Source organism: Streptomyces nogalater (genome assembly GCF_039532885.1).
GTDB classification, from domain to species: domain Bacteria; phylum Actinomycetota; class Actinomycetes; order Streptomycetales; family Streptomycetaceae; genus Streptomyces; species Streptomyces nogalater.
In genome coordinates this window covers 534,724-592,172 of sequence record NZ_BAAASM010000002.1, presented here as the reverse complement: position 1 = coordinate 592,172, position 57,449 = coordinate 534,724, and the positions used below count along the sequence as shown (strand labels likewise).

The following is a 57,449-nucleotide window of genomic DNA, read 5'->3' as shown; positions in this document are numbered from 1 at the left end:
CCGTCACTTCAGGGTTCGTCCCGGTCCGGCGGGGCCGTCCTGCGCCGGACCAGCGTGCCGCCCGGGCGGCGCAGGGCGGCGACGAACTTGTAGCGGGAGCCGCGGTAGACCGAGCGCACCCACTCCACCGGGGTGCCCTGCGCGTCCCGCGAGTGCCGGGACAGCAGCAGCATCGGCAGCCCCACGTCGGTGGCCAGCAACTGCGCCTCGCGCGGGGTGGACAGCGAGGTCTCGATGGTCTCGTCCGCCTCGGCCAGATGGACGCCGTAGACCTCGGCGAGCGCCGTGTACAGCGACGGGTAGACGGCCAGGGAGCGGCGCAGACCGGGGAAGCGCCGCACCGACAGGTGGGTCGTCTCGATCGCCATCGGGTCACCGCCGGCCAGCCGCAGCCGCTCGATGCGCAGCACCCGTTCGCCGATCCCGATGCCGAGCAGGCCCGCCAGCTGCTCGTCGGCCGGCACCTCCCCGATGTCCAGCATCTGCGAGGCCGGGGTGAGGCCCTGGGCGCGCATGTCCTCGGTGTGCGAGGTGAGCTGGAGCGTGCGGTACAGCTTGGGCTGGGCGACGAAGGTGCCCTTGCCCTGGATCCGGTCGAGCCGGCCCTCGCCGACGAGTTCCTGCAGGGCCTGCCGGACGGTGGTCCGGGAGGTGTCGAACCGGAGGGCGAGCAGCCGTTCGGCGGGCATGGCCGAACCGGGTTGCAGCGCTTCGGCCATCGTCAGGAGCTGTTGCTTGATCCGGTAGTACTTCGGCACGCGCGCGGTGCGGCCGGGCGCCCCCCGGTGCGGATGGGCGCTGCTGACGTCGGTGGTCATGCCTGCCTTCCCGGCTGTGTCGATGGGCTCCCGTTATAGCGACCAACTCCCGTATGGTCTAGTCCAACTGAACGGTCCGGGCGAAAGGGACGGAACGCGGAGGGACGCACTCCGGTGACTTTCTCGTAACGGCCGGGACCGGCTTCCCGAACCACCCTTGACACTCCAAAAGGTCTAGGCCAAGCTCCACCGTACTGGTCTACACCATTAGTGGCCAGGTCCCGAGCCCTACGTGCAACAGCGTCGTACCGCAGGTCACCGCCGAGGGCGTGGGGGGTTAGTGGCATCCCTGAGGAGGGTGGCGTGAAGCGCAAGCTTGCGGCCGCGATCGTGATCGCGGGCATGATGGTCTCCGTGTCGGCGTGCGGCGGGGACGACGGCGACGAGGGCGCCGCGGGACCGGACGGCTTCAAGGGCCAGACGCTCACCGTCTGGGCGATGGACGGCTCCACCCCGGACCAGTGGGTCGAGGACGTCTCGGCCGCCTTCGAGAAGAAGACCGGCGCCAAGGTGAAGTTCGAGACCCAGAAGTGGGACGGGATCCAGCAGAAGATCACCACCGCCCTCTCCGAGTCCACCCCGCCGGACGTGATCGAGGTCGGCAACACCCAGACCCCGGCCTACGCGGCCACCGGCGGCCTCGCCGAACTGGACGACCTGAAGAAGGAGATCGGCGCCGACTGGACGCCGTCGGTCTCGCAGTCCTCCGTCTACGACGGCAAGCAGTACGCCGCTCCCTGGTACTTCACCAGCCGCGTGGTCATCTACAACAAGAAGGTCTGGGCCGAGGCCGGCATCAAGGACGTCCCCAAGACCCGGGACGAGTTCTTCAAGGACCTGGAGACCATCGACAAGAAGACCGACGCCGAGCCGATCTACCTGCCCGGCCAGAACTGGTACTTCTTCGACGGCCTGACCATCGGCCAGGGTGCCGACCTGGTGAAGAAGGAAGGCGACAAGTACGTCTCCAACCTCGATGACCCCAAGGTCGCCAAGGCCATGGAGATCTACAAGAAGTACGCCTCCTACTCCCAGGCCCCCAAGGACAAGGACGAGGCCACCCCGCAGCAGGCCGAGGTGTTCGCCAACGGCAAGACCGGCGCGTTCATCGGCATGGGCTGGGAGGCCGCCACCGCGGTCAACGCCAACAAGGCCATCGAGAAGGACCTCGGCTACTTCCCCATCCCCGGCGAGACCGCGGACAAGCCCGAGAGCGTCTTCCTCGGCGGCTCCAACCTCGCCGTCGCCGCGGGCAGCAAGAAGCAGGCCCTGGCCAAGGAGTTCCTGCGGATCGCGCTGTCCGACCAGTACGAGGGCCAGCTGGCCAAGCTCAACGGCGTCATCCCGAACAAGAAGGCGCTGGAGTCCAACCTCAAGGGCAACCCGGTCGCGGAGGCCATCGCCCCGGGTGCCTCGGTCGGCGGCACCACCCCGCTGATCCCCGAGTGGGGCGCGGTGGAGAACAACCCCAACCCGATCAAGTCCTACATGACGTCCGTGCTGAACGGTAAGTCCCCGGCACAGGCCGCCCAGCAGGTCGAGGACGAGATCAACAAGCGCCTGGCCCAGCAGAACTGATCACCGTGCCGGGGGTGCCACCAGACGGCACCCCCGGCCGACGCCTTGGCCGTGCCACGGGTACGGCCACGGTGTTTCGTACGGCCACGGAAGAGATGGCAACTCATGTCAGTGCAGACCGAAGGCACGGACACGGCCGGGGAGCCCGCTGTCCGCAAGGCCCGGGTGCCGGCCTCGCCACGAGGTGACGACCGCACCTTCGGGGCCCCGTCCCGGCGCCGCGCCGCCGCCCCCTACCTGCTCCTGCTGCCCGCGCTGCTGGCCACCCTGGTGCTGCTCGGCTGGCCGCTCGTGAAGAACGGCATGCTGTCGTTCCAGAACCTCAACCCGCGCCAGCTCATCCAGCACCTCACCGAGTGGAACGGCGTCGACAACTACAAAGAGGTGCTGACCGCCGAGGAGTTCTGGCGGGTCGTCGAGCGCTCCGTGTTCTTCACCGCCGTCAACGTGGTGCTGATCATGGTGCTCGGCACGCTGATCGGGCTGCTGCTGGCCCGGCTCGGCAAGCGGATGCGGCTGCTGCTCCTGTTCGGCCTCGTGCTCGCCTGGGCCATGCCGGTCATCGCGGCCACCACCGTCTACAAGTGGCTGTTCGCCCAGCGCTTCGGCGTCGTCAACTGGGTGCTGGACACGCTCGGCTGGCACTCCATGGCCGACCACAACTGGCTGGAGACCCAGTTCTCCACCTTCGCCGTGGTCACCCTGCTGCTCGTGTGGCAGTCCATCCCCTTCGTGGCGATCAACCTCTACGCCGCCACCACCACGATCCCCCGTGAGCTGTACGAGGCCGCCGCCCTGGACGGCGCCGGCACCTGGAAGGGCTTCACCTCCGTGACCCTGCCCTTCCTGCGGCCGTTCCTGTACGCCACGACGTTCCTCGAAGTCATCTGGATCTTCAAGGCGTTCCCGCAGATCTTCGCGATGAACGAGGGCGGCCCGGACCACCTCACCGAGACACTGCCGATCTACGCCTTCGTGGAGGGTGTCGGCAACCAGCACTTCGGACTCGGCGCGGCGATCTCCTTCCTGACCATCGCGGTGCTGCTCGTCATCACCTCGTACTACCTGCGCATGGTGCTCAAGCAAGAGGAGGACGAGCTGTGAAGCGCTCGCTCTTCGGCCGTCTCTGGCCCAACGCGACCGCCGTCGTCCTCTTCGTCGGCTTCGCGTTCCCCGTGTACTGGATGTTCGCCACGGCCTTCAAGCCGACCGGCGACATCATCACCGACGACCCGGTGTGGTTCCCGACCGACGCCACCCTGGAGCACTTCAAGACGGCCGTCGACGCCGACCACTTCTGGACCCTGGTCCTCAACTCGGTCACCGTCACGCTGCTGTCGGTCGCGTGCTCGCTCGTCATCGCCCTGCTCGCGGCCTTCGCCCTGACCCGGATGCGGTTCAAGGGCCGGCGCGGTCTCATCGTGACGTTCATGCTGGCGCAGATGGCTCCCTGGGAAGTCCTCATCATCGCCATGTACATGATCGTGCGGGACAACGACATGCTCGACAGCCTGGTCCCGCTCACCGCCTTCTACACCATGATGGTGCTGCCGCTGACCATCCTGACGCTGCGCGGCTACATCGCCGCCGTGCCCAAGGAGCTGGAGGAGTCGGCGATGGTCGACGGCTGCACCCGCCGGCAGGCCTTCGTGAAGGTGATCTTCCCGCTGCTCGCACCCGGCCTGATGGCGACCTCGCTGTTCGGCTTCATCACCGCCTGGAACGAGTTCCCGCTCGTCCTGATCCTCAACAAGTCCGCCGAGAAGCAGACCCTGCCGCTGTGGCTGTCGCAGTTCCAGACCGCCTTCGGCGACGACTGGGGCGCCACCATGGCCGCCTCGTCCCTCTTCGCGCTGCCCATCCTGATCCTCTTCATCTTCCTGCAACGCAAGGCTGTCAGCGGTCTGACCGACGGCGCCGTGAAGGGATGACGCCCCGATGACCATCATCGCCCCCGGCACCGACACCCTCACCCGCAACGCCCTCGCGGTGCTCCAGCCCGGCTTCGACGGCACCACCGCCCCCGACTGGGTGCGCCGCCGCATCGACGAGGGCCTGGCCTCCGTCGCCCTGTTCGGCCGCAACGTCGTCAGCGAGGAACAGGTCACCGCGCTCACCGCGCAACTGCGCGCCGGACGCGAGGACCTGCTCATCGCCATCGACGAGGAGAGCGGCGACGTCACCCGCCTCGACGTGCGCACCGGTTCCGCCTTTCCCGGCAACCACGCCCTCGGCGCCGTCGACGACCCCGGCCTGACCCGGTCCGTCGCCCGCGAGCTGGGCCGCCGCCTGGCCGCCTGCGGCGTCACCTTCGACTGGGCGCCCTCCGCCGACGTCAACGCCAACCCCGACAACCCGGTCATCGGCGTCCGCTCCTTCGGTACGAGCCCCGACCTGGTCGCCCGGCACACCGCCGCCTGGGTCGAGGGCCTGCAGTCCTCCGGCGTCGCCGCCTGCACCAAGCACTTCCCCGGCCACGGCGACACCAACGTCGACTCCCACCACGCCATCCCGCGCATCGACGTCGACGCCGACACCCTCTACGAGCGCGAACTGCCCCCGTTCCGCGCGGCGATCGCCGCCGGCACCCGGGCGGTCATGAGCGCCCACATCCTGGTGCCGGCCCTCGACCCGGACCGCCCCGGCACCCTGTCCCCGCGCATCCTCACCGAGCTGCTGCGCGGCGAACTCGGCTACCAGGGCCTGATCGTCACCGACGGCATCGAGATGCGCGCCATCTCCGGCACCTACGGCCTGAACCGCGGTGTCGTCCTCGCGATCGCGGCCGGCGCCGACGCCATCTGCGTGGGCGGCGGGCTGTGCGACGAGGGCACCGTGCTCGGCATGCGGGACGCGCTCGTCGCGGCCGTGCGCTCCGGCGAACTGCCCGAGGAACGGCTCGCCGACGCCGCCGCCCGGGTGCGCGACCTGGCCGCCTGGACCGCCGCCCACCGCGGCGACGCCGCGCGGACCACGCCCGACCCGGAGATCGGCCTGGTCGCGGCCCGCCGCGCGCTGACCGCGACCCGCACCGGCGCCGCCGCACCGGTCACCGGGCCGGTGTACATCGCCCGGTTCAACCCGGCCCCGAACATCGCCGTCGGCCACGAGACCCCCTGGGGCGTCGCCGACGAACTGGAGCGGCTGCTGCCCGGCAGCGCCTCCGGTACCTTCACCGGCGACGACGCCGGAGCCGCCGCCCTCGCCGCGGCCGGCGGTCGCCGGATCGTCGCCGTGGTCCGCGACGAGCACCGGCACCCCTGGATGCGCTCCGCGCTCGACACCCTGCTCGCCGCCCGGCCCGACACCGTCGTGGTCGAGATGGGCCTGCCGCAGGCCCCGCCGCGCGGCGCCCTGCACCTCGCCACCTACGGCGCCGCCCGCGTCTGCGGAGTGGCCGCCGCCGAGGCCGTCCTGGCCGGCTGACCTCCTCACCCCGGCCGCCCGCCCTGCCCGGCGGGCGGCCACCTTCCGTGCTTCCTTCCGTGCTTTCTTCCGTGCTTTCTCCGTGAACCGGTGGCCTTCGCATGCCCTGGCACTTGCCACCGGCACATGTCTCACGTCCGACCCGCAGGTGTTGTCGTCCCGATCACCCCGGAGTGTGAACACATGCACGAGCCCGCCCCCTACCTCCACCGAGCGGCGACCGGCCGCCCCTACTTCAGCGCCGACGGGGAGACCTACCTCGCCCCGACCCCGCTGCGCGACCTGGAGAAGACCGAGCCGCTGCGCGTGCTGTCCGAGGAGGACTTCGCGTTCTGGCAGACCTACGGCTACGTCGTCGTCCGCGAGGCCATCACCCCCGGCGAGGCCAAGGCCCTGCTCGACTTCGCCTGGGACTTCCAGGGACTCGACCCCGACCGCCCCGACACCTGGTACGAGGAACCCGGCTTCCGCTCCGAACTCGACCGCCACCTGTACATCTACGGCTTCGTCGAGGCCTACCACCACCAACTGCTCTGGGACAGCCGGCAGAGCCGACGGGTATACGACGCCTTCGTGGACGTGTGGGACAGCCCCGAGCTGTGGGTCACCCTGGACCGGCTCAACCTCAACCCGCCCAACATCCGCACCCGGTCCCGCTCCCTGATCGACCCCACCGACGAGGGCTTCGACATCGAGCTGCACTGGGACGTCGACTCCACCCGCGCCGTGCTGCCGCAGCGCGTCCAGGGCATCATCGCGCTCACCGACACCCGGCCCGAACTCGGCGGCTTCCAGTGCGCGCCGGAACTCTTCCGCCGCTTCGAGGAGTGGCGCCTGGCGCAGCCCGCCGGCCGCGACCCGGTCCGCCCCGCGATCGACCGCGCCGAGTTCCCGGTGGTCCGCCCCGACCTCCAGGCCGGCGACCTGCTGATCTTCAACGGGATGCTCGCCCACGGTGTGGCGCCCAACCTCTCCGACAACGCTGTCCGAGCCGTCCAGTACCTGTCGATGATGCCCGCCCTGGAGGAGCACACCGCCCTGCGCGACTCCCGCGTGCACTCCTGGCGCACCCTCGACACCCCCGACTGGAACGCCACCCTGCTCGGCGACGCCCGCCGGCCGGAAGCCCTCCGCTACGGCCCCGCCGAACTGAACGGCCTGGGCCGCAAGCTGCTGGGGCTCGACTCCTGGGCCGCCGCGGAAGGAGACCGGTGAACCGCGTCTGCCTCGCCCTGCCCACCAACCGCGCCTGCTCCGCCACCCTCACCGCCCTGCACGCCGAAGCCGCCTACGCCGTGCGGAACTTCGGCGCCGACGTCCAGCTGCTGATCCTGGACTCCGCCGACGACCGCACCCGGGCCGCCCACGCGGACACCGTCGCGGCCCTGCCCGCCGAGCCGGGCGTGACCGTCCACCACCTCGACGAGGAACGCCAACGCGCCTGGCTGCGCCGGACGATCGCACGCTCCGGCCTGCCCGAACCGGACCGCCTGCTCGACCTCATGCTGCCCTCCGCCGTCTCCTACGGCGCCTGCACCAACCGGGCCTTCCTGCTGGCCGCCTCCCTGGGCTGCCACTCCGTGCACCGCAGGGACTCCGACAGCACCTACCAGGTCCACGCCGGGCGGCCGGTGTTCCCCGTCCACCACGAGCTGCCCTGGCTCGGCCGCCCCGCCGGCGAGGCATCGGCGACGGTCACCCGCACCGACCTCGACCCGGCCCTGGCCCACCGCCCGGTCTCCCTGGCCGGCGCCTCCTTCATCGGCGAACTCTCCGTCGACATCGCCGGGATACGACGCCTGGACGAAGCCGTCTACCACGACGTCGTCGGCCTCTGGGCACCCGGCGACTGGCCCGAGGACCGCCGCCGCGCGCTGGTCGAGGAGTCCTTCACGGGCGCGGGCACCGCCCCCTTCACCGGCGACCACTCGACCCTCACCGTGGTCGACCCCATGCGCGTCGACATGTGCAACATCGCCTTCGACCGGGCGGTGTACGAGCGGGTCCCGCTGCCGCCCGCCACCGACACCATCGGCAGCGACTACTTCCTCCTCCACCTCGTCCACGACGCGGGTCTGCCCGGCATCCTGCACAACCGCCACATCGAGAACTTCCACACCCCCGAACGCCGCACCGACACCGGCTTCCCCGCCTACCAGCGGCGCTTCGTGAAGTTCCTGCTCTCGATGCTCCACTTCCACCACGTCTACGACCGCATGGCCGCGGAGGGCTCCGCCGGCCTGCTCGACCCCCTCCACCGAGTCCGCCCCGACCGCGTCGTGCGCCTTCTCCACGAGAGCACGACCCTGGACCGCACCGAGAACATCTGGCGCCTGGACCGAGTGGACACGGCGTACCGCAAACTGGGCGGCCAATACGCCAAGTTCGCCGAGCAACTGGCGGCGGAACGCGACGAGTTGCTGGACCAGACGGCACGGGACATGCAGGACTTCGCCTTCCTGGCCGAGGCATGGCCGTCACTGATAGAGGCGGCCCGCGCATGAGCGCTCCGAAGGGGCGCGGGGAACGGCGCGACAAGCCACAGCGAACCCGCACGCGCGAGACGACATTCCCGGGCACCCCCCTGGGCGCCCCCACAACCGACCACATCCTCTACGACCTCACCGGCATAGAGCACCAATACGACACCCTGCTCCGCGAGTTGCCCGGCACGGACGTCCGCTTCGCCCTCAAGGCCTGCCCGGTGGACGACGTCCTCCGCTGCCTCGCACGACGCGGCGCCGGGTTCGACACCGCGAGCCCCGCCGAAATCCGACAAGCCCTGCAAGCCGGGGCACGACCCCACCGCATCCACTACGGCAACACCGTCAAGTCCGACCACGACATCGCCGAAGCCCACCGCCTGGGTGTCCGCACGTTCGCCACCGACAGCCTCGACGACGTCACCGCGATCGCCGAACACGCCCCCGGCGCGCGGGTGTTCTGCCGGCTGGCCACCAGCGGCCAGGGCGCCCTGTGGGGCCTGAACCGCAAATTCGGCTGCGCCCCGGACGACGCCGTCCGGATCATGACCGCCGCCCGCGCGGCCGGCCTCGTCCCGGCCGGACTGTCCGTGCACGTCGGCTCCCAGCAGATGACCGGCGAGGCCTGGCAGCAGGCCCTGGACACACTCGCCGGGACACTGGGCGCGCTGGCCGGGCGGGGGATCGTACCGGACCACGTCAACCTCGGCGGCGGCCTGCCCGCGCTCGGCTACCTGGACCGGCGGGGCACCCCGCTCGACCCGCCGCTGGACAAGATCCTCACCGTGCTCCGCGAGGGCATGGAGCGCCTGGACGGCCTGGCCGCAGCCCCGCTCCGGTTCGTCCTGGAGCCCGGCCGGCACCTGGTCGCCGACCACGGGGCCATCCGGGCGCACGTGGTGCGGCTGACCGAGCGGACCCGGCCGGACGGCGAACCCGACCGCTGGCTGTACCTGAGCGTGGGCAAGTTCAACGGGCTGTACGAGATGGACCAGGTGATCCACCCGCTGGCCTTCCCGGGGCGGGAGACCGAGGAGCACGTGCCCGCGGTCGTCGCGGGCCCCACCTGCGACGGCGACGACGCCTACGGCGGCGGCCGGCACCCGGTGCCCGTCCCGCGGGCCCTCGCCTCCGGCGACCCGGTGTGGATCCTGTCCGCCGGCGCCTACGCCCCCAGTTACACGACCCAGGGCTTCAACGGCATCCGCCCGCTGCCGTGCGTGTGCGTCCGCGGCCCGGAAGGACTCCCACTGACATGAACGACCGTCTACGGGGCATCACCGAGGCCGACTGGCCCCGGCTGGCCGCCCTGGAGAGCGAGGCGTACGCGGACCTCTCCCTCGCCGAGGGGGAGGAGTCGCTGCGCTCCAGGGCCCGCGCCTCGGCCGGCACCTGCTTCGTCCTGGAACGCGACGGCCGGCCCGTCGGCTATGTCCTCGCCCTGCCCTACCCCCGGTTCCGCTGCCCCGCGCTGGGCCGCCCGGAACCGGCCGTCCACGACACCGCCAACCTGCACCTGCACGACATCGTCGTCAGCGCCCCGCTGCGCCGCCGGGGGCTCGGCACCCGGCTGGTGCGCCACCTGACCGAGACGGCCCGGGCGGGCGGCTTCGCCACCCTCTCGCTGGTCGCCGTCGGCGACAAGGAGACGTTCTGGCGCGCCCACGGCTACCGCACCCACCCGTCGGCCCCGGTCCCGCCGGAGTACGGCCGGGGCGCGGTCTACATGTCGGCGCCGGTGACCGCCTCGGCCCTGCCGCACCGGGAGGCGGTGTGATGCCCGGCCGGTCCTTCGCGCGCGCCAAGTGGTCGATCGCCGCGCTGTTCTGCTTCCTCGGCTTCCAGTACGGCACCTGGATCGCCCGCCTGCCCGCGCTGAAGACCCGGCTGGACCTCGGCGCCGGCGAGGTGGGTGTGCTGCTGATGGCCTGCGGGGCGGGCGCGGCGGTCTCCTTCCCGCTGGTCGCCGTGCTGATGCGGCGGCTCGGCTCCCGGCGGCTGTCCCTGGTGTCCGCCGCCGCCCTGATCGCCGTATTGGCCGCCCTGTCCGCCGTACCGGACTACCCGCTGGCGCTGCTCGCCGCGGCCGCCGACGGGGTCGCGGTCGGCTGTCTCAACGTGGCCATGAACGCGCAAGGGGCCGCGCTGGAGAAGGCGTACGGGCGCACCGCCATGTCCCAGCTGCACGCCGTCTTCAGCGCCGGGCTGCTCGCCGCCGCCCTGTTGGCCTCCGGTGTCACCGCCGTGACCGGGTCCGTCCCGGCCCATTTCGCTCTCGCCGGCGCGCTGCTGCTGCTCCTGCTCGGCGGTGCCCGGCCGGGCCTGCTCGCGCCCGAGGAGCCGGGCCCGGCCGCCGAGGCCGGGCCCGAGCGCAGGGCCCGGCGCGGGCTGCCGTCCGGTACGACCCTGCTGATGGGCTGCGCCATGGTGTTCGGCACGATCACCGAGGGCGCGATGAACGACTGGTCGACGCTCTACCTGAAGGACGTCGTGCGGGCGTCGGCGAGCGTCGCGCCGCTCGGCATCGCGGTCGTCTCCGTGATGATGCTGCTGGCCCGGGTGTGCGCGGACCGCTGGCGTACCCGCTGGGGCGACGGAGCGGTGGTGCGCACCGGCAGCGCGGTGGCCGCCGTCGGCCTGGCCCTCGCCCTGCTGGCCGGGGGAGTGGTCCCCACGCTGCTCGGTTTCGCCTGCGTCGGCCTCGGTGCCGCCGCCGTCACCCCGTGCGTGTACGTGGCGGCGGCCGGACACGGCCCGGACGCCCTGGCCCTGGTCGCCGCGATGGGCACCACCGGGCTGCTGGGCGGCCCGGCCCTGATCGGCTTCGTGGCGAGCGCGGCGAACCTCACCCTGGGCATGGCCACGGTGGCGGTCTGTGCCCTCATCGTCACGGCGACCGCCTTCCGGATCCCGTGGCGGGCCCGGTCCGGCGCGCTCGCCGAGACCTGAGCGGAACGGGGGTCCCTAGGGTCTGCGGCGCCGGCCCGGTGCCCGGGGCGCCGGGTCGTCGTCCCAGGCCGGGGTCTCCGTCCCGGCCGAGTCCAGCAGCTGCTCGCCGTACAGGTCCTGGAGCCAGTTGGTCTGGTACACGGTGTCCAGATAGCGCTCGCCGAGGTCCGGGGCGATGGCGACCGCGGTCAGCTCCCGGGCGTCCTGCCGGGCCAGCCACTCCGTCGCCGCGCTGACCACCGTCCCGGTGGAGCCGCCGAACAGGAAGCCCCGCCGGGCCAGCCGGTGGCAGGTGCGGATGGTGTCCGCCTCCTCCACCCGGATCACCTCGTCCACGAAGGACTCGTCCAGCAGCGGCGGACGCATGCTCATGCCCAGGCCGGGGATCATCCGGCGGCCGGGCGGGCCGCCGAACGCCACCGACCCCATGCTGTCCACGGCGACGATCCGCACCGGCCGGTGCCACTCGCGGAAGTACCGCGCGCAGCCCATCAGGGTCCCGGCGGTGCCCGTCCCGACGAACAGCACGTCCAGGGCCGGGAAGTGGCCGGCGATCTCCGGGGCGGTGGTGCGGTAGTGCGCCCGCCAGTTGCCCGCGTTGGTGTACTGGCTCAGCCACACGTACCGGTCGTCCGACGCGCACAGCGAACGGACGTACTCCAGCCGGGTGCCCAGGAAGCCGCCGTTCTCGTCCAGGTCGGTCACCACGTGCACATGACTGCCGAGGGCCTCCATCAGCAGCTTGGTCGACAGGTTGCACCGGGAGTCCGTCACGCACAGGAACCGGTAACCCTTGCTCGCGGCGATCATGCTGAGCGCGACGCCCAGATTGCCGGACGAGGACTCGACGAGGACGGAGTCGGGCTTCAGGCTCCCGTCCCGCTCGGCGCTCTCCACCATCTCGTTCGCGGCCTTCAGTTTGATGGAGCCGGCGAAATTGAAGCCCTCGCACTTGAGGTAGAGGCGGTATCCGACTATCGACTCCAGATCGACGAAGAGACTCCCTTCGTTGAACGCGTGGGGAGCGGTGATCACGGGCACGGCGGGCCTCCTGTTGCCAGGGCGGGGGGAAACGGCCTCAGCCGTAGCGGCGCAGGTCGTGGAAGAAGTCGTCGACGAGGCGGAGCCGGCCCGCCCGCGCGACCTGGTCGTAGACGTACTTGCCGACGGCCAGGTCGAGGACGCCGAGGCCGAAGGGGGAGAAGATCACCGGCTGGTCGTGCGGCGGCGCGGCCCGCCCCAGCAGCACGTCGTTGAGGGTGCCGTTGAGGAAGTCGCGGTTGCCGGTGCGCTGTTCCACCAGGTGGGGGGAGGTGTCCGCCTTCAGGCAGTGCTCCACGTCGTCCACGAAGTTGGCCGAGGCGAGCAGCACCTCGGGGGCGAGGTCGCGCAGCGAGATGTGCAGCACCAGCGGGTTGTGGCCGAACCAGGCGGGGGCGGTGACATGCGGCCGGCCGGCGACGGTGGCGAAGACCACCAGGTCGCTGGAGCGGATCAGGCCCTCCGCGCTGTCGTGGACGGTGACCGGCTCGGTGGCCCCGGACTGCCGCAGATAGCCGCAGAAGCCCTCGGTGCTGGCGGCGGACACGTCGTGCACGCCGATGGCCTCGAAGGTCCAGCCGGTGCGGGCCAGGAAGGTGTGGATGTACCGGGCGATCAGACCGGTGCCGCAGAATCCCACCCGGGTCGGCCGGGGCCGCTCGCGGCTGAGCCAGTCGGCGGCCAGCGCGGCGGACGCGGCGGTCCGGGTCGCGCTGATGATGGAGCTCTCCAGGCAGGCGAACGGATAGCCGGTGTCGTGGTCGTTGAGGATGAGCACCGCCGACGCCCGCGGCAGACCGGCGTCCACGTTCTCCGGAAAGCTGGAGATCCACTTCAGTCCGTCCACGTGGACGGACCCGCCGATGGACGCCGGCAGCGCGATGATCCGGGAGCTGGGACGGTCGGGGAAGCGCAGGAAGTACGACGGCGGGTTCACCGACTCCCCGGCGCCGTGCAGCCGGTAGGTGGCCTCGACCAGCTCCACCACCTGTCTCTCGGACCCTTCCAGGGCCTTCTTCACCTGCTCGCCGGGGATCACGGCGAAGGTCGGCACGGACGGCGGGCCGGACTCGGCCGCGCGGGCGGTGTGGGGCAGTACGTCGGTCATCGTCCGCTCGCCTCCGGGGTGAAGGAGCCGTCGGCCACCTGCCGCGGCTCGGCCATGCCGACCAGGACCCGCCGGTCACCGGTGAACGGCTCCCTGCTGTGCGCGGTACGGATGTTGTCCACCAGCAGCAGGTCACCGGCCTGCCAGGGCTCGCGCCGGGTGTGCTCCTCGTACGTGGCGTTCAGGTGCTCGACGACGTCCGCGCCGATCGGGGTGCCGTCGCCGTAGCAGGTGTTGAACGGCAGGCCGTCCGGGCCGTACTCGTCCACCAGGTACTCGCGCACCTCCGGGGCGAGCGTCCACTCGTTGAGGAAGGCGATCTGGTTGAACCAGCAGCGGCGGCCCGTCACCGGGTGCCGGACGACGGCGGCCCGGCGCTGCCGGGTGCGCAGCGAACCGTCGGCGAGCCAGGCGTGGTCGATGGCGTGGGCCCGGCAGTAGTCCTCGATCGCGGCGCGGTCGGCGGTGCCGAAGGACTCCTCCAGCGAGGCTCCGATCTCGTCGTTGTAGCTGCGGGTCAGCAGCCAGCCCTCCTGCTCGAACCGTCGCGTCAGGCCGGCGGGCAGCGCCTTCAGGACCTCCTCGGCGTCGGCCACCGCGGTCGCCCCGCCCGTCTCGGGCGCGGTCAGGCACGCGAACAGCATCAGCCCGGGCACCCGCAGCCGGTAGCTCAGCTCGTGGTGCATGCACATCGGCTGGTTGGCCGGCCAGGGAGTGGAGAAGTACAGCCCCGGGCCGGCGCTCTCGCGCGGCGCGAACGCCTCCGTCTCCGTCATCGGCTCGCCCGCCAGCCGGGTGAGGACGGCGCCGACCTGCTCGGGGTCCGCCAGGCCGAGGCCGCGCACGAGCAGGGCCCCGTGCTCGGTGACCCGCGCGCGCAACGCCTCGCGGTGCTCGGCCGCCCAGCTCGCGGGGTCGTCCGGCGAAGCGACGCGCAGCAGCGCTGGTCTGTCCGGCCGCAGCTCCACATCGAGCGGTGCTGCCAGGGATGAGGACGGCATCTCGGTTTCCTTTCCGGTCGCCCGTCGGATGGGGGACGGGCCCTCAGGTGGAGGCCAGCGGCACGGCCGCGGTCAGGACGGCCCGCGCCGCCCCGTCCGGGCGCGTACGCGGGAAGTAGTGGCCCCCGTCGGGCAGTTCGTGCAGCTCGACGTGGTCGGCCAGCAGCCGCCAGTCCTGGTGGCGTTCGGCGTAGCCGGCCGTGTGCGGGTCGTCGGCGGCCACCACCACCGTCACCGGCGCGGACAGCCTGACCGGCGGCGGCGAGGCGAGCGCGGCCAGCAGGTAGCGGTGCGCCGAGAGGCAGTCGTGCCGGTAGGCGGCGCCGATGTGCTCGGCGTGCCGCTCGTTCAGTTCGGCGAGTTCGGTGTAGCCGCTGTCCGCGGCCAGCCGCGCCGCGATCTCCGCGTCACTGCTGCGGGTCAGCCCGTCGACGGCGGCGCCGCGCTCGGCGGCGGTGCCCAGTAGCTGTGCGCCGAGGAACACCCGGGTCACCCGGACGCCCCGCTCCGTGAGCCTGCGGGCCGTCTCCAGGGCCGGGGCGGCGCCCGAGGAGTGCCCCCACAGCATGACCCGGGTCAGGCCGCGTGCCGTGATCTCGGCGGTGACCCGCTCGGCCACGTCCGCGATCGACGCGAACGGCTCGGACCGGTCCGCCAGATCGTGCCCGGGCAGGTCGACGGCGAGCACCGCCAGGCCGCTGCCGGCCAGCGCCGCCGCCATCGGGCGGTAGTTGACCGCGTTGCCGCCCGCGTACGGGAAGCACACCAGCGCGCCCTCGGGGCCGCCGTCCGCCTCCGACAGCGGTTGCAGCAGCTCCGGGCGGGACCGGGCGGCACCGTCGAGGACGGCGGCCAGGTCGGCGAGGACCGGATGGCGGGTGACGTCCTTCAGCGAGACCGCCCGGTCCAGCGCGACGCTGAGCTTGACGGCCGTCAGGGAGGTGCCCCCGGAGTCGAAGAAGTGGTCCGTGCGGCCGATCCGCTCCCGAGGCACGCCCAGCAGTTCGGCCCAGAGCGCCGCCAGCCGCCGCTCGGTGGGGCTCAGTGCCTCCCCGGACCCGGCGGCGGGGTCCGGCGGGGCGGCCCGCCCGGTCCGCTCGGCCAGCGCGGTCAGCGCCTTGCGGTCGGTCTTGCCGTTGGCGGTCAGCGGAAGGCTTCGGCGCCAGTGGAACGCCGAGGGGACCATGTAGGAGGGCAGCGCCGCCGCGAGCGCCTCGCGCAGTGTCTCCGGCGGGACCCGCCGGCCGGTGTGGAAGGCGATCAGCTGCTTGTTCCCGCCGCCCCGCTCGGCGACGACCACCGCGCCGTCGCGCACCCCGTCCACCCGCAGCAGGGTGTTCTCGATCTCGCCGATCTCGATGCGGAAGCCGCGGATCTTGACCTGGTTGTCCCGCCGGCCGAGGAACTCCAGCTTGCCGCCGGGATGCCAGCGGCCCAGGTCACCGCCCAGGTACAGCCGCTCACCGGGCCGGTAGGGATCGGTGCGGTACGCCTCCCGGGTCCGCTCGGGGTCGTTCACATACCCCCGGCCCACGCAGACGCCGGAGAACGCGATCAGCCCCGGGGCGCCCAGCGGCACCAGCGACAGGTCCTCGTCCACGACGTACACGCGGACGTTGTCGACCGCGCGGCCCAGCAGCACCCGGTCCGGCACGCCGTCCAGCACCTCGTGGTTGGTGTCGTCGGAGGTCTCGGTCAGCCCGTAGGCGTTGAGCAGCCGGATCCTCGGCTGGAGCGCGAACCAGCGCTGCGTCAGCTCCCGCTTCAGCGCCTCCCCGGTCACCGACACGCACCGCAGGTCCGGCAGCGCGCGCGGACGCTGCTCCAGGTACGAGACCACGACCTCCAGATAGGAGGGCACGAGCTGGGCCACGGCGACCCGGCCGCGCACCAGCGTGTCCACGAACCGCTCCACGTCCACGACCACGTCCTGGCCCACCAGCAGCGTCCGGCCGCCGGTCAGCAGCGCGGACAGCAGCTGCCACAACGAGATGTCGAAGCACTGCGGCGCCGTCTGCGCCACCACCGCGCCCTCGCCGATTCCCAGGTCGCCGATCTTGGCGTACAGGTGGTTGAGCAGGCCCGCGTGCTCGCACATCGCCCCCTTCGGCTCCCCCGTGGAGCCGGAGGTGAAGTAGATGTACGCCAGCCGGCCCGGTTCGATCGGCAGCCCGGGGTCGGTGTCGGGGTGCGGCTCCGCGTACGCCGTCTCCACCGGCAGCTTCTCGGCCCCCGGCACGGCGGCCAGCGCCTCGTCGAGGTTTTCGGTGCTGCCGGACTCGGTGAGCACCAGCCGGCACTCCGCCCGGGTCAGCATGGCCGCGATCCGGCCGGCCGGGAAGTGCGGCTCCACGGGCAGATACACGCCGCCCGCCTTGAACACCGCCAGCGTCGCCGCGAGCCAGTCGAGATCGCGTTCGGTGACGACGGCGACCACGTCCTCCGGGCCCAGCCCGCGCTCCAGCAGCGCGTGCGCCAGCCGGTTGGCACGCGCGTTCAGCTCGCCGTACGTCCACGCGCGCTCGCCGTGCACGGCGGCCACCCGGTCCGGATGCTCCCGCGCCCGCCGCTCGAACAGCTCGTGCGCGCGGGCGTCCGGCAGCTCCCGGCAGGGCCCGGCCAGCCCCTCGAGCTGCTCGCGCACCTCCTCGGCGGACAGCAGGCTCTGCTGGCCGTGGTCGGAGTCCGGGCCGGCCGCCAGCAGCGCGAGGGCCCTCAGGTGGTAGCCGCCGATCCGGGCGGCGGCACCGGCGTCCAGCGCGTCGGTGCGGTACCGCAGCCGCAGCACCAGCCGTCCGCCCCGGTCGTACCAGCGGATGCGCAGCACGCCTTCGTCCGCGTGCGTCTCGTCGGGGCGGGCCCCGTCGGCGCCGGCCGGGCCGAACACCACCTCGTACGGCGGCTCGGTCAGGCCCAGCTCCCGGCGCAGCCCCGCCACCGGGAACTCGCGGTGCGCCAGCAGCTCCGCCTCGGCGCGCTCGGCGGCCGTCACCAGCGCCCGCCAGGACCCCGGCGGGACGGTCAGCCGGCACGGCAGCGGCTCGCCGCGCACCCCGGCGGTGTACCCCGTCACCACATCCCGCTCGCCGGACAGCGCGGCCAGCACCTTGGCGTGCGCCGCCAGCAGCACCGCGCTCAGCGGGAGCCCGGAGCGGCGCACCAGGGCCCGCACCGCGGCCGTCACCTCCTCGGGGAGGGCCGTCTCCTGCTCCCGTGCCCCCGGCACCGGCTCCGTGACCCAGCGCGGTACGGCGGTCGCGCCGCCCGCGGTCAGCACACGGCTCCAGTAGTCCCGGTCGGCTTCCACGCGCGTTTCCATCGATGGCCTTCCTCACCTGGTGGCGGCAGCGGCGGCGTCGGTCTTCTTCTCGGCCAGGTCCGGCGGGAGGGGCCCGCCGCCCACCTCCGGCATGTCCACGGCCGGGTTGCCGCCCCACTGGGCGTGCGGGGGGACCTCCTCGCCCTTCATCAGGAAGGAGTCGGCGGCCAGCACCGAGCCCTCGCCCATGGTCACGCCGTAGTGCACATGCGCGGCGACGCCCAGCGTGCAGCGGGCGCCGAGGGTGACGCCGTTGGACTTGAAGGTGCCGTCCTCCTGCGAGTGGCACTGGATCTTGCTGCCGGCGTTGAGGGTGCACTCGTCGCCGACGGCGGCCAGGGTCCGCTCGGTCATGAAGCAGCCGTCGTCGAACACCCGCTTGCCCATGCGCACGCCCAGCAGCCGCCACACGAGGCTCTTGTAGGGGGTTCCGTTGAAGATGTTCAGGTACTGCACCGGGACCTTCCACAGGCGCTCGTGCAGCCAGAAGTTCCGGTCGTAGATGGAGCACAGCTGGGGCCGCAGCGCGCGGAACCCGGTCATGCAGCGTTCCACCAGGACGTAGTACGCGGTGGACAGCAGCAGTGCCAGCGCCAGGAACAGGGCGATCACCACGTGCCCGGCCACGCCGTACAGCTCGACGGAGACCAGGCCGAACAGGGTCAGCAGGAAGACGTGCAGCCAGCGCGCGAACAGCATCAACGCCATCGACCGCAGGTTGTAGCGGTTCTTCGCGCAGAGGTGGCGGCGCAGTTCCTCGCCCGTGCGCAGATGGTCGAACCGGGCGTCGCGGTCCACCGAGCGGGGTATCTCGAACGGCGGGGAGCCGAGCAGCCCGACGTTCGTGCGCACCTCGCCGTCGAGCGGCACCAGCACCTTGGTGGCGAGCAGGCAGTTCTCGCCGGTCCGGCCGCCCGCCGGATAGGCGATGTTGTTGCCGAGGAAGTTGCGCGCCCCGATCGCCACCCGGGACAGCCGGAAGGACGTCCCCGAGTACTCGGCGTTCACCACCGACAGCCCGTCGGCCACCATCGTCCCGGTGCCCACGCTGGCCAGGAACGGCGTCTCGTGCTGCACCTCGGTGCCGAAGTTCGACCCGGTCTGCTCGACGCGTGACAGGTCGTAGCCGAGCCTGCGGAGGTAGTACACGATGTACGAGCTGTCGCCGAACAGCCAGGTGAAGAACTTGATGTTCGTGACGCGGGCCGCGATCCGGTGCAGCGTGTAGTGCACTCCGTACAGCGGATAGACCCGGTCGGGCCGCACCAGCAGGCGCAGCAGCCGCGGCACCGTGTACAGGGCGGCCAGCCCCACGCCCACGAACCCGAAGAACACGGCGAGCGAGACGGCCAGCGCGTCGGGTATCAGCTCCGGCTCGCTCAGCACGGCCGTCTGCGGATCGAGCCGCTTGCCGATCGCCGGTATCCCGGTGGACACCATGTACACCCCGCCGAGGGCGATCGGGATGTAGACGAACAGCAGTTGCAGCAGGGTGACGGTGCCGAACCAGGCCCGGCGCAGGGTGCCGCACCGGGCCGGCGGGACCCGCACATGGTCCACCTCGGTGGGCTCCGCCGGGGAGCCGTGCCAGCGCTCGCCGTCCGGAACCGCCTGGCCGCGGTGCAGCGCGGAGGAGTGGCCCAGCTGGGCACCGTCGCCCAGCGAGGTGTCGATGTCCAGGACGGTCTTCTCGCCGACGAACGCGTCCCGGCCGATCGTGACCCGGCCGGTCTGGACGCGGCCGGCGTATGCCCGGTAGCCCAGGAAGAAGGAGTCCTTGCGGATCACCGTCCCGGCGCCGATGGTCAGCAGGTCGGTGCAGACCGGGACGGAGCGCGAGAGGATCGTGACGCCTTTGCCGATCCGCGCGCCGAGGGCCCGCAGATACAGCACGTACAGCGGGGTGCCTACGAGGAACACCATCGGATTCGCGTGCAGCAGCACCTTCACGAACCAGAAACGGGCGTACGCCAGTCCCCAGAGAGGAAACTCACCCGGTTTCCACCGGCCGACGAGAATCCATTTCGCGAGGACCGGAAAGGCGCACAGCGCGACGAACGCGACGCCTCCGAACACCAGCGAGCGCAGATAGACGCCGCCCGGGTCGGTGGCCTGGGAAATCCACTCGTATCCGCCGGCGGCCACGTATCCGTAAACGAGGGAGTAGACCAGGAAGACCAGCAGCTGGAACGCCCCGCACAACCGGTGGTGCAGCGGGTTCACCCGGGTCGCCGGGGCCGGTGCCGACACGGTCGTCGGCGCGGGTGCCACCGGGGCTGTGCCGTCGGGCGAGGCCGGTGCCAGGGCCTCGGCCAGGCTGCGGATCGTGGGGTGCCGGTAGATGTCCCGGATGGAGGGGGAGGGCAGGTCCGGTATTTTCCGCAGCCGTGCGCAGAACTGGGCCATGACCAGGGAATTGGCGCCCAGATCGGTGAAGAAGTGACTGTCGGCCGGAACGTGGTCGGCCTCCACGAGTTCGGCCAGTGCCGCCGCGAGTTTCCTCTCGGTCTCTCCTCTGGCCGGGCCGTTGTCGCTCATGGTGACGGCGGTTTCGTCCGGCCCGGATATGGGGACCTCGGAGGACTGCTCCACCATTCGATCTCCTGAGGACGTATGGATGGCCATGGTCGTCCGGATCTTTTCGATCACGAACCGCCGTTTTCAGTCTGGCGAGCCGGACGGCACCCTGCCACTCAACGAGGACGGCCGTGCCCGCGGGAAAGCGGCCCCCGGCAGCGCACACCGCGGATCCCTCATGCCTCTCACACCTCATGTCTCACCCGATCGGCGGGCCCCGAACGCAGTAACGACGGCCGGGGCCGGCCCCTGACGGGACCGGCCCCGGATCGGCGAACCCGAGCGGACGGCCGTCAGCCGTCCTTGCCCATGGTCCTGCGCACCAGGTCCTTGGTGCGGTCCATCAGCGCGGCCACCGGCCCGAGCGCCATGTTCTTCGCCCCGGACTCGACCCCGGGATGCGGGTGCGTGGGCGCCATGGCCTCGGCGGCCTTGACGGCCCTGGCCATGGCCGCGAGGTTGGTGACGTCGGTGCTGCGCCGGATGTGCGTGAACTCGTAGCGTTCCTCGGCCCGCGCGTGCTCCTGGACGTCCGTGCGCAGCCGCATCAGCCGGGGCAGGAACTCCGGGTCGTCGGTGTCCATGTCGTCCAGCGCGGCCAGCGCCTCCTTGGCGGCCCGTTCCTCCGCGAGCCGGTCCCGGACGACCTCCTCGCCGCCGGGCATCGCGCGCCGGGCGAAGGGGTGGACGACCTCCTCCTCGGCGGTCTCGTGGACGGCCAGCAGCCGCACCAGCCGCCGGAAGGCGGCGCGCCGCTCGTCCCCGGTCGCGGCCTCGACCTCGTCGAAGAGGTTGCGGATGTCCCCGTGCTGGCGCATCAGCAGCGCCACCACGTCCGTGTCCTTCGCCCCGTCGTCACCGGCCTGCGGAGTGTGCAGCTCGGACATGTCGGCTCCCTCACTTCTCGCGCATACGGGGATCGGGGTGCTCGCCCTCGGACTGCACGCGGTACTCGCGGCCGAACATCTGGTCGTGCTCCGCCATGACCCGCTCGCTCGGCGGCTCCTCGCCGCCGTGGATCCGCTCCTGCATCTTCTCGAACCGCTCGTGCGCCTCGCGCACATAGCCGGCCCCGAGCGTGGTCAGGTCCATCTGGGTGTCGAGCAGTTCGCGCAGGTACTGCTTGTTCGGCTCGAAGGTGAGCACGTTGGGCAGCTCGGGCGCGAGGACCTCCTGCGGCTCCCGGCCGTCGTAGCGGCGCATCAGGTCGCAGGCCGTGTGCAGGTGTTCCAGCTCCATGTTCAGGTGCAGCTCCCAGACGGCCTTGACCTTGGGGTCGCTCTCCTGCTCCATGAAGGAGTAGTAGAGGTAGCACTCGTTGTACTCGTGGTTGACGAGCTGCTCCCACCACGTCTCCCCGGGGTCCACCAGGGACTCGTAGTGGGTGACGTGCTCCTCCTCGATCAGCCCGATCTCCTGGTACAGCCGGCGGGCGATCGGCTCCATGTAGGTGGGGCCGGTGTTCATGTAGAAGTTCATGGTCTGCTGCTCGGCCGACATGATGGTCAGCGCGTGCAGCTTCGACAGCGGGCTCGTGGCCGCCTTGTCGTAGGGGTCGCGGACGTTGTCGTAGGGGTCGCGGTGGTGGAACTTCGTGGGCCGGCCCGGCATGACCTCGGTGAGGTTGTCGACGATCGACTCCGCCTTGCGGTGCTCGATCATCTCGTACAGGTTCGCGTACCGGTACAGGTGGTCGAAGTCCTCCAGGACCCCGAACTGGTACGCCTGCTTCAGATAGGGATCCGGTTCCATCCGCGCCACCCACGCCGTCAGGTCCACCGCGACCTGCTCGTAGGCGATGGTCGTCTCCAGCACCGAGGACACGCCGGGCAGCAGCCAGTTGACGACTTTCTGCTGCTGGGCCTCGATGTAGCGGGTCCGGGCCAGCTGCCGCTTCACCTCGGGGTCGGCGGTGTTGCGGGCCAGCTGATGGCTGAAGAGGATCGCCTCCACCTCGATGCCGTTCATGGTGATGACGCGGCACCGGGTGTAGGGGTCACAGCGGTCGGGGTCGATCGGTTCCACGTTCAGCTCACGCCAGTTGCGCAGCTGACGGTCCAGCGGGATGCCCCGCTGCTCCAAAGGATTGAAGGTCATCGAGGCCACTCCTGTGACGATTCGGGGGCGGTGAGGTACCCCCGCCGTCGCACTGCAGGCGAACGTCAGGGCACCCCGCTCATGTTTCAGCCACGCCACCGTCCCGGCCACCGCCCACGCCCGGACGGCCGGAGTCTTCCTCCCTTAGTGCGAGTGGCTGGGCTGTTCGCCCCGGCCCGGCCTGCCCGCCCCTGCCGTTTCCGCCGCGGGAACCAGGGGACTCGTGGCGCGTGGTGGCGTACGAGGCGGAGCAGCGGGTGCGGCTGCCGGCGCTGTGGGCGGGCTGGATGACGCAGACGTTCGTCCACTGGGCGTATCCGGTGCAGGAGGTGCGGGCGCTGGTGCCGGAGCCTTTGGAGGTCGAGGAGTACGAGGGCAGCGCCTGGGTGGGGTTCACCCCGTTCCTGATGGCCGACGTGCGCCCGGCCGGCGTGCCGGCCCGGGTGCCCGGGCTCCCCACCTTCGCGGAGACCAACCTGCGGACCTACGTGCGGCCCCCGAGTGGCCGGGACGGGCTGTGGTTCTTCTCCCTGGAGGTCGCGTGCCCCCTCATGCTGGCGGCGTGGGCGATCGGCGCGCCGTACCATCCCGGCGTCCTGGAGGTCACCCGGAGCGGGGGGACCGTCCGCTACTCGGGCCGGAGACGGCCGGGCCGCGCCTCCTACCGGCTTGCCGTCCGCCCCGGTGACCCGATCGAGCGGCCCACCGGACGGGATGTGTGGCTGACCTCGCGCTGGCGGGCGTACACCCGTCGGTTCGGCCTGCTGTGGGAGACACCCGTGGAACACGAGCCCTGGCCGCTGGCCGGCGCCGCCGTGGAGGAACTGGAGGAGACCCTGACCACCGAGGCGGGTCTGCCGGCCCCCGCCGGCGAGCCCGTCGTGCACTTCTCGGACGGGGTCGGGCATGTGCGGATGGGCGTCTCGGTGCCCTGCGCGCGGACGCGCTGAACCCGGGCGGACCGGCACCGTGGGAGCCCCCGGATGAGCGGGGGCGCCGCGCGCCGCCGGACGCTCCGCTTCGAGGGCTGGATCGCGGGCCTGGGGACGACCTCCGGGACGCGGGTGGTGCTGGGCCACTGGCAGCGGTCGCCGTTCGGCCCGTTCAGCGACGTGATGCTGGAGCGCCCGGACGGCGAACGGCTGCTGCTCGCGCCCACCCGGGAGACGGCGGACTTCATCGCCGGCACCTACGTCTTCGACACCGTACGCGTCGTACCGGTGCGGGCCGGTGTGGCGGACGGCGTCTGGACCGTCACCGCGGGCCCGCTCCGGCTGCGCTTCGTCACCGGGCGGCGCCGGCCGCTGGGCCTGCTGCTGCGGGCCGTGCCCGGCGCGCTCGCCCGCCGCCCCGCGTGGAGCGCGCTCACCGACCGGCCCGCCCGACTGCTGCTGCCCGGTGTCCGCACCCGGGGCAGCGCCGGGGCGGGCCGCCGCGAGTGGTACGGCGCACGGGACCTGCGCGCCGTCCGCGCGCTCTCCGCGTCCCTCGACGGCGCCGGCCTCGGCGCCTTGGCCCCGGTCGACCCGCCCGTCCGCTTCGGTTTCGGTTCGGTGCCGAGACGGCCGTCGCTCACCCGGGTCGTCACGACCGTCCGGCTCGGCGCCGGGTGAGGAACGCCGTCCGGGGTACTCGGCACGCCCCCGCGAAGGGAGGCGACGTGAACAAGATGGACAGGGCGCCGGACCAGGCGGCCGGGCGCGGTATGGCGGTGGCGCACGGCGCCTTCAACGTGGTGGGCGGGCTGTGGCCGTTGGTGCACCTGCGCAGCTTCGAGTGGGTCTTCGGGCCGAAGACCGATGTGTGGCTCCAGATGACGACAGGCGGGCTGCTGGCCTGCTCCGGACTCGCCCAGCTGGCGGCGGCAGCGGACCCCGACGGGACGGCCCACGCCCGCCGCATCGGCCTGGGCACGGCGCTGACCCTGCTGGCCGTCGACCTCGTCTACGTGCCCCGCGGACGCATCCGGCCGACCTACCTGCTGGACGCCGCGATGCAGACGGGCTGGATCACCGCCTGGCTGCGCACGACCGCGCGGTGCGCCGCACGGACGAGGCCGGCGGGGTAGACGGGGTGGCGTCGCCGCCTGGTGCCGCGGGTCAGCCGATCCCAGCCGTCGCCAGCAGGCGGGACGCGGTGACCGCCAGCTCGCGCAGCCGGTCCCGGGGTAGCCGGGACGCCGGGCCGGACACGCCGAGGGCGCCCACGACGCGGCCGTGCCGGCGTACCGGCACCGCGGCGCAGCACAGTCCGGGCCGGTAGTCCTCGATATCGAGGGCGTAGCCGAGTTCGTGGACGGCGGCGACGTGCTCCTTCCAGCGGGCCCACTCCTTTGGCTGCTCACGGGAGAGGCGCTCGGCGGTGGCCGGCCGGAAGGCGAGCAGGATGTGCCCGATGGCGGTGCCGAAGAAGGGGTCGTGGCCGCCGACGGGTACGGCCAGCTTGAGCGGCTGGGAGGACTCCACGGTGTCGATGTAGACGTAGTCCCGCAGCGCGGGGACGGCGAGGTAGCAGGTCTCGGCGCTGATCGAGGCGAGCTGGTCGAGCACCGGGTGGACCGTGTCGCGCAGCGCGTCGTCGCTGCCGACGGAGCCGCGGGCGAGTTCGGTCAGGCGCTCGGTGAGGATGTACCGCCCCGCCGGGGAACGCTGTGTCACGTACCCGAGCGACTCCAGCGTGGACAGCAGGTTGTGGGCGGTACTGCGGGACAGGCCGACGGACTCGGCCGCGTCGCTCAGGCGGACTCCCTCGGCGGCGGCGCCGACGGCCTCCAGCAAGGCGAAGGCGCGGGCCACGGACTGCACGCGATGCGGGCGTGTGGAGTCTGTTTCCACCATGCCGAATCTTCCTCTTCGTGATGGGGCACCGTCCCACATGAGGGGCAACATGCTAGCGTTGTAGCGCAATGTGGAATTGAGCGAGCCGAATGCGAGCTGCGTTTCAACATACCGGAAATATTTGGTTGACGCCCTCGCGATTCCCTGACAACGGCAGCGGCTCACCGGCCGCGCGGGAGCGCACCGGACGCGAGGACGCGCCCGGCCGGGACGGGCGTCGCGCCGCCGTTCCGCGCGGCCGAGCAGGAGGGGGAAGCGTGCACACTGGCGACGCGGTAGAGGTCACCTCAGCGGGGAGGATCTCCTTATCCGAGGACGGCTCGGCCCCGAGCGGCGCCGAGCCGGCGACGTCCGTCGCCGCGGAGGTGAGACGCGGACTGGGCGGCCGCGTCGAGCAGGTGCCCCTCGGCCGCCTGCGCCCGGCCGCCTCCCCCAGGAGCCGCCTCGACCCCGAGCACGTGGAGACGCTGGCCGCCCTGGACGACCCTTTCCCGCCGGTCGTCGTCCACGCGGCGACGGGCCGGGTCGTCGACGGTCTGCACCGCCTGGAGGCCGCCCTGCGCAGGGGCGACCGGACCATCGCCGTGCGCTACTTCGACGGCGGACCCGACGAGGCCTTCGTCTACGCCGTCCACGCCAACACCGCGCACGGGCTTCCGCTGTCGCTCGCGGAGCGCCGTACGGCCGCCCTGCGCATCCTTCGGTCCCGGCCCGCCTGGTCCGACCGCCGCATCGCCGCGGTCGCGGGTCTGTCGGCCCGCGTGGTGGCCGAGCTGCGGGGCGTACGGCCCCCGGCCGGGGACCGCCCCGCGGTGCGGGTGGGCCGCGACGACCGCGCCCGCCCCGTCGATCCGCGCCACGGCCGGGAACTCGCGGCCCGACTGCTGCGTGAACAGCCGGACGCCTCGCTGCGGACCATCGCCGGGCAGGCCGGTGTGTCACCCGGGACGGTGCGGGACGTACGCGCCCGGCTGAGCCGGGGCGAGGACCCGGTACCGGCGCGCCGGCGCGGCCGGCGGCCGGCGCCGGTGGCGGCCCCCGCGCGCCTGCGGAGCGCCGAGGCGCCGAGGCGGCCGGACGACGTCCCCGCCGAAAGGCCCGCCGACTTCCAGGCCGCCCTGCGCGCGCTGCGCCAGGACCCGTCGCTGCGGTTCACGGAGGTGGGCCGGTTCCTGCTGCGCATGCTGGAGCCCCACGTGCCCCTGGCGACCCAGCAGCAGCGGATCCTGCACGGCGTTCCGGGCCACTGCGCCCCGCTGCTGTCCGCCGCCGCCCGCGCCTACGCCGACTCGCTGCGCAGGTTCGCCGACCGGCTGGAGTCCGAGGTGGCGGTCACCGGCCCGGACGAGGTCTCGCGGGCGTCCTGAGGAACGTCCACGGGGTCAGGACGCAGCGCGGGGCCCGGCATGTGCGGGCCCGGCGTCCGCTGTGGACGCCGCGCCCGCGATGAACTCGGTCACCAGCCCGGTGAACCGCTCCGGCGACTCGAAGGGGAAGGCGTGTCCGCCGGCCACGTGTGTCAGCCGGGCGCCGGGGACGAGTTCGGCCAGCTGCTCCTGGTGGTACGGCGGGACGACCGTGTCGCCGGTGCCCGCGATGACGAGCGAAGGCGCCGTGATCCGGGGCAGCAGCCGCGCGATGTCGACCTTCTCGTCGAGCAGCAGCTGCCGGGCCGTGCCCTCCGGCCGGAACATCGCGGCGAAGGCCGCGACCTCGCGCTCGAACGCCGCCGCGTCCCGGAAGTGCGGGGCCGTGGCCCGGAAGGCGGTCAGCAGGACCACGCGGGCCAGCAGCTCGGTGTCCACCGCCAGCAGCCGCCGCCACAGGGCGAACTGGGCCGTCATCCTGGCGTCGCTCGTCGCCCATCCCGCGTGCAGCACCAGCGTGCGGACGCGGTCGCCGCACTGGGCCGCCACCGCCGCTGCCACACAGGCCCCGAGCGAGTGCCCCACCAGGTGGAACCCTGTCAGGCCGGCGTCGGCGGCGGCGGCCGTCACCTGGCGGGCGAGGTCGTCGACCGTCAGCGGCGCCCCGGTGTCCGTGGTCGTGCCCGCGCCGGACAGGAAGGGAGCCACCACCGTGTGGCGGGGGCGCAGCACGTCGATCAGGTGGCCGAAGTTGCCGTCCGGGGTGGCCCCGGTGCCGTGGACCAGGACGACGCCCTCGCCGGAACCCGTGTGCAGGTACTCGACCACGCTCGGGCCGGACGACAGTTCGGTGCTTACTCGGGGCACTGGTGCTCCTTGTCGGGGAAGATGTCGGACCGCCGGAGAGGAGGCCGGCGGGGAGCGCCCCCGCGCCGTCGGCGCGGGGCCGTGGAAAGGCGGGCGGGCGGGACGCCGTTCCGGTCAGCCGCCGGACGCGGAGGTGGGGGGCGGCGCGGACGGCGCCGCGGGCGCGGTGTCCTGCCGGCCCCGGCGTTCCATGCCCACGGAGACGACGGCCAGCAGGATGCCGACGGTGGTGATGACGGCGCCCACCCAGTTCGGGGAGGTGTACCCGAGGCCCGCGTCGATGGTCACCCCGCCGAGCCAGGCACCCACCGCCGCGCCCAGGTTGAAGGCCGCGATGTTCGCCGCGGACACGAGCGTCGCCGGCCCGCCGGCCAGCTGCATGACCCGCGTCTGCAGCGGCGGGATGGTGCCGAACCCGACGCCGCCGAGCACGAACAGGGTGATGACGGCGGTCACCTTGTGGTGCGCGGTCACGGTGAAGAGCAGCAGGACGGCGGCGAGCGCGATCAGCAGGGTGAAGATGGTCGCGGTCAGGGCACGGTCGGCTGCCTTGCCGCCGAGGTGGTTGCCGGCCACCAGTCCCAGGCCGTACAGCGCCAGCAGCCAGGTGATGCTGGACGCGGAGAACCCGGCCACGTCCGTCATCATGGGCGTCACGTAGGTGAAGGAGGCCAGCAGGCCGCTGAATCCGATCGCGGTGACGGCGAGCGCCAGCCAGACCTGTGACTTGCGGAAGGCCGCCAGCTCCGCGCGCAGGTTGCTCTCCTCGGCGACCGGTTCGCTCGGCACCAGGGCCATGATGCCGAGCAGGCCGATCAGCCCCAGCACCACGACGCCCCAGAACGCCGCCCGCCAGCCGAAGTGCTGGCCGAGGACGGTGCCCATCGGCATGCCCAGTACATTGGCGAGGGTGAGGCCGGTGAACATCAGCGAGATGGCGCCGGCCTTCTTGTCGGGGGCCACCAGGCCCGCCGCGACGACGGACCCGACGCCGAAGAAGGCGCCGTGGCACAGGGCCGACAGCACCCGGCCGGTCATCAGCAGGCCGTAGGTGGGCGCGACCGCCGCGACCAGGTTGCCCGCGATGAAGAGCAGCATCAGGCCGACGAGCAGGTGCTTGCGGCGCACCCGGGTGGTGGCCGCGGTCAGCACGGGCGCTCCGACGACCACGCCCAGCGCATAGCCGGAGGTCAGCAGGCCCGCGGTCGGGATGGAGACGTCGAAGTCCGTGGCGACTTCGGGCAGCAGGCCGTTGGTGACGAACTCGGTCGTGCCGATACCGAAGGCGCTGATCGCCAGGGCCAGCAACGCGAGGGGCATGGGTGTCCTTCCTTTGTGCAGACGCTCATAGCGAGCGTGCACAACAGTTGCGCACGCCAGCTATGGGCGCAAGCAGGTAGCGTGCACACGCATTGCCCATCTACCATCCCGGGAGGCGCCCATGTACATCCCCGACGACTCCTCGGAAGCCCGCGTGCGCGGCTACGGCCGGCCCGGGTGGCCGCGCTCAGCGACGGCGCCGCCACCCGCATGGACAACCGGCTGGAGGCGCGCGGCCCGCCGGCCCGGGTGCTGTGCGTGACGGACCGGCACGGGTTCTCCACCGAACTGACCGCCGCGGGGCGGGACCTGCCGGCCGCGGCGCGACCGGCACACGACGCCGCGCTCTGCCGGGCGCTGGAGGAACCACCGCTCATCGGCGAACTGGCCGCCCCGCTCGGGACCCTGGCCAAGGCGGGCGAGCCCGCGCCATGACGCCGGCGGGGTGTGCAACTGAAGCGATCCGCAGTTGAACACCCGCCGTCGAAAGGAGTGACCGTGCCCGACCGGCAAGCCGGCGGGACCCGGCGGAAACTGCCCTCGCCCACCGGCCTGCGGTTCTACGCCGCGGCGCTCGTCTTCTGCTTCCACACCTCGCTCACCAAGATGGTGGACCCGTTCGCCGACCAGGACTTCGCCGACGGCTACGGCCTGCTCTTCGCCAAGGCCGGCCGGGCGGGGGTGTCCTTCTTCCTCATCCTCAGCGGCTTCGTGCCGGCGTGGTCGGCGCGGCCGGGCGAGCGGCTCGGCCCCTTCTACCGGCGCCGGGCCGGACGACATCCTGATGATCACCGGACGGAACAAGCGGGCCCCGGAGGACCACTTCGACCGCAACCACGAACTGGTCACCGCGCTCAGGCGCAAGGGGGACGAGCGGTGGCTGGCCGCCGTCACGGCCTCGGACGCCCTCGCCACCGTGCAGCACGTCCGGCAGGGCGATCCGCTCGGCCTCGGCCACGCCGTGCTGTGCACGGCGGACCATGTGGCGGCGAACCGTTCGCGGTCCTGCTCGGCGACGACCTCATCGACCCCCGGGACCCCCTCCTCGGCCCCATGCTCGACGTGCACGAGCGGCACGGCGGCTGCGTGGTGACCCTGATGGAGGTCCCCGGCGAGGACACCGGCCGCTACGGCTGCGCCGCGCCGGCCCCCGGCGGCACCCCCGACGTGCCCCGGATCGCCGGGCCGGTGGAGAAACCCGTTCCCGGAACGGCACCGTCCAACCTCGCGGTGATCGGACGCTACGGCCTGTCGCCGGAGATCTCCGACGTCCCGCGGACCACCCCGGCGGGGAAGGGCGGCGAGATCCAGCTCACCGACGCCCTGCGGGCCCTGGCCTCCGGCGCGGCGCCCGGCGGGCCCGTCCACGGCGTGGTCTTCCGCGGCCGCCGCCACGACACCGGGGACCGCGACGCCTGTCTGCGCGCCGTGGTCCGTCTCGCCTGCGAACGCGAGGACCTGGGCCCGGACTTCCGCGACCGGCCGCGCGAGTACGTCGCCAACGAACTCCGAGCCCGCCGCCGCACCCCGACACGGATCACTTGGTCGCGCCCTGGGCGAAGCCGTTGTAGAGGTAGCGCTGGAGGAAGAGGAAGACGACGAGGGTCGGCACGATGACGAGGATCGTGCCGGCCGAGATGTTCTCCCAGTGCGCGCCGAACGGGCCCTTGAAGCGGAACAGGGCGGTGGAGATGGTGCCGAGGTCCTCGGACGGCATGTACAGGAAGGGGATGTAGAAGTCGTTGTACACGGTGATCCCCTTGATGATGACGACCGTCGCGATCGCCGGTTTCAGCAGGGGCAGGATGATCTTCCAGTAGATGGTGAGGGAGTTGGCCCCGTCCAGGCGCGCGGCCTCGTCCAGCGACACCGGGATGCCGCGGATGAACTGCAGGAAGATGTAGATCGAGACGATGTCGGTGCCCATGTAGAGCAGGACCGGCGCCCAGATGGTGTTGAACAGCCCGAAGCTGTTGACCACTTGGAAGGTCGCCACCTGGGTGGTGACCCCGGGCACCAGGGTGGCGATCAGGAACAGCGCCATGACCGGCTTCTTCGCCCGGAAGCGGAAACGGTCGATGGCGTACGCGGTCATCGACCCGATGAGCACCGTCCCGGTGATGGAGAACAGCAGGATGACGGCCGTGTTGACGAAGGCGGACAGCATCTTGCCGTCGTTGAACGCCGTCACGTAGTTGCCGAAGTTCAGCCAGTCGCCCGGCAGCGACAGCGCACCGCCGTCCGCGACCTCCTCGGAGGTCTTCAGGGAGGTCAGGAAGACGACGGCCAGCGGGATCAGCACCACCGCCGAGGCGACGATCAGCGACAGATAGGTCAGCGCGGGGCCGATCCGGCGGCGGGCGGGCAGGGGCGTGGTCATACGAGGTCCACCTTCTCGTCGGGTACGAGGCGGCGCTGGATCCAGGTGATCAGCAGGATGATCAGCAGCAGGACGACGGCGGCGGCCGAGGCCAGACCGGTCTTGTTGAACTGGAAGGCGAGCTTGACCGTCTGGATGACGAACGTCGTCGTGCCGGTCGCGCCGCCGGTCATGATGTAGGGGATCTCGAACACCGACAGGGATCCGGAGACCGCCAGGATGACGCTCAGGCTGACCACCGGCCGGATGCTCGGGGCGATGATGTGCCGGAACTGCTGCAGGCGCGAGGCCCCGTCGAGCTGGGCGGCCTCGTAGAGTTCCCCCGGGATCGACTGGATCGCGCCGAGGAACAGCACGAAGTTCAGCCCGGTGAACCGCCAGACGGACACCCCGGCCAGGGAGGTGTTGGCCGACTCGGGATCGCCGAGCCAGGCGTGGTCGGAGCCGGCGCCGAACCAGGACAGCACCGAGTCGAGTGTGCCGCCGTCCTGGAAGAAGTACAGGAAGACGAAGCCGATGGCCACGCCGTTGATCAGGTAGGGGAAGAACAGGATCCCCTTGAACAGGTTGCGGAACCTCAGGTCGAAGCTGAGCACCGTCGCGAAGTACAGGGCGATCACGATCTGCACGGCGGAGGCGGCGAGGTAGTAGAAGCTGACGAAGAACACCCGGAACAGCTCGGGCCGGGTGAAGATCTGCTCGTAGTTGTCGACGCCGGTGAAACGGCGGTCGGGACTGACGCCGTCCCAGTCGGTGAAGCTGTAGTAGATCATGTTCCCGACCGGCACATACGTGAACGTGACCAGCAGGGCCAGGGGAACGGCCAGGAACAGCCAGGGGGTCAGCCGGCGCAGCACCCGTCCGCCCGGTCGGCTGCCGTCCGGCGTGGGCGCCCTGCCGGGTGCCCGGGTGGCGCGGGGCACCTTGACGGGTGCCGTAGGGGTCGTCTCGGTCATCTCGGCCTTTTCGTCATCGCGGGTGATACGGCGGCGGGTCCCGTCCGGCCCGGACGGGACCGGCCCGGTATCCGGCAGGGCCCGGCGCGGGCGTCCGGCGGGGCCCGGCGCGGGTCGCGTACGGGCTACGGGCGGTCGGGGCCGGCGCTGTTCAGGAGCCGGCGGTCCGCGCCGCCTCGTTCCACCGCTTGTCCAGGTCCGCGAAGTAGCCGTCGAGGCTTCCGTGCTGCGCGCCGCGGGCGAGGTCGACCAGCTTCTGGCGGTAGTCGGGCTTGTTCAGTCCGATCTCGGCCGCGTTGTCGATCGCGTTGACCTCACCGGTCTTCGCCTCGGAGCGCTCCAGGAAGCTGACATCGTTGTCAACGAAGTCCTTCAGCGTGCCGGGCATCGCGGCCGACTTCAGGGCCGGGACGGCGCCTTCCCTGGCCGAGTAGCCCGACTTCTGGGTGAACCAGTCGATCCAGGCCCGAGCCGCCGCCTTGTGCGAGGAGTGGGCGTTGACGGCCTGCTGGTAATCCGAGGCGAGAACGGCGCAGTACGTGCCGTCCTTCCGCAGGGGGAACGGCATGAAACCGATGTCCTCCGGGTCGGTGCCGGCCTTCTTCGCCGCGTCGCGCATCTGCGTGATGGCCCAGGAGCCCAGTTGCATGGTGGCGACCTTGCCCTGCGCGATCATGCCCTTGGAGGCCTCCCAGTTGGTGGTGTTGGGATCCTTCTCCGCCAGGCCGCCCTCGACGATGTCGTGGAGCAGGGTGTCGATCGTGCGCAGTTCGCCGCCCTTCCGCCAGGGAGAGACGGCCCCGGCGAGCTTGTCGCCGGCCTTGGCGTCGCAGGTGACGGAGCCGATGCTGTTGCTCCAGGCGGTCAGCGGCCAGCCGTCCTTGAAGTTCGTGTAGTACGGCAGGGCGTCCGTCCTGGCCTTGACGGCCTTCAGGTCGGTGAGGAACTCCTCGGGGGTGGCCGGCCAGTCGGTGATGCCGGCCTGCTTCCAGACGGCCTTGTTGTAGACGAAGCCGTTGGCCGTGCCGAACTGGGCGATCCCGTAGACCTTGCCGCCGACCTCGGTCTTGTCGCTGAACCGGTAGGTGCCGCCCAGTTCGGCGGCCGTGCCCAGCGGGGCGAAGAACTTCGGGTAGTCGTTCTTGGCCACGGCGGCCGGGATCATCAGGACGTCACCGTAGTCGTCGGTGTTCATCCGGATCCTGACTTCGCCCTCGTAGTCGGTGAGGGCCTCGAACTTCACCTTCACCCCGGGGTAGACCTTGGTGAACTCCTCGGCGTACCGGGCCATCGTCCCGTTCTGGACGAGGTCGGTGCGGTGGGTGAGGACCTTGATCGTGCCCGAGGCGTCGGCCGGGTCGGCCGGTGCCTTCGCCGTCTCACCGGAGACCGTGCCCCCGCCGCTGCATCCCGCGACGGTCAGCACCGCGGCGGCCAGCAGCCCACCGCGCCACCGACGCCCCGCGAACGTCGTGTTCTTCCCCATGTGCCCAGCTCCTCCAGGATTGCGGCTCAGCTCTGCGAGTGGGATGTCGGCACTATGTCAGCGACCTGTGAACCGGTAAAGCCGTAATTTCCAGCGCGATGCGCAATCGTTACCGTACGTCGCAGCGTACGACTCTGACATGCGGAATCATCAACCGATCATTACGGTTGCGTAGCTAGACCGGTTTATGGACAGCCGTCGATCGGCGCGTTAGGTTGTGCGCCGTTGTCCGTCGACCGGCCTGAGTCAGGCGATTGGAGCCGCATCATGAAGGACGTCACCCAGCTCACCGAGGGCTGGAGCCTGCGCCACGGGGAGGAACTGCTGGAAGCCCGGGTGCCCGGTTGCGTCCACACCGATCTCCTCGCCGCCGGGGCCATCCCGGACCCCTTCATCGCCCGCAACGAGACGGACGTCGCCTGGGTCGGGCGCCGCGCCTGGACCTATGTCCGCCCACTCGCCCACGACAGCGGCCACGAGCGCACCGATCTCGTCTTCGACGGCCTCGACACGGCCGCGTACCTCACCCTCGCCGGCCGCCCCCTCGGCGCCACCCGCAACATGCACCGCACCTACCGCTTCGACGTCACGGGCCGCACCGGTGAACTGGAGATCCGCTTCGCCTCCGCCTACGACGAGGCGGCGGCCGTCCTCGCGGTGACGGGGGAGCGGCCCAACGTCTATCCCGAACCCTCCCAGTACATCCGGAAGATGGCGTGCGGCTTCGGCTGGGACTGGGGGCCCACCCTGGTGACCGCCGGCATCTGGCGGCCGGTGCGGCTGGAGCACTGGTCCACCGCCCGCCTGGCCGAGGTGCGGCCCCTGGTCACCGTGACCGAGGGCACCGGCCGCGTCGAGGTACGGCTGCGCGTCGAGCGCACCGAGCGGGGGCGCGACCGGCGCCTGCGCGTCACGGCGGAGACGGCCGGCGTGCGCACCGAGGCCGAACTGACCGACGACGAGACGGTCCTCACCCTGGAGGTCCAGGACCCCCGCCTGTGGTGGCCGCGCGGCTACGGCGAACAGCCCCTGTACGACCTGGAGCTCACCCTGGGCGACGACACCGGGCCGCTCGACACCTGGCACCGCCGGATCGGCTTCCGCACGATCGAGCTGGACCGCTCCGCCGACGAACACGGCACCGGCTTCACCCTCGTCGTCAACGGCGTACGGCTCTTCGCGCGGGGCGTCAACTGGATCCCCGACGACGCCTTCCCCTCGCGCATCACCCCCGAGCGCTACCGCACCCGCCTCACCCAGGCCGCGGACGCGGGGGTCGACCTGGTCCGGGTGTGGGGCGGCGGCATCTACGAGGACGAGGCGTTCTACGACGCCTGCGACGAACTGGGCCTGATGGTCTGGCAGGACTTCCTCTTCGCCTGCGCCGCCTACCCGGAGGAACAGCCGCTGCGCGGAGAGGTCGAGGCCGAGGCGCGCGACAACGTTGTCCGGCTGATGCCGCACCCCTCGCTGGTGCTGTGGAACGGCAACAACGAGAACCTGTGGGGCTTCCGGGACTGGGACTGGGAGGGCCCGCTCGCCGGGGACTCCTGGGGCGAGGGCTACTACCTCGGCCTGCTGCCCCGGATCGTCGCCGAACTCGACCCCACCCGCCCCTACACCGCGGGCAGCCCCTGGTCCGGCTCCTGGGACCACCACCCGAACGACCCCGCCCACGGCACCCACCACTCCTGGGAGGTGTGGAACCGCCAGGACTACGCCGAGTACCGGGCGAGCGTGCCCCGCTTCGTCGCCGAGTTCGGCTGGCAGGCGCCGCCGGCCCTGGCCACCCTGCGCCGCGCGCTGCCCGGCGAGTCCCTCGCGCCCGACTCCCCGGGCATGCTGCACCACCAGAAGGCCGAGGACGGCAACGGCAAGCTGAACCGCGGTGTCGCCCGCCACTTCCCGCTGCCCGAGGACGACTTCGACCGCTGGCACTATCTGACCCAGCTGGTGCAGGCCCGTGCCGTCGCCGCCGGCATCGAGCACTGGCGCGCGCACTGGCCGGTGTGCGCGGGCACGGTCGTCTGGCAGCTCAACGACTGCTGGCCGGTGACCTCCTGGGCCGCCATCGACGGCGACGGCCGCCCCAAGCCGCTCTACCACGAGCTGCGCCGGGTCTACGCCGACCGGCTGCTCACCCTGTGCCCGGACCCCGACGGCCTGGTGCTCGCCGCGGTCAACCAGGCCGCCACGCCCTGGCGGCCGGCGGTGACCCTGCGGCGGGTCGCGGCCGACGGCACCACGCTCGCCGAAGCCGTGGTCGAGCCGGCCGCGCGGCCCCGTTCCGTCGCCCGGATCACCGTCCCCGAGCACCTCGTACCGGACCCGCGCACCGGGAGGGAGTTCCTGGTCGCGGACGCGCCGGAGTCCCCCGGCCCCGGCGGGGCCGAGAGCGGGGGAGGGCTGCGCGCACTGCACTTCCCCGTCCCCGACAAGGACTTCGCCTACCCCGCTCCCCGGTACGACGTCACCCTGGAGCCCGTGCCCGGACCGGGGGATAGAGTCGACGTCGTGGTGAGCGCCCAGACCCTCGTCAGAGACCTTCTGCTCCAGCCCGACCGGCTGGGCCCGGACGCCGTCTGCGACCGTGGCCGGCAGACACTCCTGCCCGGTGAGCGCACACGTATCCGGGTCGAGGGCTGCGGCCCGGTCACCCAGGACGCCGTCGAGGCCGCCCTGTTCTGCGTGGACCTCGGGTGAGCGGGACCGGGGAACGCGTCACCATCAAGGACGTCGCGGCGCGGGCCGGGGTGTCCAAGGGGGCGGTCTCGCTCGCCTTCAACCACAAGCCGGGGGTCTCGCAGGCCACCCGGGAACGGATCTTCGCGGTGGCCCGGGAACTGGGCTGGGCCCCCAGCGCCACCGCGCGCAGCCTGTCCAGCCAGCGGGTCGACATCGTCGGGCTGGCCCTGTGCCGGCCCGCCCGGCTGCTCGGCCTGGAGCCGTTCTACATGGACTTCATCTCGGGCATCGAGAGCGTCCTGGCCGAGCGGTCCTGCTCGCTGCTGCTGCGGCTGGTGCGGGACCTGGACGAGGAGATCGCGCTCTGCAAGGAGTGGTGGCGCGGCCGGATGATCGCCGGCGCGATCCTGGTGGACTTCCGCGAGGACGACCCCCGGGTGCCCGCCCTCCAGGGGCTGGGCATGCCGGCGGTCGCCGTCGGCCACCCCCGCCTCACGGGCACGTTCCCGGCGGTGTGGACGGACGACGCGTCGGCGGTCGCGGAGGCCGTCCGCTATCTGGCGGCCCTGGGCCACCGGCGCATCGCCCGGGTCGGCGGCCCGGCCGACCTGGGGCACAGCGTCATCCGGGCGCGCGCCTTCGCCGACACGGTCCGGCAACTGGGCCTGGAGGAGGCACGGCAGATCGCCACCGGCTTCGACGAGAAGGAGGGCGCCCGGGCCACCCGCACCCTGCTGCTCGCCGCCGACCGGCCGACCGCGATCGTTTACGACAACGACATCATGGCGGTCGCGGGGGCGGGCGTCGCCGCGGAGATGGGGTTCACCGTCCCCGACGACCTGTCGCTGCTCGCCTGGGACGACTCCCAGCTGTGCCGGATCACCCACCCGACCCTGTCGGCGATGAGCCACGACGTGCACCACTTCGGCGCGGAGGTGGCACGCGTGCTCTTCGACGTGGTAAACGGCGTGGACACCCAGGGCCACCAGGTCCCGACCCCGTCGCTGACCCCACGCGGCTCCACCGCGCCGGCGCCCGGGGGGTAGGCCGGCGGCCGGGGGAGCGGCTATGGCCGCATCAGCACGGTGAACAGCTGTTGCAGGGTGCGGGTCAGTGCGGTCTCGTCGGCGTCGTCGAGGGCGGTGTTGCCGATGACCGTGCGCATCAGCCAGAAACCCGCGATGACGGCGAGAGTCATGGCTGCCCGGTCGGTGCCGCGCAGGTGGGGGGCGACACCGACCAAGTGGGCCTCGACGTGGGTCTCGATACCCGCGCGCAGTATCTCGGCGGCCCGGGGGTTGGGCGCCGAGCGCAGCATCAGCAGGAACGGCGAGAGGTGCTCGGCCTCGGGAGCGGTGCGGCGGACGAGTGCGGCCGCGATGTCGCCGGCGAGAGTGGCGGGATCGCTGGTGAGGATGGTCCGATCCGCCATGGAGGCTTCGACCACAGCGGCGAAGAGCCCCTCCTTCGACCCGAAGTACCGGTTGACGAGCATGGCCGTAACGCCGGCCGCCTGTGCGATGTCGCGGACTCCGATGCCGTCGTAGCCGTGTCGGGTGAAGGCGTCGATGCCCGCGCGCAGGATCGCTTCTTTCGTGGCGGCGGCGTCTCGGCGTCGCGGAGGCGTCATGTCTACGAGTGTAGACTACTGTCATGTCTACATCTGTAGACATCAGCCGCTGGAGGGATGGACATGGATCTGAGACTGACGGGCCGCCGGGCCCTGGTGACCGGTTCGAGTTCCGGGCTGGGTGCCGCGATCGCCCGCCTGCTGGCAGCCGAGGGCGCCGATGTGGTCGTGCACGGGCGCGACGCGGCGCGTACGCGCGAGGTGGCGGCCGCCGTCGGTGCGGTCGCCGCGGCGGTCGGGGACCTCGCCACCGACGAGGGCGCCGACGCCGTCGCCGCCACCGCCGGTGCCGTGGACATCCTGGTCAACAACGCCGGCGCCTATGATCATCTCGGCTGGGAGGATGCCTCTCCCGAAGTGTGGTCACGCACGTACGAGATCAACGTCGTCTCGGGTGTACGCATGATCCAGCGCCTGGTGCCGGGAATGCGTGAGCGCGGCTGGGGCCGGGTGATCCAGATCGGCGGTGGCCTCGCGTCACAGCCGTTGGCAACGCAGCCCCACTACAACGCCTCTCTCGCCGCTCGGCACAACCTGGCCGTGTCCCTCGCCAGGGAACTGGAGAACACCGGCGTGACGTCCAACGTGGTCGCTCCCGGTGCCATCCTCGTAGACTCGGTGCGGAAGCTGCTGACCACGATCGCGCCCGAGCGCGGCTGGGGGGACTCGTGGGAGGAGATCGAACGCGATGCCGCCAGGGACCTCATCCCCAATGACATCGGCCGTTTCGGCCGCCCCGAAGAGGTCGCGGGCGCCGTGGCCTACCTGGCCAGTCCGTATGCCGACTATGTCACCGGTTCCACGATCCGCGTGGACGGCGGGACGATCCGTTCGGTGAGCTGACCTGCCGGGAGGCAGCGGCCCCTCCGTTGGCCGGAGTCGTCCGGCCGGTCAGGTGACTGCCGCGCACCGTCTCCGCCGGGTCGGATACAGGCGTTGTGGTCCGAAAGTTTCGAACAATGCGCACGTTGTTGCGTGGCATCCCTTCTTCTCCCCGCTCCCTCTCTCTCCCCGGGTCGCGCGAGAGCGGGCCTGAACAGCCAAGGAGATGTCACCAACACGCCTGCCGGTTACAGGAGGGTTTCCGAAAGCACGTCGAAACTGTTGACAGGGTCATGGCGCTCTACGAAAACTGTGGCCACCGGACGACAGGAGACCGTCGCCCCCTCGCGTCGTGTGACCGGAGGCGGCGGCCGGTCGTCGCGGTACGACCACGGGCGGCCCGCGCCGTGTTCCACGCCAGGCCGCGTGACGGGAGCCGCCCGCCCCCCACCAGCCTTCATCGGGAGGACGCATGCAGCAGCACGGCAAGCAGCAGGACCGGATCCAGCAGCACCCCGCCCCCCTCAGCGGCTTGAGCCGACGAGGCTTCCTCGGCGGCGCCGGCACCGTCGCGCTCGCCACCGCGTCCGGACTGCTGCTGCCCGGCACCGCCCACGCCGCCACCACCATCACCACCAACCAGACCGGCTACGACGGCATGTACTACTCGTTCTGGACCGACGGCGGCGGTTCCGTCTCCATGACGCTCAACGGCGGCGGCAGTTACAGCACCCGGTGGACCAACTGCGGCAATTTCGTCGCCGGCAAGGGCTGGAACACCGGCGGGCGCAGGACGGTCCGCTACACCGGCTACTTCAACCCGTCGGGCAACGGCTACGGCTGTCTCTACGGCTGGACGTCGAACCCGCTCGTGGAGTACTACATCGTCGACAACTGGGGCAGCTACCGGCCCACCGGCGAGTACCGGGGCACCGTCTACAGCGACGGCGGCACGTACGACATCTACAAGACGACGCGGTACAACGCCCCCTCCGTCGAGGGCACCCGCACCTTCGACCAGTACTGGAGCGTCCGGCAGTCGAAGGTGACCAGTGGCTCCGGCACCATCACCACCGGCAACCACTTCGACGCCTGGGCGCGCGCGGGCATGAACCTGGGCCAGTTCAAGTACTACATGATCATGGCCACCGAGGGTTACCAGAGCAGCGGAAGCTCGACCATCACGGTCAGTGGCTGACCTCTGTCCGGTGAACATCCGGCCGCGGGTTCCGCCCTGTTGGCGGGTCCCGCAGCCGTGGTGGACTCGCCTCCCAGGGGACGGGCCGGCCGGGTCGGCAGCCGGCTTCGCGCGGCGCGTACCCGTGTGGCTCGGTGCCGGCGAGGCGCGGCGGGTGCGCTGACCGGGCCGGGGCCGCCCTGGGAGCCGGTGCCGAATCGGTCGTAGGCGCACCGTGGCCGGGGAACGCCGTGCGCGGCGGCGCCCGGCCCGTCGAGGTGCTTGCCGAGGCCGGCGGCGGGAGCCGCCGCACGGGCGAGCGGCCTCGGGTGGTCGGTGAGGTCGGGAAGGCGGCCGCGACGAGGGACTCGTCGTTGCCGGTGTGGCGGGCCCGGGCCGGCCGCTCGCAGGCCGCGTGGAAGGGCCGCGCCCACAGGGGACGCGGCCCTTCGGAGTGCAGGGGTGCCGGCGTGCCGGCGTTCGCGGGTGCCGGGCTTGCGGGGTCAGCCCTTCGCGCAGGCGGTGCCGTTGAGACTGAAGGCGGCCGGCACGCCGTTGGCGGTGGTGGAGGAGCCGTTGAAGCCGAAGCTCACGGAGCCGCCGGCCGGAATCGTCTCCGTCCAGGCCTCGTTGGTGGCCCGAACCTGGTTGCCCTGCTGGACGGCCTTGGCGTTCCAGACCGAACGGAGCTTCTGGTCCCCGACGAAGGCGAAGGCGAGCTGCCAGCCCGTGACGGCCGCCGTCCCGGTGTTGCGGATGGTGACGTCCGCGTTGAACGAGCTGCCCCAGTCGCCGAGGCGGTAGTCGACCGAGCAACTCGCGGGCGCGGGAACGGATCCGCCGTCACCGAAGACGCCCGACTCCCGGGCCGTCCGCTGGATGCCGTCGGCGCCGGAGAAGACGCGCCGCCCCCAGGCGGTGAGGCGCGCGGCGTCGAAGCCGGTGGCCATGTCCAGGTACTCGACACCGCCGCCGTTGCCGCTCCAGGACCAGCCGAGGTAGCCCACACCGAGCTGCCGCGCGGTGGACATGATGGCGCCCTCGTCCGGATCGCCGTCCGAGTGCATGTCCCCGAACTCTCCCACGACGATCGGAAGGCGCTGCGAAATGAACCGGTCAAGGTAGCTTCTGACCTTGTCGGCGGTGTTGAACACGCCGTACATGTGGATCGAGAACACCGTGTTGCGATCGGGGTCCGCGGCGAATACCTCCGCGGCGTGGTCGCGCATGGTGAAGGACCAGTCCTGGCCCCAGTTCGGCGCGTCCACCATGAGCGTGTGCCGGAATCCGGCCGCCCGCATCCGGGCGAGGGCGCTCTTGGTGTCGGGGGTCCACGCCGCGTAGCCGGAATTGCCGTAAGGCTCGTTCCCGATGTTCAGGATGACGTACTTCTCCTGGCCCTGTACCGCGTCCTTGACACCTGTCCAGTAGTCGACGGCACGGGAGAGGGTGGCGGCTCCGGCCTGCTCGCCGTAGCCGGTGGTGTCGTGGGCCTCCAGGACGCAGACGAGCCGGTTCTGCTTGCACTGGGCGACCACGGAGGCGACGTCCGCGGTGTCGTTCTTCGTCCACCGGTCGCCGGTGGCGAGCACCACCCGTACCGAGTTGGCGCCCAGGGCCTTGACGTCCTTCAGCGCCTGCGCCGTCCTGGCGGGGTACCAGGCGTGCGCGTGGTTGACGCCGCGCAGGACGAAGTCGGCGCCGTTCGCGTCCAGCAGCCGGCCGTCGGCGACGTGGAACCCCGGGCCCGCCTGCGCCTGCATCCGTTCCTGTGCCTGTGTCTGTTCCTGCGCTTGTGTTTGTGCTTGTGCTTGTGCTTGTGCGGAGGATGGTGCGGCCAGTAGTGAGGTGGCGAAGGCCAGCAGCGCTCCCGCCGCGGTGGCCAGTCTCTTGCTCATCTCTGCTCCCCAAGTGGTGGCGCGTGGGGCCGGAACGCAAGGACATGTGCGTTCCGGCCCGGAATTCCGCTGCCCGGACGTCGAATTGCGGCTCACACCCGCCGGGAAAGCGGTGGCCTGAAATGCCTTCATCGGTGACTGGGGGAGAGGCTAGAACGAGACACCGGGGGTGACAACCGTCTGAGCGAAACCGGTTAAGTTTAGCTGGAGTTCAGTTGGCGCCCTGCGTGGCGAGCGCTCTGGAGGGGCGAGGGGGCGGGCCGACGGCTGCGGACGGGTCGGCATTGGTATGGACATGTCCAAGCGACCGCAATAGCCTGGGCTTGGTATAGACCAAGGCACGGTCCGGCTCAACCAACTCCCCACACGTTCCGAGGAGCGGCTACATGCGCACCAAGGGCAAGTTGTACGCGGCCGTATTAGGCCTCACCACCGCCGGCGCCTTCGCGCTGTCCGCCGGCGGTGCCAGCGGGCACGGCTACACCGACCTCCCCATCAGCAGGCAACTGCTCTGTGCCGACGGCACGGCGCGGGGCTGCGGCGAGATCCAGTGGGAGCCGCAGAGCGTCGAGGGCCCCAAGGGCTTCCCGGCGGGCGGTCCGGCGGACGGTCGGCTCTGCTCCGGCGGCGAGACCCGGTTCGGCCAGCTCGACGGCGCCCGCACCCCCAGGGGCGCGGAATGGCCCACCACCAAGGTCACCGGCGGCCAGAGCTACACCTTCCGCTGGCAGTTCGAGGCGCGGCACGCGACGACCGACTTCCGCTACTACGTCACCAAGCAGGGCTGGAACCAGGGCCACGCCCTGACCCGCGCCGACCTGAACACGACCCCGTTCCTGACGGTCCCCTACGGCGGCAAGCAGCCGCCGGCCACCCTCAGCCACAGCGGCACCCTGCCGACCGGGCTGAGCGGCCACCACGTCATCCTCGGCGTCTGGACCATCGCCGACACGGGCAACGCGTTCTACGCCTGCTCGGACGTGACGTTCTGAACAGGGCCCCGGCCACCTTGAACCACTGCCGGTCCGGGTGGCGCCCCTGAACCACCGGCCCCCGGGCCGGGCGCGAAGTCCCTGTCCGGCCCCGCCCCTTGACGCGGGCCCGGACAGGGATTCCAGGCCGTTGACCACCGAGGGCGATCGATGCGCATCGACCTGATGACTCGGGAGCACACGCCCGAGGTCTACGGGGGAGCGGGTGTCCACGCGGCGGAACCCACTCGCGCGCTGCGCCGCTTCGCGGAGGCGCGGGTCCGGGCGTTCGGGAACCCGGTCGCCGAGCCGCACACCACCGGGTACGCGGTGCCGGACACCCTGCGGGACGCCAACCCCGCGCTGCAGTCGCTGGGCATCGACGTACGCATCGCGGCCGACGCGCGCGGCGCGGACGGGATCTGCGCGCACGCAGGGGCCGGGAGGGACGCCATCGCGTGGAGACCGAGTCCACCTGGGACCACGGCCCTGAAGACGACCGAGGTGTACAAGTCCCTGGCCCGGTGAGCGGGACCACCCCACCGATCAGTCCCAGGGCGGCGGGCAAGGTTTCACCCCAGGTCGGCGAGGAGGCTGTCCAAGGCACCTTCGAGGGCCGCGGTGTTGGCCGGGCCGAACCAGGTGGTGCGGATGCGCTCGTTGCTTCCGGCGGGTGTCTCGTGGTCGGCGGCGAGTCGGTGCAGAGGGCGGGACTCGTCGCTCAGGGAACGGCCGACGTTCCGGAAGAGGCCGCGCACATACTGGTCGGCGATGTCGGGGGCGATGCCGTGGCCGGCGGCCCACGAGGTGAGCGTGGCGAGGTAGGCGTAGTGGGCGGTGAGCGTCCCGGTCAGCGCGGAGAAGACGTTGAACGCGGCCTCGTCCGTGACGGGGAGCGCTCCGCCCAACCGCTCGAAGAGGGAGTCCACCACCGGGTGCGAGGGGTACGTCACGGTGACGGAGCGGCGCTCGCGCACGGCGGGCAGCGGGATGGCGCGGATGATCGGGGCGCGGGTGACGAGGGTTCGGCGCAGGTCGTCGGCGGCGAGCCCGGCGATCAGGCTGACCAGGATCGTGCCGTCGTCCGGTGTCAGCCCGGCGAGGGCGTCGTGATGGTCCTGGCGGCGTACCGCGATGAACACCACATCGGCGCGGTCCACCACCTCTTGGTTGTCGGCGCACACGGTGACGCCCTCGAAGCGCTCGGACAGTCCGGCGGCGGTGCGGGCTCCCCGGGGGGAGAGGAAGACCTCCGTCGACGCGCCGCCTCCGTCGCACAGGCCCTAGACCATGGCCCGGCCGATCTCGCCCACTCCGATGATGCCGATGCGCTGCACTGTGTCGTCCTCCAGGGTGTGACGTCGCTGCTGTCGTGCGGGGCGTGGGACCCGTAGGCGCCGGGCCTGCTCGTGCGGCCGGAGGCGGATCGGGAGGCCGTCGGGCCGCCGGGTCCGGGGCGGGGCGCCATCGCCCCTTCGTCACCGCTCCAGGGCCGTGCGCAGGAATCGGAGGATCTCCGCCTGAGCGGCCTCGGCCTGTGGTTCCACGCCGGGCAAGGTGAGGAACGCGTGCTTCGCACCCGGGTATTCGGAGAGCCGCACGTCGGTTCCGGCCGAGCGCAGCCGCTCGGCGTAGCGGCGGCCGTGGTCGGCGACCGCGTCCTGGGTGGGCACCACGACGAGCGCCGGGGCGAGCCCGCTCAGGTCGTCCGCGTACAGCGGCGAGAGTGCCCTGGCGTCGGTTCCCGGCGGCACGGCGAGCCGCTGGACGAGCCGCAGGAGGGGCAGGGCCCGGCTCGGGCGGTACGCGAACTCGGCGACCGAGGGATGGTCGAACATCGTCTCGGTCACATCGACCACGGGGTTGACCAGCACCTGCGCCCCGAGCGCCAGGCCGGCGTCCCGGGCCCGGACGGCCGTCAGCGCGCTGATCAGCGCGCCGCAGCTCTCGCCGAAGACGGCCGTGCGCGCCGGGTCGGCACCCCACCGCGCGGCATGCCGCACCACGTGCTGGAGCACGTCCCAGCCGTCGTCGGCCGCGTTCGTGAGCGGACTGTCCGGGGCGAGAAGGCGGTGCTCGACCGAGACGACGAGCGCGGGCAGTCGAACGGCGAGGTGGCTGTTGGTCCAGTCGCACTGCGCCGCCGTGCCCACGAAGCCGCCTCCGTGCACATGGACCACGAGTGGCAGGCCGGTGCGGGCCGCGGCGTCGTCGTCCCCGGCCGGGGACGGCCGGTAGACCCGGACCGGTAAGTCGCGGCCGGGCAGCGCGATCTCCTGCCAGACGATCGAGGCACCGGGATCCGGCTCTCCGAGGATCGCCCGCGCCGCGTCGGAGGCCCGGAAGCGGTTCTCGGCCTCACGGTAGACGCGCAGTTCCTCGGCGGTGATCGCCGAGAAGTCCGGCTCCGGCGGTCGTACGGCGGTAGTGGTCTCGCTCATGTCTCCCTCTTCCTTCCCGGCCGGATGCCGGGTGTGCCGTCGCGGTCGGACAGTGCGTTGCCCTCATTGTACACGCACCGCGTGCACAGGCAAGTGCATAGATTAGGCTGGCACTTGACGAGAGGGGCGAGATGACTGGCCGAAGGCGATGGTCGACCGAGGAGATCCTGGACACGGCGGCGAAACTGCTGAGCGCGGGCGACGCCGAGTCGTTCAGTGTGCGCAGGCTCGCCGCGGCGCTCGGAACCGACTCCTCGAGCCTCTACCGGCACTTCCGCAACAAGACCGAACTGCTGCGCGCGGTCGCCGACCGGATCCTGCTGACCGCGATGGACGGCTACCGCCCCGAGGGCGACTGGAAGCAGCGCATCACCGCCCTTGCCCTGCGCCTGCGTGAGGCGTTCGGCGAGCAACCCCAACTCGCCGCGGTCTGGGGACGCTACGGGTCCGGCGGCACCGGATCCCGGTTGGTCATGGAGGAAGTGCTACAGGCCCTGCGCACGTCCGGTCTGCCTGACGAGGAGGTCCCGGCGCGCTACCACCGCATCGTGATCCTGCTCGTCGCGCTGATCTCGTCCGAGGCCGGCATCAGCACCATCACCCCCGAGGAGTACGAACAGGGCATGGAGCAGTTCCGCGTTGCCGTGCTCGGCGCCGACCCCGAACGCTTCCCCGCCCTGGCCCACTTCGCCCGCGACGTCCGCCCCCTCGCAGCGGACCGCCGCGCCGCGTTCGAAGAGATCCTCACCGCCCAACTCGCCCATGTCGAAGTCCGGACGGCCGTACCGGAACGAGAAGCGCCGGGGGCTGTCCGGAGGGGCCGGGGTGGAGCGCGGCCGGAGAGCCCGCCGCCGGCGCAGAGTCCCAGAGAAGTCCCGGAGATGCCGCCGCGCCCCGTCCGATCCGCTGAATAGCAGGTCGGGGAGGGTGCGGCGGCAGCGGCGTATCAGATGTCCCGGAAGATCTCGATCTGTGCCCCGATCGAGTTCAGGCGTTCCGCCAGGTCCTCGTAGCCGCGGTTGATGACGTAGACGTTGCGGAGCACGGACGTGCCCTCCGCCGCCATCATCGCCAGCAGGACGACCACCGCCGGGCGCAGGGCCGGCGGGCACATCATCTCGGCCGCGCGCCAGCGGGTCGGGCCCTCGACCAGGACCCGGTGCGGGTCCAGGAGCTGGAGCCGGCCGCCGAGGCGGTTGAGGTCGGTCAGGTAGATGGCGCGGTTGTCGTAGACCCAGTCGTGGATGAGGGTCTTGCCCTGCGCGGTGGCCGTGATGGCCGCGAAGAACGGGACGTTGTCGATGTTCAGGCCGGGGAACGGCATGGGGTGGATCTTGTCGATCGGCGCCTCCAGCTTGGAGGGGCGGACCGTGAGGTCGACCAGGCGCGTACGGCCGTTGTCCGCGCAGTACTCGGGGCTGCGGTCGTGGTCGAGGCCCATCTCCTCCAGGACCGCCAGCTCGATCTCCAGGAACTCGATCGGAACCCGGCGCACCGTCAGCTCCGACTCGGTGACCACGGCGGCGGCCAGCAGGCTCATCGCCTCGACCGGGTCCTCGGAGGGGGAGTAGTCCACGTCGACGTCGATGTTCGGCACGCCGTGCACGGTGAGCGTGGTGGTGCCGATGCCCTCCACCTTCACGCCCAGCGCCTCCAGGAAGAAGCACAGGTCCTGGACCATGTAGTTGGAGGAGGCGTTGCGGATGACCGTGACGCCGTCGTGGCGGGCGGCGGCCAGCAGCGCGTTCTCGGTCACGGTGTCGCCGCGCTCGGTCAGCACGATCGGCCGGTCCGGGCGGACCGAGCGGTCCACCTGGGCGTGGTACTGGCCCTCGGTGGCCGCGATGTCCAGGCCGAACCGGCGCAGGGCGATCATGTGCGGCTCGATGGTCCGCGTGCCCAGGTCGCAGCCGCCGGCGTACGGCAGCTTGAAGCGGTCCATGCGGTGCAGCAGCGGGCCGAAGAACATGATGATCGAGCGGGTGCGCACGGCGGCCTCCGCGTCGATCGCCGCCATCTCCAGCTCGGCGGGCGGGATGATCTCCAGGTCGACGCCGTCGTTGATCCAGCGGGTGCGCACGCCGATGGAGTTCAGTACCTCCAGCAGGCGGTACACCTCCTCGATGCGCGCCACCCGGCGCAGTACCGTGCGTCCCTTGTTCAGCAGCGAGGCGCACAGCAGGGCCACGCACGCGTTCTTGCTGGTCTTGACGTCGATGGCACCGGACAGACGGCGACCGCCGACCACGCGCAGGTGCATCGGACCCGCATAACCCAGGGACACGATCTCGCTGTCCAGGGCTTCACCGATTCGGGCGATCATCTCAAGGCTGATGTTTTGGTTGCCGCGCTCGATGCGGTTGACCGCGCTCTGGCTGGTGCCGAGCGCCTCCGCGAGTTGCGTCTGCGTCCAGCCACGGTGCTGCCGGGCGTCACGGATGAGCTTGCCGATGCGTACGAGGTAGTCGTCTGACATGACCTTGAGGCTATCTCAGATATGAGATGGCGCACGTCAGGGGGGTCCGTTCGAGTGACGGAGGTGACACAACGTCAGCCAGTCGGCCGCACGGGAGGCCGCCGCCACCTCCGGCGGGGTGGGCCGTACGGAGGCCGGTCGGCTCCGCCTGCGCGGAGCCCACCGGACTGGGAACCGGGCTCAGGACCGGGCTTGGAACCGAACCCGGAACCGACCCGGAACCCGGCTCAGAAGTCGTCCGCGCCGTTGCGCAGTTCGGGGGTCCAGTAGCCGGTGAGCGCCTTGGCCGGGTCGACGGCGATGCCTTCGCTGCCGGGCGCGCCGACGGCGATGACCGTGGGGTCGCCCTCCAGTGTGACCGAGAACGCCGACACGGGTTCGTTCTCCTCGTCGACTCCGCCGTCCGACAGCTTGACCAGGGCGTAGGCCGGGGCTCCCGCCGTGAGGACGACCGGGGTGGCCGGCTTGCTCTTGGCCACGGCCGGGACGTCCCGCTTGTGGCTCTCCAGGAACTGGATGTGCGGGAAGCCCGTCAGCCGGCAGGCGTGGGGGGAGGTGTTCTTCGCCGTGAGGACGATGTGGGTGTAGGGCGGGCCGTCCTGCGTGGCGGCACTGACGGTGACGTCCCCCGCGGTGCAGAGCGGGGCGGAGGCGGAGGCCCGCTCGCCGGTGGAGCCGGTAGCGCCGGTCGAGCCGGTCGAGTCCGCGGAGTCCTTCGACCCCTTGGAGCCCGTCGAGCCCGTCGAGCGCGCCGAGTCGGTCGATCCCGTCGTCCCGGACGTGCCGGTGCCCTTGTCGCCGGCCGGCTGGGCGGACGCCGCGGACGACGCCACGGTGGCCGCGGGGGAGGGCGAGGACTTCGACTCGGTGTCCCCGTCGCTCTGGCAGGCGGTGAGGGAGAGGACGAGAGCCGTGCCCGCGACGGCGAGCAGTGCGGAGCGGTGACGTGAGGTGTTCATGGAGGTTCCCCCTGGTCTGTGCGGGGCCGGGGCGCAGTGCCGCCGGCCGAGGTCGTCCTGCTGGTGGTGCGGTTCTTCAGTCGACGGCGGATGGTCCGTGCCGCTCCTGGGCCCGTACAGGCCCCGGCCGCCCCGTCCCCCGACGGGCCGGCCGTCCGGAAGGCGCCGCCGGGTCCGCCGGAGCCCGGAAGTCCCGGAAGGCCAGGTCCGCCTGTGTCCCCGATGCCCCAAAGGTCCCGGAGGTCCCGGAAGGCCGACCGTTCCGCGTCGGTCTTCAGTCGACCACTTCCGGTCTTCGCCGCCCATGCGGTTCCCCCGGCGGAAGTACCGTCGGCCATACTTCTGCCGGGGGCTCTCAACCGGACGAGCCGGACGATCGGGGACATCGACGGTGCGCGACGGCACACCCTCCAACGCGGATTACGGCACGCCCTCCCCCCGGGACGACGGCGCACCCTCCATCCAGGACAACGGCACGCCCTCCGACGCGCCCCCCACCGCGGGCAACGGCACACCCCCCACCGAGGACTTCGGGCAGCGGCTGCGTCGTCTGCGGACCCGTGCCGGACTGAGCCAGGAAGCCCTCTCGCACGCCGCCCAGGTGAGTGTCCGGGCGCTGGCGGACATGGAACGCGGGCGTACCCGGGGGCCGCAGCGCCGTACGGTCCAGGCGCTGGCCGAAGCGCTGGGGCTGGACGAGGGCGAGGCGGCGGGCCTGGAGGGGGCCGCAGCTCTCGGCCGGCCGCGTCCCCGGGCGGCCACCGGTCCGGCCGGCCCCGGCCCCCTGGCCCTGCCGCGCGACATCCAGGACTTCACCGCGCGCGGTCCGGCCCTCGCCCGGCTGCTGGACCTCGCGCGGGACGCCGCCGGGGGCCGGCCGGTGGTCAGCGTGGTCGCCGGGCAGCCCGGTCTGGGCAAGACCGCGTTCGCGGTGCACGCCGCCCACCTCCTCGCCCCGCACTTCCCCGACGGGCAGTTCGCCCTGGACCTGCACGGCATGGATCCCGAGCCGACCACCCCCCGGGACGCGCTGGCCCGGCTGCTGGGCGCGCTGGGGGTCGCCGACGCCGCGCTGCCGGCCGGCACCGACGACCGCGCCGGCCTGTGGCGGTCCCTGGTCGGCGACCGGCGCGTGCTCCTGCTGCTGGACAACGCCGCCGACGAGGCCCAGGTCGCCCCCCTGCTGCCCGGCACCGGCCCGTCCCTGACCCTCGTCACCAGCCGCCACGCCCTGACGGGTCTGGAGTCCGTGCACCGCGCCGATCTGGCCCTGCTGCGGCGCGAGGAGGCGGTGGAACTCCTGACCCGCATCATCGGCCCGGACCGGGTGCGGGCGGAGGCGCAGGCCGCCCGCGACCTCGCCGACCTGTGCGGACACCTCCCGCTGGCCGTCCGGATCGCCGGCCAGCGGCTCCTCGGCCGCCCGCACGAACGCCTCGGCAAGCTCGTCGCCCGTCTCGCCGCCGAGGGCCGGCGGCTGGACGGCCTCCAGGCCGGAAGCCTGCGGGTGCGCGCCGCCTTCGCGCTCTCGTACCGTCAGCTGCCCCCCGACTCGCGGACCTTGCTGCGCCGCGCCGCGCTGGCCGCCGGGGCGGACTTCAGCCCGGAGACCGGCGCGCTCCTGGCCGGCCTGTCCCACGACGAGGCGGTCGCCCGCGCCGAGGAACTGACCGACGCCGGTCTGCTGCAGAGCGACGCCGCCGCCGAGCGGTACCGCTTCCACGACCTGCTCAGGCTCTACGCGGCCGAACTGGCCGAGACCGAGGACGGCCCGGAGGTCCGGGACGCCGCCCTCGACCGGACGGCGGACTGGATGCTGCGCCGGGCCACCGCAGCCGCGCTGCACTTCGACGTCGACCACGAACGGACCGCGGCGCAGGCGGACCCGGACCCGGACACGGCGCCCACCGGCCGGGACGAGGCACGGGCCTGGCTGGAGGCCGAGCGGGCCCAGTGGCTCGCCGCGCTGCGCCGGGCCCACGAGGCCGGCCGGCACCGGCAGGTCCTGGACACGGCGGACGCGATGCACTGGTTCTCCGACATCAACCAGCACTGGGAACAGTGGGTGGAGGTGTTCCAGCGCTCCGCCGACGCCGCCCGCGCCCTGGGCAGCCGGCGTGAGGAGGCGGTTCACCTCAACTACCTCGCCTGGGCCTACAACCTCTGCGTCCACGACCCCCGCGCCGCCCTGACGAGCGCCGACGCCGCGCTCACGGCGGCCCGCGACTGCGGGGACGGGCTGCAAGAGGGCTGGGCGCTCGGCTACGGCGCGGGCGCGCTCAGTCGGCTGGGCCGCCCGGAAGAGGCTCAGGAGCGGCTGCGCGGCGCGGCCCGCCGTCTCGCCGCACAGGAGTCCCCGCAGGGGCGGCTGGCCGAGCTGACGGTCCTCAACAGCCTCGGCACCCTGCTGCGCCAGACCGGCCGGGCGGCCGAGGCCCTGGACATCCACCGGCGCAGCGAGCGGATCTGCCGCGCGGGGATTCCGGGCCGGACGAAAGAGCTGATCGCGCTGTACCTCGCGGTCGCCCGGCAGCAGATCGGCAACGACCTGGCGGCCCTGGAACGCTGGCAGGAGGCCGAGGCGCCGCTGCGGCAGGCCCTCGCCGCCTTCGAGGCCGCGCAGATGCCGGCCTGGGCCGCACCGGCCCGGCTCGACCTGGGCCGGGCGCTCGGTGCCGTGGGACACCCCGAGGCCCGGCAGACGCTGCTGGCCGCCCGCGCCGACCTGGCGGTGCTGAGGAGCCCACGCCGGACCGAGGCCGACGCGGCGCTCACCGCGCTCGACCGGACCACCGCCGGCACGTGAGGCCGCGCCGCCGTCCGGTGGCCGGGGCGGCGTGGAGCACGCGGGAAAAGACCCGGCCTCCGGGGCCGGAGAACGTGTGCGGACATGACCAGGCCGCGCCCATGTACTAGTGTTATCTCGACATCGAGATATCTGCCGAGGCGCACCGCGGTCGCCACACTGGTAAGGCCTACCTAACTTAGCCTGACCTTACTGGTTCGGCCAAGCCGGCGTGGCGGCACGATTGACGGTGGTACGCGCACATCAATGAAGGAGACTGTCGTGTCGGCGAACAGCTTCGACGCCCGCAGCACGCTGCAGGTGGGCGGCGAGTCGTACGAGATCTTCCGGCTGGACAAGGTGGAGGGCTCGGCCCGGCTGCCGTACAGCCTCAAGGTCCTGCTGGAGAACCTGCTCCGCACGGAGGACGGCGCGAACATCACCGCCGACCACATCCGCGCCCTCGGCAACTGGGACTCCCAGGCCCAGCCCAGCCAGGAGATCCAGTTCACGCCGGCCCGCGTGATCATGCAGGACTTCACCGGTGTCCCCTGCGTCGTGGACCTCGCCACGATGCGCGAGGCCGTGAAGGAGCTGGGCGGCGACCCGGCGAAGATCAACCCGCTGGCGCCGGCCGAGCTGGTCATCGACCACTCCGTCATCGCCGACAAGTTCGGCACCACCGACGCCTTCAAGCAGAACGTCGAGCTGGAGTACGGCCGCAACAAGGAGCGCTACCAGTTCCTGCGCTGGGGCCAGACCGCCTTCGACGAGTTCAAGGTCGTCCCGCCGGGCACCGGCATCGTCCACCAGGTGAACATCGAGCACCTGGCCCGTGTCGTCATGGTCCGCGACGGCAAGGCCTACCCGGACACCCTGGTCGGCACCGACTCGCACACCACCATGGTCAACGGCCTCGGCGTCCTCGGCTGGGGCGTCGGCGGCATCGAGGCCGAGGCCGCCATGCTCGGCCAGCCGGTCTCCATGCTCATCCCGCGCGTCGTCGGCTTCAAGCTCACCGGCGAGCTGAGCCCCGGCACCACCGCCACCGACCTCGTGCTCACCATCACCGAGATGCTCCGCAAGCACGGTGTGGTCGGCAAGTTCGTCGAGTTCTACGGCGAGGGCGTGGCCGCCACCTCCCTGGCCAACCGCGCCACCATCGGCAACATGTCGCCGGAGTTCGGCTCCACCGCCGCCATCTTCCCGATCGACGACGAGACCCTGAACTACCTGCGCCTGACCGGCCGTTCCGAGCAGCAGGTCGCCCTGGTCGAGGCGTACGCCAAGGAGCAGGGCCTCTGGCTTGACCCGGCCGCCGAGCCGGACTTCTCCGAGAAGCTGGAGCTGGACCTCTCCACGGTCGTCCCCTCCATCGCCGGCCCGAAGCGCCCGCAGGACCGCATCGTCCTCGCGAACGCCGCCGAGCAGTTCAAGCAGGACGTCCGCAACTACGTGGACATCGTGGACGAGGCGGGCCAGGAGTCCTTCCCGGCCTCCGACGCCCCGGCGGTCGCCCCGAACGGCGCCCCGAGCAACCCGGTCCAGGTGACCGCCCCCGACGGCACCACCTACGAGCTGGACCACGGCGCGGTGACGGTCGCGGCCATCACCTCCTGCACCAACACCTCCAACCCGTACGTCATGGTCGCCGCCGCCCTGGTGGCCAAGAAGGCGGTCGAGAAGGGCCTGACCCGCAAGCCGTGGGTGAAGTCCACCCTGGCCCCGGGCTCCAAGGTCGTCACCGACTACTTCGACAAGGCCGGCCTCACGCCGTACCTGGACAAGCTCGGCTTCAACCTGGTCGGCTACGGCTGCACCACCTGCATCGGCAACTCCGGCCCGCTGCCGGAGGAGGTCTCCAAGGCCGTCAACGACCACGACCTCGCCGTCACCTCGGTCCTCTCCGGCAACCGGAACTTCGAGGGCCGGATCAACCCCGACGTCAAGATGAACTACCTGGCGTCCCCGCCGCTGGTCGTCGCCTACGCCATCGCCGGTTCCATGAAGCTGGACATCACCCGCGAGGCCCTGGGCACCGACCAGGACGGCAACCCGGTCTACCTGAAGGACATCTGGCCCTCCGAGGCGGAGGTGAACGACGTCGTCGCCAACGCCATCGGCGAGGACATGTTCTCCAAGTCCTACAGCGACGTCTTCGCCGGCGACGCCCAGTGGCAGTCGCTGCCGATCCCGACCGGCGACACCTTCGAGTGGGACGCGGAGTCCACCTACGTCCGCAAGCCCCCGTACTTCGAGGGCATGACCATGGACCCGGCCCCGGTCGAGGACATCACCGGCGCCCGCGTCCTGGCCAAGCTGGGCGACTCGGTCACCACCGACCACATCTCCCCGGCCGGTGCCATCAAGGCCGACACCCCCGCCGGCAAGTACCTCACCGAGCACGGCGTCGAGCGGCGCGACTTCAACTCCTACGGCTCCCGCCGAGGCAACCACGAGGTCATGATCCGCGGCACGTTCGCCAACATCCGCCTGCGCAACCAGATCGCGCCGGGCACGGAGGGCGGCTACACCCGCGACTTCACCCAGGACGGCGGCCCGGTCTCCTTCATCTACGACGCCTCGCAGAACTACCAGGCCGCCGGCATCCCGCTGGTCGTCCTGGCCGGCAAGGAGTACGGCTCCGGCTCGTCCCGCGACTGGGCGGCCAAGGGCACCGCGCTGCTCGGCGTGAAGGCCGTCATCGCCGAGTCCTACGAGCGCATCCACCGCTCCAACCTGATCGGCATGGGCGTCCTGCCGCTGCAGTTCCCGGAGGGTGCGTCCGCCGAGTCCCTCGGTCTGACCGGCGAGGAGACCTTCTCCTTCTCCGGCGTCACCGAGCTGAACGAGGGCCGTACCCCGCGCACGGTCAAGGTCACCACCGACACCGGTGTGGAGTTCGACGCGGTCGTCCGCATCGACACCCCCGGCGAGGCCGACTACTACCGCAACGGCGGCATCATGCAGTACGTGCTGCGCAACCTGATCCGCAAGTAAGCGGCGCTGCACAGCGGTTCGGCGGCACAGGGCCGCGTCCCCGGCACCCGGGGGCGCGGCCCTTCGCCGTCCCGTCCACGCGCCGGCCCGGGGCCCGCACCCGCGTACCGGCCGCCGGGCGGACGGTGGGGCTGCTCTGGGCGGACCCGGTGGCCGAGTCACCGGGTCCGCGAACCGGGCAGGTGAGGGGGGGATGCCTGCCCGGAGAGGGGGGGAGGGGGTGCGCGGCCGACGTGACCGCCGACCCTCGCGACATCGTTGTCATCAGGCTTCGACCTCGACTGTACCGCCGCCCCCGCCGACCCCGTCAACCCGCTTCGCTAGCCCGACCGGGTGATATCGGCGCGCGCCTGCCGGAGCGCACGCGGGCCTCTGTGGTACCGGCGATCCTCGCTGTGGCCCCTGGGGCTTGTGTGCCCCCGGGGCGCGCCCTGCGTGCCAGGCCCTTGTCACCACCGCCGGCGCCCCCACCGGTAGCCAAGGCGTCCCTCATGACCGGCGCTTGACCTCAAGCGGACTTGAGCTTCTACGTTCGTCCTGTTGCCGGCGACGGCGGGCCACCGGCCGCCGCTCCGCCCGAGTTCCTTACTGTCATGGGGGGTTGAACCGATGAAGGCTGTCGCGTTCCGCGCGTTCGGCGGGCCCGAGGTCCTGGAGCTGATGGAGCTGCCGACGCCCGAGCCGGGGCCGGGCGAGGTGCGGGTGCGGGTGAAGGCGGCCGGCGCCCAGCCCACCGACTGCGCGGTCCGCTCCGGCTGGGCCCCGCCCGGCTTCACCGTCACCTTCCCGCACATCACCGGCGGCGACTTCGCCGGCGTGGTGGACGTGCTCGGCGAGGGCGTCACCGGATTCTCGGCCGGCGACGAGGTCCTGGGCTACCGCGTCCAGCTCACCTATGCCGAGTACCTCGTCGTCCCCGCGGACCAGGTCGTGCCCAAGCCCGCCGCGCTGTCCTGGGAGGTCGCCGGCTGCCTGTCCGCCTCCGGCCAGACCGCCCACACCGCGATCGAGATCCTCGGCGTCGGCGAGGGCGAGACCGTGCTCGTCAACGGCGCCGCCGGCGGGGTCGGCACCATCGCGGTACAGCTCGCGGTGGCCCGGGGCGCCAAGGTGATCGCCACCGGCCGCGAGGAGAACCACGCCTACCTGCGCGAGCTGGGCGCCGTCCCGGTCGCCTACGGCGAGGGCCTGATCGACCGGGTCCGCGCGGCGGCGCCCGAGGGCGTGGACGCCGCCCTGGACACGGCGAGCGCCGAGGGCCTGCGGGTCGCGGCCGAACTCGTCAAGGACAAGGACCGCGTCGGCACCATCTTCGCCCACGAGGTCTATGAGGAGCTGGGCGTGCGCTGGATCGGCAGCCGGCGCTCCGCGCGACGGCTCGCCGAACTGACCGGGCTGGTCGCCGACGGCAAGCTCACCGTGCACGTCCGCAAGGCCCTGCCGCTGGCCCGGGCCGCCGACGCGCACCGCGAGCTGGAGACCGGCCACGGCCGCGGAAAGATCGTCCTGCTGGCCGACTGAGCCGTCGTCACCTCTCCCTTTTCTCCCCATATTTCCCTTTCCTTCCTGTCAGGAGTTCCCTCATGCCCACGACCCCCCTGAAGATCGGCGTCATCATCGGCAGCGTGCGCACCGGCCGGTTCGCCGACAAGGTCGCCCAGTGGTTCCTCTCCGAGATCGGCCGGCGTGAGGACATGGACGTCCACGTCATCGACCTCTCCGAACCGGCGCTCGTGGCGGAGCTGAAGCTCACCCTGGACGCCACCGAGCCACGGGAGGGCGCCCTCACCCTGGCCCAGCGCATCGGCGGACTGGACGGGTACGTCGTCGTCACGCCCGAGTACAACCACGGCTACCCGGCCTCGCTGAAGCTCGCCATCGACTACGTCTACCGCGAGTGGCGGGCCAAACCCGTCGGCTTCGTCTCCTACGGCGGCCTGGCCGGCGGCCAGCGGGCCGTGGAGCAGCTGCGCCAGGTCTTCGCCGAGCTGCACGCCGTCACCCTGCGCGACACCGTCGGCTTCCACATGGCCTGGGAGCAGTTCGACGAGCAGGGCCGCCCCCAGGACCCCGACGGCGTCGGCAAGGCCGCCTCCGTGCTGCTCGACCAGCTCGCCTGGTGGGGCCTGACCCTGCGTGAGGGCCGCGCCGCCCGCCCCTACGAGGGCTGATCCGTGGGCAACGGGACGACCGGCCCATCCTGGACGCCCCCGAAGACGGAACCGGCCCGGTCCTGACCGGAGGGGACGCCAGCGGCGGTCAGCCGACGGGCCGACGGGTGGGCGGCGCCGCCGCGCGGGCCAGCAGACACTCCTCCAGGAAGGCCAGGGCCCGCAGATGGTAGGTGCGGGCGGCCCAGCCGAGGCTGATGTTGTGCCCGGCGTCGGGCAGCCGGTCCACCACCGCACGCGGCGCGGCGAGCGGCACCAGCAGGGCGCGCACCGCCTCCTCGTCGGTGCGCCACCACTGCTCCTGCTCGGCGAAGGTGAACCGGACCGGGACCCGTACCCGGGCGGCCAGCTCCGGGTACATCCGGGGCCAGGCCAGGGTCTCGCCGGCCTCCGTGGCGGGCACCGGCGCCACCAGTTGCTGCCCCTGCCGGAAGGCCTCCGGCGGATACAGCCGCAGCTCCCCCCAGTGCCGCCGCCACGCCCCGGGCGCGCCGGCGCCGGGCAGCTGGTCGGGCGCCACGGCGAAGGCGCTGCCCAGACCGGACAGGTCCAGCCCGATCAGCGGGGCCGGCAGGGCGTCGTCCGCCGCGGTGGACAGCGCGAGCCGGCCGCCGCCGGAGTGGGCGAGCAGGAAGAACCCGGCGCCGGCCGGCCACCGTCCGGCGAAGTCGGCCAGGGCCGTGCCGAGCGTGGCGGTCTGTCCGGCCAGGTCCTGCCCGTCCGGCAGCGCGGCGGCCGAGGCGCCGTAGCCCGGGCGGTCGAGCGCCAGCACGGTGTAGCCGAGCCGGCCGCCCAGCTCCAGCAGCGACAGGCCCGGCCGTGCC

General features: G+C 72.0%; 45 protein-coding genes and 2 pseudogenes (1 of these 47 running past the window's edge). 26 read left to right on the top strand and 21 right to left on the bottom strand.

Features of this window, described 5'->3' with window-relative positions; all coding sequences use genetic code 11:
• Window positions 1-8: 8 nt before the first annotated feature.
• Window positions 9-818, bottom strand: coding sequence for a GntR family transcriptional regulator (locus ABD350_RS04535; protein ID WP_344346379.1), 810 nt, complete (start codon window positions 816-818; stop codon window positions 9-11).
• Between the two features lie 303 nt (window positions 819-1,121).
• Between ABD350_RS04535 and ABD350_RS04530 the strand changes: the two genes are divergently transcribed.
• The 9 genes from ABD350_RS04530 (at window position 1,122) to ABD350_RS04490 (ending at window position 11,254) form a co-directional block, all read left to right on the top strand.
• The gene (locus tag ABD350_RS04530) at window positions 1,122-2,396 is read left to right on the top strand and encodes an extracellular solute-binding protein (protein ID WP_344346378.1); all 1,275 of its coding nucleotides are present in this window, start codon (window positions 1,122-1,124) and stop codon (window positions 2,394-2,396) included.
• 105 nt (window positions 2,397-2,501) lie between these two features.
• Window positions 2,502-3,500, top strand: coding sequence for a carbohydrate ABC transporter permease (locus ABD350_RS04525; protein ID WP_344346376.1), 999 nt, complete (start codon window positions 2,502-2,504; stop codon window positions 3,498-3,500).
• Window positions 3,497-4,327: a carbohydrate ABC transporter permease gene (locus ABD350_RS04520; RefSeq protein WP_344346375.1), complete on the top strand. Its 831-nt coding sequence runs from the start codon at window positions 3,497-3,499 to the stop codon at window positions 4,325-4,327. Before ABD350_RS04525 ends, ABD350_RS04520 begins: the two co-directional genes overlap by 4 nt.
• A 7-nt stretch (window positions 4,328-4,334) precedes the next feature.
• Window positions 4,335-5,822 carry a glycoside hydrolase family 3 protein gene (locus ABD350_RS04515; RefSeq protein WP_344346373.1) on the top strand — a complete coding sequence of 496 codons (1,488 nt, stop codon included), beginning with the start codon at window positions 4,335-4,337 and terminating at the stop codon, window positions 5,820-5,822.
• Window positions 5,823-6,005: 183 nt separating this feature from the next.
• On the top strand, window positions 6,006-7,037 hold the full coding sequence (locus ABD350_RS04510) for a phytanoyl-CoA dioxygenase family protein (protein WP_344346372.1): 1,032 nt from the start codon (window positions 6,006-6,008) through the stop codon (window positions 7,035-7,037).
• Window positions 7,034-8,326 (top strand): DUF6271 family protein, encoded by a 1,293-nt coding sequence (locus tag ABD350_RS04505; RefSeq protein ID WP_344346371.1) that lies wholly within the window; start codon window positions 7,034-7,036, stop codon window positions 8,324-8,326. Before ABD350_RS04510 ends, ABD350_RS04505 begins: the two co-directional genes overlap by 4 nt.
• The gene (locus tag ABD350_RS04500; RefSeq protein ID WP_344346370.1) at window positions 8,323-9,564 is read left to right on the top strand and encodes a type III PLP-dependent enzyme; all 1,242 of its coding nucleotides are present in this window, start codon (window positions 8,323-8,325) and stop codon (window positions 9,562-9,564) included. The genes ABD350_RS04505 and ABD350_RS04500 overlap by 4 nt, the downstream gene beginning before the upstream one ends.
• Window positions 9,561-10,082 (top strand): GNAT family N-acetyltransferase, encoded by a 522-nt coding sequence (locus ABD350_RS04495; RefSeq protein ID WP_344346369.1) that lies wholly within the window; start codon window positions 9,561-9,563, stop codon window positions 10,080-10,082. The genes ABD350_RS04500 and ABD350_RS04495 overlap by 4 nt, the downstream gene beginning before the upstream one ends.
• The gene (locus ABD350_RS04490) at window positions 10,082-11,254 is read left to right on the top strand and encodes an MFS transporter (RefSeq protein ID WP_344346368.1); all 1,173 of its coding nucleotides are present in this window, start codon (window positions 10,082-10,084) and stop codon (window positions 11,252-11,254) included. The genes ABD350_RS04495 and ABD350_RS04490 overlap by 1 nt, the downstream gene beginning before the upstream one ends.
• Before the next feature lie 15 nt (window positions 11,255-11,269).
• On the opposite strand, the gene sbnA is transcribed toward ABD350_RS04490, so the two are convergent.
• The 7 genes from sbnA to ABD350_RS04455 form a co-directional block, all read right to left on the bottom strand.
• Entirely contained in the window at window positions 11,270-12,295 is a 1,026-nt protein-coding gene (gene sbnA, locus ABD350_RS04485; protein WP_344346367.1) for a 2,3-diaminopropionate biosynthesis protein SbnA, read from the bottom strand.
• A gap of 37 nt (window positions 12,296-12,332) precedes the next feature.
• Window positions 12,333-13,403 (bottom strand): 2,3-diaminopropionate biosynthesis protein SbnB, encoded by a 1,071-nt coding sequence (sbnB, locus tag ABD350_RS04480; protein ID WP_344346365.1) that lies wholly within the window; start codon window positions 13,401-13,403, stop codon window positions 12,333-12,335.
• Window positions 13,400-14,404: a TauD/TfdA family dioxygenase gene (locus ABD350_RS04475; RefSeq protein WP_344346364.1), complete on the bottom strand. Its 1,005-nt coding sequence runs from the start codon at window positions 14,402-14,404 to the stop codon at window positions 13,400-13,402. The genes sbnB and ABD350_RS04475 overlap by 4 nt, the downstream gene beginning before the upstream one ends.
• Before the next feature lie 43 nt (window positions 14,405-14,447).
• Window positions 14,448-17,723, bottom strand: coding sequence for a non-ribosomal peptide synthetase (locus ABD350_RS04470; protein WP_344346363.1), 3,276 nt, complete (start codon window positions 17,721-17,723; stop codon window positions 14,448-14,450).
• A 12-nt stretch (window positions 17,724-17,735) separates the two neighbouring features.
• Window positions 17,736-20,318, bottom strand: a complete 2,583-nt coding sequence (locus ABD350_RS04465) for a Pls/PosA family non-ribosomal peptide synthetase (protein WP_344346362.1) — start codon at window positions 20,316-20,318, stop codon at window positions 17,736-17,738.
• Window positions 20,319-20,593: 275 nt separating this feature from the next.
• A complete protein-coding gene (locus ABD350_RS04460; protein ID WP_344346361.1) occupies window positions 20,594-21,187 on the bottom strand; it encodes a hemerythrin domain-containing protein in 594 nt (197 codons plus the stop codon).
• Between the two features lie 10 nt (window positions 21,188-21,197).
• Window positions 21,198-22,397: a hypothetical protein gene (locus tag ABD350_RS04455; RefSeq protein WP_344346360.1), complete on the bottom strand. Its 1,200-nt coding sequence runs from the start codon at window positions 22,395-22,397 to the stop codon at window positions 21,198-21,200.
• A 230-nt stretch (window positions 22,398-22,627) separates the two neighbouring features.
• Between ABD350_RS04455 and ABD350_RS04450 the strand changes: the two genes are divergently transcribed.
• The 3 genes from ABD350_RS04450 to ABD350_RS04440 are packed head-to-tail and all read left to right on the top strand — an operon-like array spanning window position 22,628 to window position 24,465.
• Window positions 22,628-23,347 carry a YqjF family protein gene (locus ABD350_RS04450; protein WP_344346359.1) on the top strand — a complete coding sequence of 240 codons (720 nt, stop codon included), beginning with the start codon at window positions 22,628-22,630 and terminating at the stop codon, window positions 23,345-23,347.
• 33 nt (window positions 23,348-23,380) lie between these two features.
• Complete coding sequence (locus ABD350_RS04445) at window positions 23,381-24,010, top strand: hypothetical protein (protein ID WP_344346358.1); 630 nt, start codon at window positions 23,381-23,383, stop codon at window positions 24,008-24,010.
• Window positions 24,011-24,066: 56 nt separating this feature from the next.
• A complete protein-coding gene (locus ABD350_RS04440) occupies window positions 24,067-24,465 on the top strand; it encodes a hypothetical protein (protein ID WP_344346424.1) in 399 nt (132 codons plus the stop codon).
• Window positions 24,466-24,496: 31 nt separating this feature from the next.
• On the opposite strand, the gene ABD350_RS04435 is transcribed toward ABD350_RS04440, so the two are convergent.
• Window positions 24,497-25,234 (bottom strand): IclR family transcriptional regulator, encoded by a 738-nt coding sequence (locus ABD350_RS04435; RefSeq protein WP_344346357.1) that lies wholly within the window; start codon window positions 25,232-25,234, stop codon window positions 24,497-24,499.
• A gap of 257 nt (window positions 25,235-25,491) precedes the next feature.
• Between ABD350_RS04435 and ABD350_RS04430 the strand changes: the two genes are divergently transcribed.
• A complete protein-coding gene (locus ABD350_RS04430; protein ID WP_344346356.1) occupies window positions 25,492-26,601 on the top strand; it encodes a streptomycin biosynthesis regulator in 1,110 nt (369 codons plus the stop codon).
• 15 nt (window positions 26,602-26,616) lie between these two features.
• On the opposite strand, the gene ABD350_RS04425 is transcribed toward ABD350_RS04430, so the two are convergent.
• A complete protein-coding gene (locus ABD350_RS04425) occupies window positions 26,617-27,468 on the bottom strand; it encodes an alpha/beta fold hydrolase (protein ID WP_344346354.1) in 852 nt (283 codons plus the stop codon).
• 114 nt (window positions 27,469-27,582) lie between these two features.
• Window positions 27,583-28,788, bottom strand: coding sequence for an MFS transporter (locus ABD350_RS04420; RefSeq protein ID WP_344346353.1), 1,206 nt, complete (start codon window positions 28,786-28,788; stop codon window positions 27,583-27,585).
• 177 nt (window positions 28,789-28,965) lie between these two features.
• Here ABD350_RS04420 and ABD350_RS04415 point away from each other — a divergent pair, with 177 nt between their 5' ends.
• Window positions 28,966-29,223 (top strand): hypothetical protein, encoded by a 258-nt coding sequence (locus ABD350_RS04415; RefSeq protein ID WP_344346352.1) that lies wholly within the window; start codon window positions 28,966-28,968, stop codon window positions 29,221-29,223.
• 319 nt (window positions 29,224-29,542) lie between these two features.
• Window positions 29,543-30,297: pseudogene (locus ABD350_RS04410) on the top strand (UTP--glucose-1-phosphate uridylyltransferase); the annotation flags it as partial.
• A 28-nt stretch (window positions 30,298-30,325) separates the two neighbouring features.
• Here ABD350_RS04410 and ABD350_RS04405 read toward each other — a convergent pair.
• The 3 genes from ABD350_RS04405 to ABD350_RS04395 form a co-directional block, all read right to left on the bottom strand.
• A complete protein-coding gene (locus ABD350_RS04405) occupies window positions 30,326-31,168 on the bottom strand; it encodes a carbohydrate ABC transporter permease (protein ID WP_344346351.1) in 843 nt (280 codons plus the stop codon).
• Complete coding sequence (locus tag ABD350_RS04400) at window positions 31,165-32,124, bottom strand: carbohydrate ABC transporter permease (protein ID WP_344346350.1); 960 nt, start codon at window positions 32,122-32,124, stop codon at window positions 31,165-31,167. Before ABD350_RS04400 ends, ABD350_RS04405 begins: the two co-directional genes overlap by 4 nt.
• Window positions 32,125-32,275: 151 nt before the next feature.
• On the bottom strand, window positions 32,276-33,610 hold the full coding sequence (locus ABD350_RS04395) for an ABC transporter substrate-binding protein (protein WP_344346349.1): 1,335 nt from the start codon (window positions 33,608-33,610) through the stop codon (window positions 32,276-32,278).
• A gap of 267 nt (window positions 33,611-33,877) precedes the next feature.
• On the opposite strand from ABD350_RS04395, the gene ABD350_RS04390 reads away from it, so the two are divergent.
• Window positions 33,878-36,313, top strand: coding sequence for a glycoside hydrolase family 2 protein (locus tag ABD350_RS04390; RefSeq protein WP_344346348.1), 2,436 nt, complete (start codon window positions 33,878-33,880; stop codon window positions 36,311-36,313).
• On the top strand, window positions 36,310-37,341 hold the full coding sequence (locus tag ABD350_RS04385; RefSeq protein ID WP_344346347.1) for a LacI family DNA-binding transcriptional regulator: 1,032 nt from the start codon (window positions 36,310-36,312) through the stop codon (window positions 37,339-37,341). The genes ABD350_RS04390 and ABD350_RS04385 overlap by 4 nt, the downstream gene beginning before the upstream one ends.
• Before the next feature lie 20 nt (window positions 37,342-37,361).
• Here the strand turns inward: ABD350_RS04385 and ABD350_RS04380 are convergent, their stop codons facing one another.
• Entirely contained in the window at window positions 37,362-37,925 is a 564-nt protein-coding gene (locus ABD350_RS04380; protein WP_344346345.1) for a TetR/AcrR family transcriptional regulator, read from the bottom strand.
• Between the two features lie 63 nt (window positions 37,926-37,988).
• Between ABD350_RS04380 and ABD350_RS04375 the strand changes: the two genes are divergently transcribed.
• Both ABD350_RS04375 and ABD350_RS04370 read left to right on the top strand, forming a co-directional pair.
• Window positions 37,989-38,768 carry an SDR family NAD(P)-dependent oxidoreductase gene (locus tag ABD350_RS04375; RefSeq protein WP_344346344.1) on the top strand — a complete coding sequence of 260 codons (780 nt, stop codon included), beginning with the start codon at window positions 37,989-37,991 and terminating at the stop codon, window positions 38,766-38,768.
• A gap of 451 nt (window positions 38,769-39,219) precedes the next feature.
• Window positions 39,220-39,945, top strand: coding sequence for a glycoside hydrolase family 11 protein (locus tag ABD350_RS04370; protein ID WP_344346342.1), 726 nt, complete (start codon window positions 39,220-39,222; stop codon window positions 39,943-39,945).
• Between the two features lie 482 nt (window positions 39,946-40,427).
• On the opposite strand, the gene ABD350_RS04365 is transcribed toward ABD350_RS04370, so the two are convergent.
• Window positions 40,428-41,822, bottom strand: a complete 1,395-nt coding sequence (locus ABD350_RS04365; RefSeq protein WP_382466732.1) for a cellulase family glycosylhydrolase — start codon at window positions 41,820-41,822, stop codon at window positions 40,428-40,430.
• Between the two features lie 386 nt (window positions 41,823-42,208).
• On the opposite strand from ABD350_RS04365, the gene ABD350_RS04360 reads away from it, so the two are divergent.
• A complete protein-coding gene (locus ABD350_RS04360; protein WP_344346341.1) occupies window positions 42,209-42,814 on the top strand; it encodes a lytic polysaccharide monooxygenase auxiliary activity family 9 protein in 606 nt (201 codons plus the stop codon).
• Window positions 42,815-42,964: 150 nt separating this feature from the next.
• On the top strand, window positions 42,965-43,321 hold the full coding sequence (locus tag ABD350_RS04355) for an alpha-maltose-1-phosphate synthase (RefSeq protein WP_344346340.1): 357 nt from the start codon (window positions 42,965-42,967) through the stop codon (window positions 43,319-43,321).
• Between the two features lie 44 nt (window positions 43,322-43,365).
• Here ABD350_RS04355 and ABD350_RS04350 read toward each other — a convergent pair whose 3' ends face one another.
• Both ABD350_RS04350 and ABD350_RS04345 read right to left on the bottom strand, forming a co-directional pair.
• The gene (locus ABD350_RS04350) at window positions 43,366-44,073 is read right to left on the bottom strand and encodes an NAD(P)-binding domain-containing protein (RefSeq protein ID WP_344346422.1); all 708 of its coding nucleotides are present in this window, start codon (window positions 44,071-44,073) and stop codon (window positions 43,366-43,368) included.
• 198 nt (window positions 44,074-44,271) lie between these two features.
• Window positions 44,272-45,234 (bottom strand): alpha/beta hydrolase, encoded by a 963-nt coding sequence (locus ABD350_RS04345; protein WP_344346339.1) that lies wholly within the window; start codon window positions 45,232-45,234, stop codon window positions 44,272-44,274.
• A 131-nt stretch (window positions 45,235-45,365) separates the two neighbouring features.
• On the opposite strand from ABD350_RS04345, the pseudogene ABD350_RS04340 reads away from it, so the two are divergent.
• Window positions 45,366-46,010 (top strand): annotated as a pseudogene (locus ABD350_RS04340) (TetR/AcrR family transcriptional regulator); the annotation flags it as partial.
• Between the two features lie 170 nt (window positions 46,011-46,180).
• Here the strand turns inward: ABD350_RS04340 and ABD350_RS04335 are convergent.
• Entirely contained in the window at window positions 46,181-47,710 is a 1,530-nt protein-coding gene (locus ABD350_RS04335; RefSeq protein WP_344346338.1) for a helix-turn-helix domain-containing protein, read from the bottom strand.
• A 227-nt stretch (window positions 47,711-47,937) separates the two neighbouring features.
• On the bottom strand, window positions 47,938-48,669 hold the full coding sequence (locus ABD350_RS04330) for a DUF4232 domain-containing protein (RefSeq protein ID WP_344346337.1): 732 nt from the start codon (window positions 48,667-48,669) through the stop codon (window positions 47,938-47,940).
• Between the two features lie 391 nt (window positions 48,670-49,060).
• Here ABD350_RS04330 and ABD350_RS04325 point away from each other — a divergent pair, with 391 nt between their 5' ends.
• The 4 genes from ABD350_RS04325 (at window position 49,061) to ABD350_RS04310 (ending at window position 56,625) form a co-directional block, all read left to right on the top strand.
• Complete coding sequence (locus tag ABD350_RS04325; protein WP_344346336.1) at window positions 49,061-51,475, top strand: ATP-binding protein; 2,415 nt, start codon at window positions 49,061-49,063, stop codon at window positions 51,473-51,475.
• 261 nt (window positions 51,476-51,736) lie between these two features.
• A complete protein-coding gene (acnA, locus tag ABD350_RS04320; protein ID WP_344346335.1) occupies window positions 51,737-54,454 on the top strand; it encodes an aconitate hydratase AcnA in 2,718 nt (905 codons plus the stop codon).
• Between the two features lie 609 nt (window positions 54,455-55,063).
• Window positions 55,064-55,975, top strand: a complete 912-nt coding sequence (locus tag ABD350_RS04315; RefSeq protein ID WP_344346334.1) for an NADP-dependent oxidoreductase — start codon at window positions 55,064-55,066, stop codon at window positions 55,973-55,975.
• 62 nt (window positions 55,976-56,037) lie between these two features.
• Window positions 56,038-56,625, top strand: coding sequence for an NADPH-dependent FMN reductase (locus ABD350_RS04310; RefSeq protein WP_344346333.1), 588 nt, complete (start codon window positions 56,038-56,040; stop codon window positions 56,623-56,625).
• 88 nt (window positions 56,626-56,713) lie between these two features.
• On the opposite strand, the gene ABD350_RS04305 is transcribed toward ABD350_RS04310, so the two are convergent.
• On the bottom strand, window positions 56,714-57,449 hold the 3' portion of the coding sequence (locus ABD350_RS04305; RefSeq protein ID WP_344346421.1) for an alpha/beta hydrolase. The gene runs 161 nt beyond the window's last position; 736 of the gene's 897 nt are visible here — the last part of the coding sequence; its start codon lies off the right edge, out of view — the gene reads right to left on this strand; the stop codon is at window positions 56,714-56,716.

Excerpts from the sequence above, each read along its gene's own strand:
- ABD350_RS04465 (WP_344346362.1), bottom strand. The coding sequence starts at position 20,318 with ATGGTGGAGCAGTCCTCCGAGGTCCCCATATCCGGGCCGGACGAAACC.
- ABD350_RS04315 (WP_344346334.1), top strand. The coding sequence starts at position 55,064 with ATGAAGGCTGTCGCGTTCCGCGCGTTCGGCGGGCCCGAGGTCCTGGAG.
- ABD350_RS04405 (WP_344346351.1), bottom strand. The coding sequence starts at position 31,168 with ATGACCACGCCCCTGCCCGCCCGCCGCCGGATCGGCCCCGCGCTGACC.
- ABD350_RS04510 (WP_344346372.1), top strand. The coding sequence starts at position 6,006 with ATGCACGAGCCCGCCCCCTACCTCCACCGAGCGGCGACCGGCCGCCCC.
- ABD350_RS04420 (WP_344346353.1), bottom strand. The coding sequence starts at position 28,788 with ATGCCCCTCGCGTTGCTGGCCCTGGCGATCAGCGCCTTCGGTATCGGC.
- ABD350_RS04515 (WP_344346373.1), top strand. The coding sequence starts at position 4,335 with ATGACCATCATCGCCCCCGGCACCGACACCCTCACCCGCAACGCCCTC.
- ABD350_RS04435 (WP_344346357.1), bottom strand. The coding sequence starts at position 25,234 with ATGGTGGAAACAGACTCCACACGCCCGCATCGCGTGCAGTCCGTGGCC.
- ABD350_RS04345 (WP_344346339.1), bottom strand. The coding sequence starts at position 45,234 with ATGAGCGAGACCACTACCGCCGTACGACCGCCGGAGCCGGACTTCTCG.
- sbnB (WP_344346365.1), bottom strand. The coding sequence starts at position 13,403 with ATGACCGACGTACTGCCCCACACCGCCCGCGCGGCCGAGTCCGGCCCG.
- ABD350_RS04475 (WP_344346364.1), bottom strand. The coding sequence starts at position 14,404 with ATGCCGTCCTCATCCCTGGCAGCACCGCTCGATGTGGAGCTGCGGCCG.
- ABD350_RS04470 (WP_344346363.1), bottom strand. The coding sequence starts at position 17,723 with ATGGAAACGCGCGTGGAAGCCGACCGGGACTACTGGAGCCGTGTGCTG.
- ABD350_RS04495 (WP_344346369.1), top strand. The coding sequence starts at position 9,561 with ATGAACGACCGTCTACGGGGCATCACCGAGGCCGACTGGCCCCGGCTG.
- ABD350_RS04400 (WP_344346350.1), bottom strand. The coding sequence starts at position 32,124 with ATGACCGAGACGACCCCTACGGCACCCGTCAAGGTGCCCCGCGCCACC.
- ABD350_RS04360 (WP_344346341.1), top strand. The coding sequence starts at position 42,209 with ATGCGCACCAAGGGCAAGTTGTACGCGGCCGTATTAGGCCTCACCACC.
- ABD350_RS04365 (WP_382466732.1), bottom strand. The coding sequence starts at position 41,822 with ATGAGCAAGAGACTGGCCACCGCGGCGGGAGCGCTGCTGGCCTTCGCC.
- ABD350_RS04440 (WP_344346424.1), top strand. The coding sequence starts at position 24,067 with ATGGACAGGGCGCCGGACCAGGCGGCCGGGCGCGGTATGGCGGTGGCG.
- ABD350_RS04375 (WP_344346344.1), top strand. The coding sequence starts at position 37,989 with ATGGATCTGAGACTGACGGGCCGCCGGGCCCTGGTGACCGGTTCGAGT.
- ABD350_RS04500 (WP_344346370.1), top strand. The coding sequence starts at position 8,323 with ATGAGCGCTCCGAAGGGGCGCGGGGAACGGCGCGACAAGCCACAGCGA.
- ABD350_RS04460 (WP_344346361.1), bottom strand. The coding sequence starts at position 21,187 with ATGTCCGAGCTGCACACTCCGCAGGCCGGTGACGACGGGGCGAAGGAC.
- ABD350_RS04335 (WP_344346338.1), bottom strand. The coding sequence starts at position 47,710 with ATGTCAGACGACTACCTCGTACGCATCGGCAAGCTCATCCGTGACGCC.
- ABD350_RS04535 (WP_344346379.1), bottom strand. The coding sequence starts at position 818 with ATGACCACCGACGTCAGCAGCGCCCATCCGCACCGGGGGGCGCCCGGC.
- ABD350_RS04310 (WP_344346333.1), top strand. The coding sequence starts at position 56,038 with ATGCCCACGACCCCCCTGAAGATCGGCGTCATCATCGGCAGCGTGCGC.
- ABD350_RS04380 (WP_344346345.1), bottom strand. The coding sequence starts at position 37,925 with ATGACGCCTCCGCGACGCCGAGACGCCGCCGCCACGAAAGAAGCGATC.
- ABD350_RS04390 (WP_344346348.1), top strand. The coding sequence starts at position 33,878 with ATGAAGGACGTCACCCAGCTCACCGAGGGCTGGAGCCTGCGCCACGGG.
- ABD350_RS04445 (WP_344346358.1), top strand. The coding sequence starts at position 23,381 with ATGAGCGGGGGCGCCGCGCGCCGCCGGACGCTCCGCTTCGAGGGCTGG.
- ABD350_RS04355 (WP_344346340.1), top strand. The coding sequence starts at position 42,965 with ATGCGCATCGACCTGATGACTCGGGAGCACACGCCCGAGGTCTACGGG.
- ABD350_RS04395 (WP_344346349.1), bottom strand. The coding sequence starts at position 33,610 with ATGGGGAAGAACACGACGTTCGCGGGGCGTCGGTGGCGCGGTGGGCTG.
- ABD350_RS04330 (WP_344346337.1), bottom strand. The coding sequence starts at position 48,669 with ATGAACACCTCACGTCACCGCTCCGCACTGCTCGCCGTCGCGGGCACG.
- ABD350_RS04455 (WP_344346360.1), bottom strand. The coding sequence starts at position 22,397 with ATGACCTTCAATCCTTTGGAGCAGCGGGGCATCCCGCTGGACCGTCAG.
- ABD350_RS04525 (WP_344346376.1), top strand. The coding sequence starts at position 2,502 with ATGTCAGTGCAGACCGAAGGCACGGACACGGCCGGGGAGCCCGCTGTC.
- ABD350_RS04370 (WP_344346342.1), top strand. The coding sequence starts at position 39,220 with ATGCAGCAGCACGGCAAGCAGCAGGACCGGATCCAGCAGCACCCCGCC.
- ABD350_RS04490 (WP_344346368.1), top strand. The coding sequence starts at position 10,082 with ATGCCCGGCCGGTCCTTCGCGCGCGCCAAGTGGTCGATCGCCGCGCTG.